This is a genomic window from Citricoccus sp. NPDC055426 (assembly GCF_040677445.1).
GTDB lineage: Bacteria > Actinomycetota > Actinomycetes > Actinomycetales > Micrococcaceae > Citricoccus.
On sequence record NZ_JBFARZ010000002.1, the window covers coordinates 276,566 to 334,236 of the forward strand.

The window sequence follows — 57,671 nt, forward strand, 5'->3', positions numbered from 1 at the left end:
CGGCATCCTCACCATTCGAGGAATCCAGCTCCACCGGTCCATGACCATTCACCACATCCAGCAACGGCATCTCCGACACCCACCCGGACTCCACCACCGGATCAGGATCCGTCGGGACGGCGTCACCGGAGATGTCGCGGATCTGTGCCGTCGCCGGCGGATAGCCGCCATGGGCGGACAGCACGAAGCCCAGATACTGCTCGGGCTCCGGCACCCAGATCTCCGGGGCCAGGTCCTGCCAGTCGTTCCCGTCGTCGGACACCGCGGCGGTCACGACGTTCCCGGACCTCGCCAACCGCATCCAGCCGTGGTCCGCTGGACCGGAACTCAGGACCGTGGTGTCTCCCCCGGCCTCGGCCCTCTGTTGGACATGACTGTCCCCCGCGCCGTTGACCACGACCGCCAGGTTCGGGGCCGAGGCGTCCAAGCCGTCCCGGAGCATGATGCCGGCCTTCGCCCAGCTGTCGGGGGCCTCCAACCCGGCGATCCGCCCGGTGAGGGAGAAGTCCCCCTCCACGGGGTGGTAGACGTAGCGGAACTCGTCGCCACCGCCCCAGATGTCCCGTCCGCCGACGCTGAGGTCCAGGGTGTCCCCGACCATCGACGCGGCCCCGGGCTCGTACACGGGACCCACCGCCCGGGTCTGCCAAGGGCTCGGGAGCGTCAGTGCCGCGCCCACGTGCACCTGGATCGTGTCGACGGCCTCGGCACCGAGCGAGTCGGTGACCACTGCGGTGACCTCATGGGTGCCCGGCTCGTCGAAGACGTGGACGAGGTTCCGTCCGGTCCCCAGCTCGATGTCCCCGTCGGACCAGGTCACCGTCAGCTCGTCGTTCTCGGGGTCCACCACCGTGGCGCTGAGATTCGCCTCGTACGGTGCGGGCCCTGTTGCCGCCCCCGATGCCTCGATCTCGATCGTGGGCGCCAGGTTCTCGTACAGGGCGGTGAAGCCGCGGGGTTCCGTCCCCGCCACGAAACTCCGCGACCGGGAGGTCTCACCATCGCTCCAGCCCACGAACGTCCGTCGGCTCTGGATCGGCGCCACCGACAACGTCTGATGCGAGTCACGCACGGGCCGGATGGTCGCTGGCCCCAGGACCTGGAGCCCCTCATCCTCGTAGCTGACCGCGAGCCCGGCCGGTTGCGTGTTGACCTGATACTCGATCCGGTCTGGCACGGTCTCCTCACAGGCTACGTCCTCCAGGCCCGAGGGGCCGGTCACGGTCAGGCAGACCTCGTACCAGGTCTCGTCGCCGTGCTCGTCCACCTCGAAGGTCCCGGTGCTCTTCAGGGGATCCTCTGGGTCGGCAGCCCATTCCGGGGTGACGTAGTGCATATGGGTGTTGTGCCAGAGTCGGATCTCCCACCGGTGGTCCGTCGCGGGGATCGGATCCCCGAGGGCGGTGCCTCCCCCTCTGAACGTCACGATGTCCCCGACCTTGTAGGACTCCGGCAGGGGGTCGACGGATGCCATGGGCGGATCGGTCCCGGCGCTGATGATCACCGTCGTGGTGGACGAGTTCTGCTCGGGACTGTTGTCCGTGACCGTCAACTCCGCCGTGTGCACCCCACTGCTCTCGTACACGTGGGTGGGCGACATCTCGGTGCTGAGTTCGCTCCCGTCACCGAAGTCCCAGCTGAAGCTCAGGTCGTCCCCGTCGGGGTCGTAGGAACCGGCACCGGTGAACTCCACCGTCAGCGGCACGGTCCCGCTCGTCGCCGAGGCGCTGGCGAGTGCCACCGGCGGGAAGTTGCCCTGGCCCGCATAGCGGATCCTACGGATCTCGCCGCCGTTGCTGGAGTACTTCACCCAGTAGATGTTCGAGTCCGGTCCCGAGAGGATCTGGACCGGGCCAGAGCCCGTGTCCGAGACCGCTGCGAAGTCCTCGACGTCTGTGATCTCACCTGCATCGTCAAAGTGCAGGGTGCGGATCCACCGTCGGTCGTAGTCCGTGATGAACAGTGCGCCGCGGTACTCCTCCGGATAGTACTCCCCACCGTAGAAGGCTCCCGCATTCGCCGAGGCACCGCCGGCGGAGTGGTCGTAGCTGTACACGGGGGCGACGACGGCCTCCAGGCCCTCAGCATAGAGTTCGCCACAGCCCTCGAACGTCGCCTGGTTGGTGGCATAGGTGCCCTGCTGGTGGCTGACGGTATTGGCACCCTCGGTGCCCTCCACCACCCCACCCTCATAGCAGGGCCAGCCGAAGTTGGCCCCCTTGCCGTGGTTGATCTCCTCCCAGGTCCCCCACCCCACATCGCCGATCCACGGGGTCCCGGTTCCGGGGTGGATCGCCATGCGGAACGGATTGCGCAATCCGTAGGACCAGACCTTGGAGCGGTTGGAGTGCGCGTCCGACTCGTCGTAGAACGGGTTGTCCGGCACCCCGGCACCGGTCAGCGGGTCGATGCGCAGCACCTTCCCGGACAGTGAGTCCAGGTTCTGGGCCTGCAGGGCGCGGGGGTCCGGTGAGTTGTAGTTGGCACCGTCACCGTTGGTGAACAGCAGGTTGCCCTGGTTGTCGAAGGCCACGCTTCCGATGGTGTGGGAGTTCTCATCCGAGGCCAGACAGTCATCGATGGGGTCCCCCGCCAGGGTCCCCCCGGTCATGCAGGAGACCGTAGCAGGGTCACGTCCATCGTTCTCGTTGCCGATGTTCTCCCGGGTGCTGTTGGTTCCGGCGAGGACCAATCCGGAACCGGGGACGGCACGCAGGTACCCATGGTCGGGGTCGGCGGTGAAGCGTTCCAACCGTGAGACGCGTCCGGCGACCGGCCAGCCCTGGTCCTGCGTCACACCGGGCGGATCATAGGTGTAGAGGAGGTACACGTACGGCTCCGCCGGGAACTCGGGGTGGATCGTCAATCCCAACAGTCCACGATCGTCGTTGTCGTGGACGATCTCGGAGATGTCGATGAACGGTTCCGGACGCAGGTCGCCATCGTCCACCACGTGGACCTCCCCGGACTTCAGCGCGACGAAGAGGTCGCCCTCCGGGGTGAAGGCCATGGCCGTAGGATAAGGCAGCTCGCCGACCACCAGTTCGTCCACGAATCCCGTGGGCATGCTGGTCAACGCCGCCTGCGCCGACGGCGGCTGCGGCAGGACGATCAACAGGGTGGCGAGCATCGCCGATGCCGTGGCGAGCGCCCCGACCCGCAGGGCGGCCGTCCGTCTCCTCCAGAACCCGACTCCGTCAGGCCTTGACCTATTCATTGCTGCGGGCTCCTCTCGATGCGGACGGTGGTGGTGGAGACCGCCCCGCTCCGACGTGTGTTCGACCGCCCTCTGCCCGGGACCGTCTCTCCGAGTTCGTAGGCCTGGTGCAATGCCGCGATGACATGGTCCGGATCGGTCATCCGTTCGGCCCAGCGTTGGGCGTCTCGGGCGTGGTCGCATCTCATCTCGGGGTCCCCGAGCAGACGGGTGACCGACTCGGCAGCCTGACCTGGTTCATCCGGAACCACCGTGACCGTCTCGGCCCCGTCCCCGAGCGTCAGGGCCACCTCGGGTGACACCGCACAGGGGACCCCCGCACGCATGGCCTCCAGCACCGCCACCGACATTCCCTCCCAGCGAGACGGCTGGAGGTAGAGGTCGGCCTCGGCCAGGACACGGGACTTCTCGGCACCGGTCACGATCCCGGGGAAGGCAAGGTTCGGTGGGGACACCCGGATCAGTTCCCTGGCTCCCGCTGGATCGTTGCCGTCGAACGTCCCGTGCACCACGAAGTCCACGTCCGGAAGAAGTGCTGCCACCGCGGAGATCCGGTCCAGGCCCTTCTGGTAGACGTCGTAGCGCGCGAGCGTGACGATCCTCTGTCGCCGGGCATGCCGTGTCGAAGCCGGCCTGGTCCTGACCACGGGCCGTTCGATGCCGGGCACCAGGTTCGGGACGACGTGCGTGCCGACGCCCGGCACGGCGTCCAGGACCTCCGTCCGCTCCTGCGGGGTCAGGCAGATCACCCCGGAGGCCCCGTGCAGCATCGGCCCGTCGACGGTGCGGATCCAGAACCTCTTTCGCAGCGGGTCACGTCGCAGCGCGGCCGCCGCGAAGGCGGAATGCGGGGACACCACGTACGGCAGGCCGCTGCGGCGGCACCAGGCCGCCAACAGGGCGTGGACGGGGCGGAACACCGAGTGGAAGTGCACGATGTCCGGCCCGAATGCGGACAGCTGCCGGACGGCCGCCGAACAGGTGCGGCCGATGGACCCCCGGTCCGCACCGGACCCGGGGCCGAGGACCAGGACCTCTTCTCCCCGCGAACCCTGTTCGCGGCGGAGACTCTCGACGACGCTGCCGATGCCGTCGGCGGCCGAGCTCGCCCCGCCGAGGTTGACGTGCGTGATGCGGGTCATACGCCCACCACGATAAATCGTGCCGCCACCACGATCATCGCCAGTCCGACGGCCGCGGCCGCCGACAGGCGCAGACGACCTGCGACGGAGCTCCACGGACTGCGCGGAAGGGAGGCGATCGAGGCCACCACCAACAGGGGCAGCGCCAGCAGGCACACCACGAACGCCAGTGGACTCATCAGGATCTCGTCGACCACGTCGCCCACTCCTTCCCCACCCACAGGAGCATCAGCACGCCGGTCTGGACGCCCACGACGGCCACCGGGTCGAAGGCACCCGCCAGCATGAGCCCCTGGCTGATGACGGTCACCGACGCCAGCCCGCCGCCGAGGACGACGGTGAGTCGGAAGGCGGTCTCGGCCTCCCAGAAGACGACGACCACCAGGCCGAGGCCCACGGCGAACAGCGCGAACGGTGCCGTCAGCCACACGGCGAGCCCGCCGGTCCCGCCCCATGCCAACAGCACGGTCACCAGCAGGCCCCAGCCGGTCAGCACGCCCATCAAGAGCCTGCGGACAGCGGTCTCGGACGAGGCGATCGCCACCGCCGAACCCTTGAGGGTCTTCAGGTCCATCTCCTCTACCTCTCTCCGGAGAATCGATACACGGATCCCACCTCGTTCTGGCAGACCCGGACGAAGCGGTCGTCCACGGCCATGTCGCGCTGCATCTCGGCGCCCCACCCCTCAGGCCCGCCCAGGACACGCTCCACGTACGTGGCCTGCATTCTGCTGGCCACGACGAAACTCTCCTCGCCCGTGGGAAGCCGCCACGCCAGCGTGGCGACGTCCGGGGTGTCGAACTCCTGGGAGTTGTGGGTGACGTGGGCATGCTCCTCGACGTCGGTGAACTGCCAGGCCAGGTGAGGAGTCACCGAGTGGATCTCGGAGCCCGGAGGCGCCGCGTCATACAGGCACTCCCCCAGGTCGACGTCCGCCGGAGTGATCCGCTCGAACGACTCGTTGCCGTACTTCGCCACGAGGAGCAGGGGCGTGGCCAGGATCAGGATGGCCACGAGGGACACGGTCGAGGCCCGGTTCAGCAGTGTCCCCGGGATGAAGGCGTGGGCCATCAGGATCGCGATGAACGGCGTCGCGTAGAGGAAGACCCTCAACAGGACCTCGCCGCCGTAGTCCTGAAGGAAGACCAGAGCCACCGGGGCCACCGCCAGGGCGGGGACGGTCAGGTCGACGCCGCCGCTCCTGCGGACCAGCCGGACCATCCCCACCAGGGCCCCCGCCCCCAGCAGTCCCGCATAGAGCATGCGCAGCTGCACCACGACGGTGTGCTCCATAGAGGTCTGCGCCTCCGTGGCGACGGAAGAGTGGATGACACTGCTGGGTTCGCCCACGCTGCCGAACATGTCGTCCAGGTGGGAGATCCAGAAGTCGACGGCCCCCCACGAGGTCCACAGCAGTGCCATCAGCAGCACGAGCACGGGCACCGTCCACGAATTCAGGCGGCGGATGCCCCACAGCACGCCCAGCTGGAGTGCCAACACGTACGGCGTCAGCTGGTGGCTGGCCGCCAGGGCGGCCGCCAACAGGGTGATGAACAGCACCGCCGCGATCTGGCCCGTGGGTTCCCGCGGGACAGCGTTCAGTCGGCGCCGGGTCACGACGACGGCCGGTGCGGCACCCGCACCCCGTGCCGCCGCGGGTGCCTCCGCCGGATGGTCGGCTGCGGATCCCCCCGCGCCGGCGGCGCGGCGGTTCCCCCACGGCCACCGCAGGCTCAGCAGCCGCGGCGGGCGGGACAGGGTGCGCAACGCGGCGGCCAGCACGCACAGGCTCAGCAGGAAGGCCCAGGCCTGAGGGGCGAAGTAGTCCTGGCCCACCCAGTTGGTGAAGGCGAAGAGGACCAGCGCCAGCCACGTGGTGCGCCAAGATGCGCAGAGGTGGCGGGCCACCACGTGCAACGGGGCCAAGTAGGCCAGCTGGAAGAAGACCGAGGACCAGCGCAGGGCTGCCTCCGGGACGGTCGCACCGTTGCCGGCGAAGACGGACGCGGTCGCCGTGAAGAAGGCCGGCCAGCTGAACCTGGCGCCGATCTCCGGCGAGACCTCCCCCGTGGACATGACCGACTCCGTATAGCCGGCGTGCAGCCAGGCCGTGGGAAACCGAGTCCATCCCTCGAGGACACCGGCCGTCCCGTGGAGCACCACCACCAGGGCGGCCACCGTGACACCCCACAGCCACGGATGCTCACGGCCGGCCTTCAGCAGCACCACGATGCCCACCGCACAGGCCGCCACGGAGAGGTAGAGGGTGACCGGGACCGAATGGATGAGACCGTACGGCTCGAGCTCGCCGACACCGACGGCCGCGGAGACCAGCAGGTGCACCAGGGCCATCAGCACCGTCACGGCGGTGAAGACCACGACCGCTCGTGGCCGCCCGCGGTCGTCGCGCCACCACGTGGGCTGCTGGACGGTGCGGATCTGTCGCACGGGGGTATCCAACATGTCACTGCCCTCCCTTCGGTCGGGCGAACCAGCAGGCCACCGCCGTGACCAGCTGGGCGGCGAGCCAGGCCCAGGCCATGCCCGTCACCCCATGGGAGGGTACCGAGTAGGCAGCCGCGGAAAGCAGCACCACCAGGTGGAGCGCCTCGATGGACGAGGCGACTGCCGCACGCCGTGCGGCACGGATCACGGCCATCGTCAGCACCGTGTAGCACCGTGCCAGGGTGGCCAGGGCAAAGATCCGCAGTGCAGTTGCCCCCTCGTCGGCGTAGACCTCGCCGTAGAATCCGAGGATCACGTCGGCCAGGAGCAGGGTGGCCGCCACCGCCGCCGCGACCAGCACGAACGCCCACCGGGAGACGATCCCGGACAGGCGTCGGGCCCGGTGCGGCGCACGTGCCGCCTCCGAGGCCAGGGGGATGCCGGCGTTGTGCGCCAGGGTGTCCAGCATGACCACCAGCAGCCAGACGACGGCGAAGACCCCGGCAGCGTGGGGACCAGCCCAGCTGAGGATCAGGAGCGGGAGCAGGGTGGTGGACAGCTGCAGGCAGACGAAGCCGAGATAGTCGACTCCGATGAACTTCCGGTCCACCGCATGGAGAGGTGCCGCCGGTGACCCGGTCTCCGGGGCCCGCCGGAAGATCACCCAGACGGCGACGGGCAGGATGACGAGTACAGGCACGAAGGTGGCCGCCACGATCGACTGGGCACCCCAGGCAGCGGCCAGCAGGATGAGGACCCCGACCTTGAGCACCCCATAGAGCGTGTTCAGCATCGGGACGGATGCAAACCCCCGCAACCCCACCAGGAGGCCGTCCTTCAGGGAGTACAGTGCCCAGGCCACGGCGCAGGCCACGAAGAGCGCTCCGGTGGTCACCAGGTCGTCGCCCAGACGTGTCAATGCCCAGAGGAGGGCTGCGCCGGTGCCGAGGAGCAGGGTCGCGGCGATGACGAGGCCGGACAGGTCCAGCACCCGTCGCCGTGATCCCTGACCGCCGGACAGCAGGATGCCGGCGGTCTGGTAGAGGTTCAGCTGGCCCAGGTTGGCCACAGTGGTGATGGTGGCGACCGTCGCCATCCCCAGACCGATCTGTTCCACGGGCAGCAGGCGCGCGGCCAGGATCCAGAAGACCAGGCCCAGGACGGCGCTCACGACGCTGTTGATCGTCAGGGCCATCGCGCCCCGCACCACCGGGCTGTTCCATTCGGAGGGGCCGGGGACCTGACGGCGCCGTCCCCGGCCCACCTGCACGGTGCCGGTCTCAGGCATGTGCTGCTTCACCCCGAATGCGGCCACCCGACCCGGCTCCCTGCAGGCTGCCCATCGCGTAGCCGCCGGCCGTCACGGCAAGCCCCAGTGCGATGCTGGCCGCCCGCAGTACGGTAGAGGGTGAGCGCCGCGTCCAGGCCTCGGCCATGGCCGAGGCCATCCCCTGCGGCAACGTGCGCAGGGCGTGGTTACGTTCGTCCGAGAGTCCTGTCGACGCACCTGTACCGAGTCGGCGGGCAAGTACCGCCTTGCTCACGCCTTCCCAGTAGCAACGGCGGAAGAAGTAGTCGGCCGTCTGGCGCTGTTGCGGCACCGAGTGGTGGACCACGGCGTCGCGCGCCAAGACCACCCGACTCTGCGGCTGCGCCGCCGCGATCCGAAGCGCCAGGTCGGTCTCCTCGCACCCCACCGGCTTGTCACCGACCCGTCCGAGCTCGCTGGCGAACCCGCCACACGCCTTCAGGCTTTCGGCCCGGAACGCCATGGCGGCGCCGATGGGGTTGCGGATCTTCGCTCGATGGGGAGGGAGTCCCCGGTAGCTGCACCCCACGACCCAGTGGAACTCCTCGGGAAACCACGACGGGGCGTTCCCTCCGGCCCACGCGGGGAGCACGAACCCGCCGACCCCCACGACGTCTGGGTCCTCCAGCGGCGCCACCATGTTCTCCACCCAACCGTGGTCTGCCGTGGCGTCGTCGTCCAGGAACAGCACGATGCTCCCACGGGCCGCACTGACACCGGTGTTGCGGGCACCCGAGAGGCCCTTCTGCTCCGCGTTGCGGACGACCGTGACCCCTTCGAAGGCCGCCGCCGATCGTTCGTACAGGGCCTCGTTATGGTCGATGACCAGCACCACATCCTCCGGCACCAGAGACTGCCTGCCCAGCGAGGTGAGCGCGGCGCTCAGCTCCTCCCACCGTCCTTCCGTGAAGGCGCAGACAACGACGCTGACCCCCTCGCCGACCCCCGGGGCGTCGGGCATCATAGGGTCCGACCAGTCGGCTCGGTGATCCCGCTCTCGTTTCGGAAGGCCCCGGCCGATCCCTCGGAGATCCGCTGCCAGTGCCCGGCGCCGCCCGACTCATCGCCGACGGCGGGAATCCCGGACGAACCGAGCAACGGGCTCGGGACGACGTCGGGGATGTGGCTGCCGGCGGTCGCCTCGTCCCGGATGGCTTGGGTTCCAGTGGTACTGAACGACGGGATGGGAGCGACGTCGGGGATGCGCGACATAGTCCGCGGAGCGATACCCTCAGCGATCAGGGTCTTCAGGCACCTCGCGCCGTCCCGGAACGTGTTCAGATTGCTCACGCCGTTCATCCGATCCGCTTCAAAGCTTGGTACCTCGGCGACCCGGAGACCCGCTTTGGCTGCGCGGATGGCCATCAGCGTCTCGATCTCGAAGCCATCTCCCCACACCCTGCCGAGATGCTTGTTGAACGGATCGGGAAAGCGCATCAGGTCCAGGATTGATCGCCGGAACGCCACGAAGCCGTAGCAGAGATCGGTGTACCTGGTCCTGCACATCGCGTTGGCGAGGTAGTTCAGCGCCTGGTTGCCGACATTGCGCAGTGGGGTGATGTCGGTACTTCCGCCGTCGTCCATGAATCGGCTGCCGCGGACGTAGTGCGCGCCCTCGTCCATCGCCTGCAGGTAGCGGGGGATCTCGGCCGGTTCCATTGACCCGTCGGCGTCTATGGCGACGATTCTGTCCCCGACCGCCGAATAGAAGCCGGCGACCATGGCATTCCCCTTGCCACGCCGCGCTTGGAAGACGACCCGGATATCTGGTCTGGCCTCCCTGGCCACCTCTACGGTGTCGTCCTGCGAATGCCCGTCGACGAGAATCACCTCGTCGATTCCATCTGGCAGAGAGGACAGAACGTGTCCCACGTTGTCCGCCTCGTTGAATGTAGGAACCACCACGGAAATACTGTGGCTCTGCCCATTCGTATACATTCCAATACCCCCGAGTGAGATCACCATTCCAGCAACGTCTCCGTGCTGCCTGTCTGATGATGAGGAGCCTAGGTCGCGGCTCGGAGGGTACCGTAGGTAAACTCCTACTCGATTTTCCGTGAGGGCCGCGTACCCGGCCGTCTCGGCTACGCAGAAGCCACGGGCACATTGCCTCAAGGGCACCGCCCGCGACGCTGGGGCACCGTCGCTGACTGCCGTGCCCAGCGTGACAGGCGCCCCGGGTCGAAACCAGTGCTCCGCAGGTACGGTTCACGAAGGGACGGGTAGCGGTGCACCGCTGCGGAACACACGTGACGGGGATTTCCCGGAACACGTCTCATGCGGCCCCATGGTGGTCGCGGTCCTCAGGGGAGTGCCAGTGCGGCTGACACTACATTCGCGAGACTGTCTGTACCCAGCGCCGACGTTCCAACGGGCGAGGTACCCGTGTCAGCTTCGTGAGCGGTCCCAGGCCCGCCGTGCACTCCATGCCGAGGCCACCATGTCGTGCACCGAGTGCCGCATGGTCCAGTCAAGATCCCGTGCGGCCAGTGACCCCTCGGCCACGATCCGCGCCGGATCCCCCGGCCGACGATCCTTCACCTCGGGGGTGAACTCGATCCCGGTCACCTCGGCCATGGCGTCCATGATCTCGCGGACGGACGTTCCCGTCCCGGACCCCAGGTTGTAAACTGACTCCACGGACTCCCCCGCCTCCAGCCGTCGGGCTGCCGCCACATGCGCCTCGGCGAGGTCCGCCACGTGGATGTAGTCCCGCACACAGGTGCCGTCAGGGGTCGGGTAGTCCCCGCCGTTGATGTGCGGGATTTTCCCGGCGACCAGCGCGTCGAACACCAGGGGGAAGAGGTTGTGCGGGCTTGTGTCCGTGATGCGGTCGGTTCCCGAACCCACCACGTTGAAGTATCGCAAGGAGGTGTGCCGCAGACCCACCGCTCGCGCCTGGTCCGCCAGCAGCCACTCACCGATCAGCTTCGTCTCCCCGTAGGGCGACTCCGGCACCGTGGCACTGGCCTCGGTCACCACCTCTGTGTCCGGCGTGCCGAAGGTCGCCGCCGAGGAGGAGAAGACCAGGTTCCCCACCCCAGCACCCTCCATCGCCTCCAAGAGGCCCACCATCCCGGTGACATTGTCCCGGTAGGTCCGTAGCGGCTTCCGCACGGACTCCCCCGCATACTTGTACCCGGCGATATGCACGACGCCGGCTACCTCCTGCGCGGCGAAGGCGCCTTCCAGCGCGGCCCGGTCATTCAGATCCGCGCGGATGAGGGGAACGTCTTTCGGCACGAAACTGGGGTGCCCACTGGAAAGGTTGTCCACCACCACCGTGTCCAGGCCGACCTCTCGGAAGGCCTCCACCACGTGCGCACCTATATAGCCGGCCCCGCCGGTCACCATCCACGTCATAGGAGCAGTCTAGGGACAGTGCGGGCCCGAGACTGGCTGGCTCAGGAGTTGCCGTCGAACAGGCTGGTGACGGACCCGTCCTCGAAGACCTCGCGGATGGCCCGGGCCAGAAGCGGCGCGATGGACAGCACGGTCAGGGACTCGAACTGCTTCTCCGCCGGGATCGGCAGGGTGTTGGTGACCACCACCTCGCGGGCGTCGGACTCGGCCAGGCGCTGGGCGGCCGGGTCGGAGAACACGGCGTGGGTGGCGGCGATGATGACGTCCTTGGCGCCGGCCTCCTTGAGCACGCGCACGGCCCCGGCGATGGTGCCGCCGGTGTCGATCATGTCATCGATCAGCACACAGGTGCGGCCCTCGACCTCGCCGACGACCTGCTTGGACACGGCCTGGTTCGGCATGGTGAGGTCCCGGGACTTGTGCACGAAGGCCAGCGGGGCGCCACCCAGGCGCTCGGCCCACTGCTCGGCCACCCGCACGCGGCCGGTGTCCGGGGAGACCACCGTGAGGTCCTCGCCCGCGGTCTTGCCCCGGATGTAGTCGCTCAGCAGCGGCACGGCGAACAGGTGGTCCACCGGGCCGTCGAAGAAGCCCTGGATCTGGGCGGTGTGCAGATCCACGCTCATGATGCGGTCGGCGCCGGCGGTCCGGTACATGTCCGCGACGAGGCGGGCGGAGATCGGCTCGCGGCCGCGGCCTTTCTTGTCCTGACGGGCGTAGGGGTAGAACGGCGAGACCACGGTGATCCGCTTGGCGGAGGCGCGCTTGAACGAGTCCAGCATGAGCATCTGCTCCATGAGGTGGTTGTTCAGCGGCGCCGGGTGGGACTGCAGGACGAAGATGTCCTTGCCGCGCACGGACTCGGCCGAGCGGACGTAGATCTCCCCGTTGGCGAAGTCATAGGCGCTCATCGGCAGCAGCTCGGTGCCGAGCTCATCAGCCACCTGGGCCGCCAACTCGGGGTGTGCCCGGCCGGCGGCCAGAACCAGCTTCTTCTCGCTGTGCTGGGTGATCTCGTTCATGTGTACTTCCTGATTCTTGGTGGGTGGCCGGCCGGTGGGGACTGGAGAGAGGGGAAAGGTGAGGTGGGCGCCCGGCTCAGGCGCCGTCGTCGGGCTGGGGGTTGTTCTGCAGGCGCGCCTGGGCGGCGGCCTCGGCGGCCGGGGAACCGGGGCGGCGGTCCTCGACCCAGCCCTCGGCGTTGCGCTGCGGAGCGACGGTCAGGGCCAGCGCGCCGGCCGGGACGTCCTTGCGGACCACGGCGCCGGCACCGGTGTAGGCCCCGTCCCCCACGCTCACCGGGGCGATGAACACGGTGTTGGAGGAGGTGCGCACGTGGCTGCCGATCACGGTGCGATGCTTGGCCACGCCGTCGTAGTTGGCGGTGATGTTGCCGCAGCCGATGTTCGTGTGCTCACCGATCTCCGCGTCCCCGGCGTACCCGAGGTGGGAGAGCTTGGAGCCGCGGCCGATCACCGTGTTCTTGGTCTCGTAGAACGCGCCGATCTTGCCCTGCTCGCCCAGCACGGTGCCCGGGCGGATGTAGGTGAAGGGCCCGACGGCGGCCCGGTCGCCGATCTCGGCCCCGCTGGCCTGGGTGCGGGTGACGGTGGCGCCGACGCCGACCCGGGTGTCCACCAGCGTGGTGTCCGGGCCGATGACGGCGTCCTCGGCGATGTGCGTGGAGCCCTGCAGGTGGGTGTTGGGCAGGATGGTGGTGTCCGGCTCCAAGGTCACGGTGGAGTCGATCCACGTGGTGGCGGGATCCTGGATGGAGGTGCCCGCGCGCATGTGGCGGTCCAGGGTGCGGCGGTTCATCTCCGCGCCGAGGGCCTGCAGCTGGACGCGGTCGTTGGCGCCCTCCACCTGCCACTGGTCCGTGGTGGTGACCGCCGCGACGCGGCCGCCGGCGGCGCGGGCGATCTGCAGGACGTCGGTGAGGTACATCTCGCCCTGGGCGTTGTCCGTGGTGACCTGGGCCAGGGCGGCGTTCAGCACGGCGCCGTCGAAGGCGTAGATGCCGGAGTTGACCTCGTTGACCTGCCGCTGGGCGTCCGTGGCGTCCTTGTGCTCCACGATCCCGGCCACGGAGCCGTCCGTGTCCCGCAGGATGCGGCCGTAGCCGGTGGGGTCCTCGAGCAGGGCGGTCAGCACCGTGACGGCGTTGGAGTCGGCCTCATGGGTGGTGACGAGTTCGGCCAGCAGCTCGGTGGTCAGCAGGGGCACGTCCCCGTAGGTGACCACGACGGTGCCGGTGGCCGGTGCGGTGGCGAGGGCCTCGAGCCCGCACTGCACGGCGCGGCCGGTGCCCGGCACCTCGTCCTGGTCCGCGATGACCGGGGTGGTGCCGAGGGTCTCAGCCAGGGAGAGGATGTGATCGGCCACCAGGTCCCGCTGGTGCCGGACCACCGCCACCAGCTCCCGGGGGTTCAGACCGGCCGCGGAGGCGAGCGCGTGGCCGATCATGGACGCCCCGCCGATCGGATGCAGGATCTTCGGGGTCTTGGACTTCATCCGGGTGCCCGCTCCGGCGGCGAGGACGATGACTGCGGCCGGGGCCGCCGGTCCTGCCGGCTCTGCGGGTGTCACGGGGGATTCGGTCAAGGATCTGCGCTCCTGCTTCGATCGTCCGGTAGTGGCGCACCAAGAGGTGGTTAACCGCCGCGGGCCAGTCTAGACCGTCGGGTGGGAGCGGGCCGAACCGGGACGCCCCCACGATTCCGCTGGGTAGCCGTGAGATCGCCGAGGCCCGAGCTGATGCCACGTTCGAAGAAGTCCAATTGCTGGGTTCTCAGTACCACGCGGCCTTTGTCACGACGACGGGTTTGCCGAAGTCGTTGCCCGGCAACTAACGGCACCTGCGCCAGAATGAACTGCCAGTGTCGGGCGGGCAGGGAATCGGTGTAGCCGGATGAACCGCAGAACCCATTCACTGATGGGATCGGCCATGCATTGTGGTTTTCGCTTAACAGCCGCCCTTTCTGAGTGAGCGGCTGCAATAGCCTCATGCTCATCGACTGAGGGTCACCTCCCTATGATCATCAATGAGCGGGCCAGCACCTTGACCACGCGCTCCTGCTGCTCCGCCGTGATGTGCGGGAAGATCGGCAGGGACAGCAGCCGATCCGTAGCAGCCTCTGCCACGGGGAAGAATCCGCAGCCCGGTCCCAGTGCCTCGTGCGCTTCGGTCCGACGGACCAGATGGGGTGCTCCCGCTCCGATCCCAGCCTCATGGAGATCGGTCAGCACCCGGTCCCGGTTCTCCACCTGAACCGTATACAGGTGCCACACGTGGTAGTTGCCCGGTGCCTCTGACGGTAGCCACACCATCCCGGATACTGCCATTGGACGCAGCAGCTCGGCATACCGGTCCGCTGCAGCTCTCCGGAGTCCGTTCCACCGCTCCAGCCTGGCCAACGAGGCCCGCAAGACGACAGCCTGGACGGTGTCCATTCGGGCCCCTTTATCAGTCTCGCCGTTCCGACACGTCTGGTGACTGCCGCTGTCACCTAGAACGCGCACTCGGGCCGCAAGGCCGGCATCGTTGGACATCACGGCGCCGGCGTCTCCGGCGGCGCCGAGGTTCCGGTGCGGGGAGAAGCTGGTCCCGGCCGCCAAACCCAGGCTGCCGGCCATGCGCCCGTGCCGGAACGAACCCTGAGACTGGGACGCGTCTTCGACGATCACCGCCCCGACTCGCTCGGCCAGAGGACGGATCCTCTCCACGAATGCGGTCTGTCCATAAAGGTGGACGGGCAGTAGGGCCTGCGTGCGTCCGGTGACAGCCGCGGCCGCTGCCTCCGGGTCGATCAGCAGGTACCGCGAATCGACGTCCACCGGGAGTGGTAGGGCCCCGATGCGGAGCACAGCTTCGAACGTCGCCATGGGGCTGTTGGCGGGGAGAATGACTTGTCCCCCCACGGTGACTCCCGAAGCCCGCAGAGCCAGTTCGAGAGCGTCCGTGCCGTTGTTCGTTCCCACACAATGCGAGACGTCGGTGAAGGAGGCGAACTCGCGCTCGAAGGCCTGCACATCCGGACCGCCAATGAAGGATGCGGCGTCGAAGACCCGACACAGGCCGGCCCTGACCTCCTCGCCGATCTCGTGTTGCTGGGCCCCGAGGTCCACGGAGGGGACCTGCACAGAGTCCACCGACCGGTCGGTCACGGTGTTGAGGATCATGCGACGGCTGGGACAGACCGATCGCGGTACAACGCGGACCCGAGGCGAGTGGAGGTGAGGTATCTCGCGCTTCCGGCAGCGGACCGAACCAGTGAGCGGACCATGGTGTTGAGATCGCAGCGGCCCAGAGCGGTGTCCACGTAAATCGAAGCCAACCGTTCGGCCGCCCGCTCGAGGTCGAAACGGGTGGCCACGAGGTGGCGTCCGTAAGCCCCTAGTCGGGTGCGGCGCTTCAGTGACCCGGCCAGGGCCTCCAGGCCGCGCGTCAGGTCCCGGTCCCCTTCACCGCCCCGTCCGTACCAACCGCCATGCAGGAAGCCCTCCGAGGTTTCCTCGTCGACGAGCCTCCAGAAGCCGGACTCGCCGTGCACCATGAGTGGCTTGGCGTGAGCCAGGCCTTTGAGCGCGGAAGAGCCCCTGCCGAGGACGATGTCTGCGGCCTCATAGACCGGGGAACTGTCCAACTGGAAGCCGAGTGGCTGCACCACGGTCCACCCATGGTGCGCGTTGACGGCGGCTGCCCCTTGGCGGACCGCCTCCAGCCCCTCGCCGCCGCCGGCGACGAGCAAACGGACAGGCCAGCTGAAGGCCATTCGGTCCACCACCCGGATGGCCTCGAGAGCGCTTTGGACGTTCCCGTGGGCCGTAGTCAGCATCGAGACCATCGAGATGACCAGGGCGCCCTGTGGAATACCGAATCCAGCTCTGGCTGCAGCTATGTCGGTGGTCCGATAATGCTCCATATCCACTGAAGGTTCGAGCAGGTGGGCCCTGCGTCCCTGAGCCTCCATCCGCTGCTGGAGCTCCGGGGTTCCGACAATGATCGGCAGGTGGGTAGGCAGGAACCGGGGGACGTCTGTGGACATCACGTTCATCAGCAGCGGGATCCGGCGTCCGCTGCTGAAAGCCGCTTGGAGGCAGGGCCTCCACTCATAGGCGTGAATCATGTCGATGCGCCGCGAGCGGACCACTTCCTCCATCCGCCGCGTCCAGGCCAGACCCGGAGCGTCCGGAGCCTGGTGCCACTCCAGGTCCGTGTCCCGCAGGACCTCGGCGAGGACACCCGGTGCGGAGTACACCACCGGTTCGTGCCCGTACCGGCGCATGGCGGTAGCCATCTCGATCGCGTTGAGTTGACTGCTGCCCATACCCAACTGCTGGGGGCAAACGAGGATCCTCATGCCGAGCTTCCCTTCATGGCGATTAGGCGAGCAAGGGCGCCCTCGGGCGCGGCCACGCCAGCCGGTTCAGTCCCACGTAGCGGACCGGCCGGATTTCCGGCCCAGGTCTCGCCGGCCGGCACGTCTCGCAGGACCATAGCCCCCATCCCGAGAACGGCGTCCGATCCTACGCTCAGGTCCTGAAGGACGGCGCTCTGGTGGCCTAGGCTGGCCCGCTCCCCGACCATCACGTGCCCGGCCAAGGTGGTCCCGGCTGCGCAGGTTGCGTAGTCCCCCAGGACGTCATGATGGGAGAGCACAGTCCGCGGCATCAGCACCACGTGGCGACCCACCGTGACGTCACAAGTCAGCACGCAGCCAGCTAGGACAATGGCCCCGGCGCCCAGACTGGAGTCGCCACCGATCACCACGGAAGGATGGATGTGTGTGGCGTACCGCTCCTCGTCCACTCCGAGTGCCGCCAGCCGCTCCACAATCGCTTCTCGAGCCCGGCCCGCGTCTGCGCACACCAGGAGCCGTTCCGGGCGGGACGCCGCGAGGTCGAGCCCGCCGAGGACGGGCAGCCCGGCCATTGCAGTGCCGTGCAGCGAAGTGTCGTCGTCGAGGAATCCCACCACATCCGCCGCCGCGTTGACCACGGAGTGGCGCCCCACGGGTGCGGCGGAACGGATAGAGGCCAGCGTCTCTCGGGCCAGTCCGCTGGCTGTCAGCAGGAGGAGTCCGGTCATGGTCGTCCACCCCCCCGGGTGGTCGGGTGTTCCCTCGTATTACGAGGCGATTCGGCAGCCGCTCTCAGACTGTCCGTCACGCGCCGGTGCTCTTCCTCGGTCATAGTGTGGAAGATCGGCAAGATCAGGGAGTTGTCTGAGAGCCGCTCGGTCATGGGGAGGGGTCGCACCAGGCCCGAGTGCCCCGTGTAGGCCCCTTGCCGATGGGCAGCCATGATCCCTCGCCGAGCGCCTACCCCGTCGGTAGCCAGCCATTCCAGCAGTTCCTCCCGGTTCAGCGGGAAATCCGGCAGAACCTCTACCCAGAACGACTGGAAGTTGGAGTTCCCGTGTTCCGGGTCCACTGCGTACCGCAGTCCCGGCAGGGTCGAAAGCACGGCCTGGTAGTCGTCCACGAGTGCCCGTCGGCGGCGAATCATCTCCGGCAACTTGGCCAACTGGACCAGCCCCATGGCCGCCTGCAAGTCAGTCATCCGGTAGTTGTAGCCCACCTCGGGATACCTCTCCTGAACCGGCAGGACGGAAGTATGCCGTTCTGCGGCCGAGACATCCAGAGAATGGTCCCTCAGCCTTCGCGCTCGGGCCGCCCACTCGGGGTTGTCCGTGGTAAGCATGCCCCCCTCGCCGGTGGTGAGCAGCTTATGGGGGTGGAAGGACCATGCCGTGACATCCGCGCCCGTGCCCACGGGTCGATCACGGTAGGTGGACCCAGCGCCACAGGCTGCGTCCTCGATCAGGGCCAGGGAGTGGCGGTCACAGAGTTCTCGTATTGGTTCCAGATCCAGCGGCATGCCGCCCTGATCCACTGCAATAACAGCTGTGGTCCCGTGCGTTAGGACGGCGTCCAGGGTTTCGGCCGTGACATTACCGGTCACCAGGTCCACGTCGGCAAAGACGGGGCGGGCTCCCAGATAGGTGACGGCATTGGCGGTGGCAATGAAGGAGAGAGACGGGACGATCACGTCGTCCCCGGCCTGCACGCCGGCCACCACCAGCGCCAAGTGCAATGCCGTCGTGCAAGATGAGGTGGCAACGCCGTGGGATACTGCATTGGCGGCGCTGAAAGCCCGCTCGAATTCGATGGTCCGTGGGCCCTGCCCCACCCGGCCGGTGACGATTACCCGGGATACAGCCTCGGCCTCTTCTGGACCCAGCCAGGGTTTCATCACGCTTATTCTGCTCATTGTCGGTTTCTCGATCTCTTCTCGACCAGGTTAGGGGAGGCCGGAGTGGCTAGATGTGGGAGCTGTCTGTGGCCACGCCCACCCGGAGACTCCGCCACCACTCGACGAGCTGGTGAAGACCTTCGTCGAGTCCGATGGTGGCGTGGAAGCCTAGGTCGCGCGCAACGGCGGAGGTGTCTGCCAGCTGACGCTCCACAGATTTACTGGTCCGCTCCGTCACGTACTCGACCGGCAGGTCCGAGCCCATGACGCGCAGCAGCGCCTCGGCGAGATCCTGCAAGGACACCTCGGTGCCGGAGGCCACGTGGTAGACGCCCGCGGTGATCGGGCTGACGGCGGCCAGCAGGTTTGCGCGCGTGACATCCTCGGTGGTCACGAAATCCACAGCGTTGCTCCCGTCGCCGTAGATCAGCGGCGGCAGCCCGTCGTCGATACGTTCCATCCAGCGGACCAAAACCTCGGCGTACTTGCCGTGCACGTCCATGTAGGGCCCGTAGACGTTGACGTAGCGCATTATCACGTAATCGAGGCCGTACTTATTCCGGAAGCTGGCAACGATCTTGTCGCCGGGCATCTTCGAAGCACCATAAGCCGTGTGGTTGTTGTGCGCGCGGTGTCTTTCCCCCATCGGTAAGACTTCCGCCATCTCATGGACAGAGGCGCTCGAGGCCGCCACCAATTTGGGTGCCCGGGTGCCCCGGGCTGCGGCGGTAGCGGATTTCCCAACTTTATCTATTGCTTCAAGCACATTGATGGTCCCGTTGACCATGACGTCCACGGCCAGTCGTGGGTCGTCGGCGCACTGGGTGATCGGGGTGGCGGCCTGGTTGAACACGGTGTCCACTCCGCCCGGGCCGTCGACTAGCTCCCGGACGAGGGCACGATCGCGGATGTCCCCTTCCACCAGCTCCACGCGTCCCGTGTCCAGCGACGCGGTGATGTTGGACCGACGTCCGCGCACCAAATTGTCCAGCACGGTCACTCGCTCGGCACCGGCCGTCACCAGCTGGTCCACGATCTCGGAGCCGATCGATCCGGCTCCACCGATAACGAGGTGTTTCCCTCTGTTCAGGGAGGGGGCCTCTGGTGCTTTGTCAGCACTCATCGGGCAAACTCCAACGTGGAGGTGCGGTTGGTTTTCTCCGACAGAGCGTGGGTGTTGCCCACGGGCACCTTGGTGCCGCCGAGGGCAAGGGAATCGGTAGCGGCTTCGAGAACGGAGAGCACTCGCAAAGCGGAGCTGCCTTCGGTGGGCGCCTCATGCTTGCCACGAATCGCCTCGGCAAAGGAGGACACCATCAACCCCAGGGGCTCGAATTCCGAGAGCGCCGGAGACCAGGTGTCACCGAGGCGGTATGAGACGGCGCCGTCATTGCGCCTGATGGGGTCACGGAGGAACGGCTCGCGGCGACCGGATTCCATAGTGCGGTCAAAGATGCTGAGGCGTTGCTGCGGGTTCAGGTCGTCCCAGACGAGAGTCTTCTTGGATCCGCCGATCACCATCTGCCGGATCTTGGTCGGAGAGAGCCAGTTGACGTGGACGTGAGCCAGAGCACCGTTGGCCAGCGGCAGCGCCAAGTAACCCACACAGGATTTCCCGGAGCGAAGCGGGTCGGCCCCTTGGGCGGACACCGACAACGGCTGCAAGCCATCCGGAAGGATGAAGTCCAGGACAGACAGGTCATGCGGGGCCAAGTCCCAGAACACGTCTTCTTCCGGCCGAATCGAACCGAGGTTGATCCGAACTGAATCCACATAGAGGATGTCCCCCAGTGTTCCCGCTGTGATAAGTTCCCGGATTTTCAGCACGGCTGGCGTGTAACAGTAGGTGTGGTCCGCCATCAGAATGGTGCCGGCTTCATGGGCAGCGACCATCATCTGCCGTCCGCGTTCGGTACTGTCGGCCAACAACTTCTCAACCACCACGTGCTTGCCGTCTGCGATGGCCTGCAAGGCGATCGCGTGGTGGGTGCGAGCCGGCGTCGCAATGGCGACCGCATCGACGTCATGTCGAGCCAACAACTCGTTAACGGATGTTGCCACAGCCGGCTTGCCGGTCGTACGGGCGAGGTCCTCCGCGCGGCTGCGGTTAGTGTCACAGATGGCCACGAGGTCCCAATCGGTGCTCATAGAGAAGTGGCGGGCCAAGTTGGCCCCCTGGAGCCCGGCACCGATCACGGCGACGCGCAGGGCGGGGTGGACTGGGGAATCACTCGCGATACTCATCAGTTCGCTCCTTCGGTCTGGGTCATGACGTTGAACCGGTGCCACATGATCTGTAGATCACCGGTGACTGACCAGTTCTCGACGGAGTAGAGATCGAGGCAGATGGTTTTGCCCCACCCCTGGCCCTGGAAGCTCACATAGCGGGCGACCTCATCCGACGGCTGGGCACTGAACCTACGAGCGGTAGCTGCGGCGCGCTTACCTGAGTACGCACGGGGCGGTACGGTTCGGGATCGCTTCCGAGACCGGCGTGTCGTCGGAATGGACCCGAAGTGCGGGACGATCACCTGATCAGTGACCTGGGGCATGGTCACAGACCAGCCCGTTCTGGGGGCACATCGCTGAGGTAAAACTGCAAGTCAATCTCCCACCTGCGTTGGAAGAGGACCGGCCCATGAGAGTGCTGGTCCCCGAGGCGGGCCGCCGAGGGGGTGTGGCAGCCCATTCGGACACTTAGAGCCTAGGTTTCCTGGAACCGGTTCCACATCCGTAGATGGCTACTCGATTAGCCCAGCTGGTCCACGTGGTGCGTACCCGCCTGCCCCCTATCCGTACTCGTCACGTTCGAGGAATGACGCGGGACGCACTAATGCCGTTTCCAGGAAGGCGCCACGGCAGTCCAACAGCGACGAGGTGAGCGGAGCACTAAAGGTGTGATCCACAGAGCTTAATCGGCACGGCACCTGCTCCACGTGGAACAGGTGCCGTGCCGAAAGTGTCAGATACTTGGACGATGAGGTGCCATACAGGAATTCATAACTGGACGTCCCGCAATCCAGACCGTTCAGTGATCCCGAGTTTCGTGAAGGCTCGGTACAGGTGGCCCTCCACCGTGCGCTGCGAGACGAAGAGTCGATCCGCCACCTCGGCGTTGCTCAGGCCCTGAGCTGCGAGTTCCACAATTTCCCGCTCCCGAGCCGTCAATTCGCCCAAGGCCTGAGCCTTAGCAATGTAGGGCGGGAATGCGACACCAGCCCGCACTTCCAGCCGCTTGAGGTGGCGTAAGGCCTCACCCCGGCGGCGCAGGTCGCCAGAGCGATGATGGAGCAAAACCACCTGCGCCCAGGCGAATGCCGCAGGAAGGATTCTTCCCGCCGCGGTCATCGCTACGGCTGCCTCGGCCAGGCTCCGGTGATCCTGTGCGAGAGCCGGTTCTAACACGCGGGCGAAGCCCTCGGACCGGGGGCCGGCCGTGTCGGCGGCTCCCCCCTGGAGTTCTCGCAGCAGGTCCTCGTCCACGTCCGCCGGATCACGCTTCATGATCAGGCTCAGCAGGATCTCCCGGCGGACCACGGGGCGGTGCTGCAACCGTGGATCGTCCAGGACCCGGCGCCAGAGCGGACTGCTCACGCCCGAGAGGTCAGGGTGCCGGTCCTCGGCGATGCTGAAAAGGGCCAGGGACATCAGCCACCAGGCTTCCGGACCCGACATGCTCCTCTCTGCCCGTTCATCGGCGGTGGGGCTCGGCATCCCGACCGTGACGCTGGCCCGCCGGGGAGCCAGTAGGGCTTCGGCCAAGGGCGACAGCTGGAGGGGATCATGCTGACGCAGTTCCACCACCGCGTCCTCAATCCACGGGTAGGCGTCCTGCGGCGTGCCGTCTGCACTCTCCACCAGGTGCTGAAGGACCAGGATGGTGCCCGATCTCTGATGCCACTGCCGTGGCTCCAGGGTCATCTGCTCCTCGAGCAGTTCCCGCGCTCGGTCCATGTACCCGGCGGTGACGTGTGCAAACACGAGGGCGGCCAGACACTGGAGACCGAATCGCGCGGAGAAGGCAGGGAACCTCTGCGCCATCGCGTAGGCACCTTCCGCGGCGCGGACGGCCGAATCCGGGTCCCCCGCCATGGTCAACGCATCGGCCTGCACGAGCAACATGGTGGCCCGGGTGAAGTCCTGGGTGTCCGGATCGTCGATCACCCGTTGCAGCTGCTCCAAGACCTCGGGGCGGTGCAGATCAGCGGTACCGCTGCTGATCAGCTCCACGAAGCTCAGCAGCACTGGAGGTGAGTCCGACGGCTCCGGCCGACGCTCTCGAAAGCGGGAGAACAAGGGTGGCAGGGCAGCCCAGACATTGGGGGCCTCACCGGCGGTCACAAGGCTGAGGGCCAGCAGGGACAGGGCCTCCGTCCTCAGACCCTGATCCGAGGTCTGGACGGCGAGGTCCTCCAATTCCTTGCGGGCCGCCCAGGTTCGGCCGCTCAGCAGCATGAGTTCCGCGGCCAGCAGCGCCGCCCGCGGTTCCCTGGATCCGGCGAGGTGGGGAGCCAGGGCCCGGGCCGTCGGCCAGTCCTTGACCTGCAGCGCCGCGTAACTGGCGTCCATGAGCTGGTGGGCCGGCACACTCTGGCCACACTCCAGCGTCCAGAGCACGCTGCGGGCCGTCCGGCCCTGTTCGATGTCACCGCCCGCGGAAACCCACCTCTTATACAGTTCGAAGCTCCGCCCCGGGGCGATGTGGGCCCGCAACACCTCGGCGTGAATCGTTCCAGCCAGGTCCACGAACTCACCAGGGCCATCTTCCCGGAGCAAACCTGCCGTCAGTAGATCATGGACGTGTTCTCCTGCAATGACCCGTAGTAGGGCCCGGGGCGCCCTCCCAGTCAACGCGACCAATTCCAGTATCTCTCGCTCACCGGGCAGCAGTGAGTCCTGCATCGTCTCCACGGTGTCGATGAGACGGGCGTCCGGTTCTGGGGCAGCCCGCAACAGCACCCACGGGGCCGGAAGCCCCGGCATGGACGCGCCGCCCGGAGCCCGGACCAGCATCCCCTGGTCCCGGGCCGAGGCTAAAAAGGCATTGGTCAGCCGAGGGTTTCCCCCGGTCATGCCATGGATGGTCCGTGCTGTCCCCGCAGTCAGCGGTCCTCCAAGAACGTCTTCGCACTGACGCCGGATTCGACTCGCGTCTGCGGGGTCTAGATGGATAGTCTGCAACACCCCAGTGTCAGCCAGCGCAGCCAGACCGGAGGCCCGATCAAGTGGGCCGGTCCCCATGGCCAGGAGGGTGGCTGCCTGGTTCTGGACCAGCTGGGCCAGCACGAAGGCGCTTGCGGCGTCCAAGTGTTGGACGTCGACCACAACGATCACCGGCGAAACTTGTCCGAGTTGCAAGGCACGCAGGACCTCCACCGGAGTCTCCAATCGGTGCAACCCGATCAGCAGGGGGGACAAGGCTCCGTAGGTCACCTCCCGCAAACTCGGACTGCATTGAACGGTCAATACGTCCCCCAGGCGGTCGGAAATCTTCAGTGCCTGTTGAACCAGCGAGGACTTTCCCATACCTGGCCCACCGAGGATCACGGCTCCGGCGGCCCGCTTCCTCCGCAGCACATCTACGAGGGCGTCCAAGTCCGCTCCGGCCCGGGCTGACGGCGCCTGGCGCCCGACTTGCGGCGCAGTCATTGTCGATGCCGCTGCGTGGTATGGACAGCGGCCAACCGGATCAGATCAGCGCGGCCTTTGAGCTGCAGTTTCGCATACACCTGGTAGAGATGACCCTCGACCGTCCGGATCGAGATCCCACTGATCCGGGCGATCATCGCATTCGTCTTTCCGGACACCACGAATCGGGAAATCTCCTTCTCACGACGGGTCAGACCGAACATCCAAACCGGATCGCCGCCCGGCTCCTCCGGTTCCGGTCCGCTACGGCGAGCTGCCCCGGCTACCTCCGTCAGGCGCCTGAGTTGAGGGGCCGTTAGCCCCTGCATCAGCGGCAGGTCACCCTGTTCGAAGTGCCCCGAGTATCCGGCGAAAGCCAACGATTCCAAGGCCTGGAACAGTTGCTCGGGATCGTCTTCCAGCACCGAGTGGGCCAGCATCAGGTGGGGCACCGAGGCGACCGTCTGGGTGCTGGCGGCAACCTCCGCGAGACGGGGGGCCAGCCACGTCTCACCGAAATGGAAGGCCCCGGACACTGCAGCCAACTCCACCGCGCGGAGCCCTTCGGCGGCGGCACGGTCTGCAAGGGCCACCAGCCGCGCGGTACGCGCCTTCGGAGAGTGGATCCGCCCCATGGACCAGCCCAGCAGCAGTTCCGCCATCCACCCGAGACGTCCGAGGGGTTGAACCTCGTCGGCGCTGCGATTCTCTTGGGCATAGGACTCCAAAACGCGCGAGGAGTCCACTCCCCCGGCCTCCAGCGGCCTCTGCTGCCCGTCCGGAACATCGGCACAGTACGCCTTGACGGCCAAGGCCGTCTCCAGGTCTTGCGGACGCCCCAGGCACTCCAACTGTGCCACCGCCGTGGCGGCTCGCTGCCCCGCCCGGACCTGATCACCGCTGACGGCTTCCAGGACGGCCAGGACCAGATCGGCGTACTGCACCGCATAGGGGTTGCCGTGCTGTCCCGCGAGGACCGCCTCGGCGAGATCCCGGCAGCGGTCCAACTGTCCGCAGGTGGCGAGCACGGTCAGCATGGACTCAGCCAGCAGGGCCCGTTCGAAGGGACCGATCAGGTCGTTGATGATGCCCAGGTTCCTGAAGCCGGCCAGCTCACGGTCGAGTTCGACCACGATCTGGATGGCCCCGGCCTGGTCATCGGAGAGGGCCAGGGCCTCAGCCCGGAGGGCACGGGCCCGGCACCGGATGGACTCACGGGTGAAGATGGCGCCGTCGTCGGTCTGCGGGTCGGGTAGGTGGTCCTCCGGCAGGGAGTCCAGCAGTGCGTGGACTCGGCGCGCGTCGCCGCGCACCGCAGCCAGCGCGGCCGCCTGCACGATGAGTGCCGCTGCACTGCGTTCCGGGCAGTTCTTCAGGACCGCCTCCGCACCCTCCAGGTCTCCCACCATGAACCGTGTCCGCGTCTCGGCCCAGGCGAGGTGCATCCTGCCCATCACCGAGGCCGCCCGGATCGGCTGGGCGGGAGTCCTCTCGTGGTCGAAGAACAGGGCCACGGCCTCGGTGGAGTTGCCGATGGCCACGAAGTCCTGCGCCGCCCGGAGCACGCTGAGGTATCCGGGATCCAGCATCTCCAGGGTCGCCGTCAGCTCACGGCGACGGTCCGGCTCGATCGCCGCCATGGTCTCCGCGGACTGCACGGCACTCAACTGGGCCACCCGACCGCTGTGTTCACTGCGGATCTCCAGGGCTCCGGTCTCCTCCAGCTCGTCGAGTTCGGCGGCGTACCCGGTGTGGATGAGGTCTCCCACCCGCATGGGCCCGCAGATGGCGAGCATCTCCAAGAGGGCGCGTTGCCGCACGGGAAGGCCCCGCAGCATGGCGGAGGGATCCCCGCCGCTGGTCGGGCGCGGCAGTGGACCTGAGTCGAGCACCCAGTCGGCCCCGCTGCGCCGCAGCTTTCCGGAGGAGATGCAGTCTCGCGTCAGCTGGCGTAGCCGTTGGATGGAACCGCCGGAGTGTTGCCACAGGACCGTCGCGGCGAAACGCGTCACCGGCCCTCCGGCCACCTCTTCCACCAGGCTCTGGCTGGCCGCGGGCGTCAGGGGCCAGACCGTGATCCCGGTCAGGGTCCCGAGCCGCCGCAGCGCGGCCAGGTCGATCGGGACATCGGTGGAGCGCTCGCAATGGACCACCAAGGTGATGTGGTGGATCTGTGCCAGCTGGGCCAGGACGGTGATGGTGCCCGCATCGATCTGGTCCGGCTGGGACACGATCACGATGGCCGGCTCGGCGCCGGGAGGGCAGAGGAATTCGGACAGCACCCGCATCAGGCCGTGGGAGTGGGTCGGCGGAGCCTCCTGAAGTCCTGAGAGCAGGATGGCCAGCGCCCCGTAGGGCGTGGCCGAGGCGAAGGCGCTGCCGTGCAGACGGAACACGGCGCGGTCCGCCGGCACGGAGGCCAGCGCGGCCTCGATGGTCTCGCGGCGATCGCCGAGTTCTCCGGTCAGGATGGCCCCGCCGGGCCCGTCACCACCGAAGATCGATTCCAAGGCCCGGACCGCCTCGTCCGGGGAGTCCATCCACCGCCCGTTGGCTCCGGATTCCAGCCAGGACAGGTCCAGTGCGGGAATCACCGGGACGGCCAGCGGTGCTTGCTCGGCAGACCCTGACGGGCCGTCCATGCGGGTGACAGCAGACAGGCCGGGGAGGACCTGCTTGACGGCGGTGGGGTCACCCGAGGTGAGCGGGATGGAATGTTGAGGTGCGGCTTGAGACAGTGCTTGAGACGGAGACGGTTGCATACCCTTTGCCCTTGATGTATACGGTGGCCTGCCGGGTGGGGAAGTTCCTGGAAGGACACTGAGTGCGATCAGATCACAGGGAGGGGATTCCCTAAGCACCAGATCTTAGGGACAGGATGGGGCCCAGCGGAAGGGTTGCCGATTGGATCCCGTGAATATTACGGGGTCCGCGGGTTCCGCCCATAGGATTCGAACCTATACTGCACAGCTCCAAAGGCTGGCGTGCTGCCATTACACCAGGGCGGACCGGCCGGGGACCGAAGCATCACCCGGACCGGCAACCTATTCTTCCACAAGGACCGGCGAGACCTCGTCGGCCTCCTCGTCAGCCGGCACCGTGTCGTCAGCCCTCGGCGACCTCCCCGGCCTCGAGCCAGGCCATCTCGGCCTCGTCCTTGCGCTCGTGGAGGTCGCCCAACTGTGCGGTGGCCGCGGCCAGGGCCTCGAAGTCGCCGGCCTCGGAGAGCGCCGCCATCTTCTCGTGCAGCCCCTGCTCCTCCTGGCTCATCCTGGCCAGCTGCTTCTCCAGCTTGGCGGCCTCCTTGCGGGCGGCCCGCTTCTCGGCCTCGCTCGGCCCGGTCGCATCCGACGCGGCTCCGGCGGATCCCTGCCCGACGCCGGCCCCGGCACCGGAGCGCCCGGCCGCGGTGCCAGCTCCCCCGCCGGCCCCGGGCCCACCGGCGCCCGTCCCGCCGAACCCGCTGCGGTCAGCGGCCCCCTGTCCGGCGCGCAGTCGCAGGTACTGCTCCACACCCCCGGGCAGGTCCCGGATCTGGCCGTCCCCCAGCAGCGCGAGCTGGTGGTCGGTGACGCGTTCGAGCAGGTAGCGGTCGTGGGAGACCACCACGAGGGTGCCGGGCCAGCCATCCAGCATGTCCTCCACGGCGGCCAGGGTGTCCGTGTCCAGGTCGTTGGTGGGCTCGTCCAGCATGAGCACGTTCGGCGAGCCGACCATCAGCCGCAGCAGCTGCAGCCGCCGGCGTTCCCCGCCCGAGAGGTCCGCCACGGGCGTCCACTGTCGCGAGGTGCCGAAGCCCAACTGCTCCAGCAGCTGCCCCGGGGAGACGTCCTTGCCGCCCACCTGGAAGGAGTTGCCCTCCCGGGCCATCACCTCGGCCACCCGCAGGTGGGAGACCTCGTCCAGCTCGGTGACGTCCTGGGTGAGGATGGCGGTCTGCACGGTCTTGCCGCGCCGCACCCTTCCGGAGTCCGGGCTGAGCTGGCCGTCGAGCAGACGCATCAGGGTGGACTTGCCGGCGCCGTTGACGCCCACGATCCCCACGCGCTCGCCGGGCGCCAGGCGCAGCGTGACGTCGTCGAACAGCGTGCGCCTCCCGCCGCCGTCGTGCCCCTCCCCGGGCACCGGGACGGAGAAGGTGACGGACTCCAGGTCCAGCACGTCCTTGCCGAGCCGCGCCGTGGCCATCTTCGCCAGGGAGACCGAGTCCCGGGGCTCGGGGACGTCCGCGATCACCGCGTTGGCGGCCTCGATGCGGAACTTGGGCTTGGCGGTGCGGGCCGGGGCGCCGCGGCGCAGCCAGGCCAGCTCCTTCTTCACGAGCTGCTGGCGCTTGCCCTCGATCACGGCGGCGGCGCGGTCCCGCTCGGCGCGGGCGAGCATCCAGGCCGCGTAGCCGCCGTCGAAGGGCTCCACCTCGGCGTCGTGGACCTCCCAGGTGCGGGTGCAGACCTCGTCCAGGAACCAGCGGTCGTGGGTGACCACCAGGAGCCCGCCGTCCGTGGCCCGCCAGCGGGTCTTGAGGTGTTCGGCCAGCCAGGCCACGCCCTCCACGTCCAGGTGGTTGGTGGGCTCGTCCAGGAAGATCAGGTCGTCGCTGCCGGCCAGCAGCTTCGCCAGCGCGGTGCGGCGGCGCTGGCCGCCGGAGAGGGTTCCCACGGTGCGGGACCAGTCGAGGCCGCCGAGCAGCCCGCCCATCACGTCCCGGATCTTGGGGTCCGAGGCCCATTCGTGGTCCTCCGCGTCCCCGACCACCGCCCGCTGGACCGTGTCCTCCGGGTCCAGGTCGTCCCGCTGGTCCAGCACACCCAGGGTGGTGCCGCCGCGGCGGGTGACGCGGCCGGCGTCGGGCGACTGCTGTCCGGACAGGATCCGCATCAGGGTGGACTTGCCGTCACCGTTGCGGCCGACGAGGCCGATCCGGTCCCCCTCGTCCACGCCGAGGGAGACGGCGTCCAGGACGGTACGCGTGCCGAAGGAGATGCCGATGTTCTCGGCGCCGAGCAGATGAGCCATTTACAGCACTCTAGTCAAAGGACCCTGGCCCCATGGACCGGTCCGTGGACGGCCACGGCGGCCACCCCCGTGCGGTCCTCGATCCGGGCGGCGAGCTGGAACGACTCCTCGGCGGAGCGGGCCAGGAACATCACGGTGGGCCCCGAGCCGGAGACCAGTCCGGACAGCGCGCCCTCCTCCAGGCCCACGTCCAGCATCTCGGAGAGTTCGGGCACCATGGTGGCGGCCGGCACCTGCAGGTCGTTGGCCAGCCGCAGGGCCAACTCCTCGGCGTCCCCCGTGGTCAGGGCCTGGACGAGCTCCCGGTCCACCTCCGGCGCCCCCTCGGGCACCGGCAGCGCCTCCTCCTCCCGCAGCCGGTCCAGCAGGGCGTAGACCTCCGGGGTGGACAGCCCCGTGGTGGCGGGGATCAGGACCAGGTAGACCGGGTGGCGGGCCAGCAGCGGCGTGAGCTCATCCCCCACCCCGAGCCCGACGGCGGCCCCGCCCATCACCGCGAAGGGCACGTCCGCGCCCAGCGGCGCGGCGATCTCGGCCAGCGCCTGGCGGGACAGGCCCGCCTCCCACAGGGAGGCGCAGGCCAACAGGGCGGCGGCGGCGTCCGCGGAGCCTCCGCCCATGCCGCCGGCCACGGGCACCTGCTTGGTGATCTCCAGGTGCACGCCGTGGCTCGGGGCGTCCAGCCCGAGGTGCTCCCGCAGGCGCAGGGCGGCGCGCACCGCCAGGTTGGAGGCGTCCGCCGGGATCACCGCCGGGTCCACGAAGGCGCTGGACTGCTCGGAGAGGGACACGGTGATCTCACCGTCCGCCCGGGGCGTGGCGGTGACCTCCTCCAGCAGGGACACGGCCAGGTAGACGCTGGCCACCGGGTGGTAGCCGTCCGCCCGGGGGACCCCCACGCGCAGCGAGAGGTTGACCTTGCCGGGGGCCTGCGCCGTGACGTGACTGAAGAGCCGGGTGGTGGAGGGGACGGGCAGAGACACTCAGGTTCCTTCGGTGGGGGCGGGCCGGTGCGCGGCGATGCGGGCGAAGTCCTCGATGCCGAGCACCTCGCCCCGGGCTTGGGGGTCCACGCCGGCGGCGCGCAGGGCGGTCTCGGCCGCGGCCGGCGAGCCGGCCCATCCGGCCAGGGCCGCCCGCAGGGTCTTGCGGCGCTGCGCGAAGGCGGCGTCCACCGCGGCGAAGACCTGCTGGCGGCTCGCCGTGGTCTCCGGGGGGCGGCGCCGGGTGAAGGCCACCAGGCCGGACTGGATCTTGGGGGCCGGCCAGAACACGTTCTTGCCGATGGTGCCGGCCTTGCGCACCGAGGCGTACCAGGCGCCCTTGGCCGAGGGCACGCCGTAGGTCTTGGACCCCGGGGGCGCCGCCAGCCGGTCGGCGACCTCCTCCTGGACCATGACGAGGCCGTGGTCCAGACAGGGCAGCTCGGCCAGCAGGTGCAGCAGCACGGGCACCGCCACGTTGTAGGGCAGGTTGGCCACCAGGGCGGTGGGCGGTCCGGGCGCGGCCTCGGGTCGCAGGGCGTCGAGCTCGGCGGCGGAGACCTGCATGGCATCGGCCAGCACCACGGAGAGCCGGTGCTGCGCGCCGGGGCGGAACTCCTCGGCCGTCCGGGCCAGGCGACCGGCGGGGACGGGGTCGATCTCCACGGCCGTGACGGCGGCGGCAGCATCCAGCAGTCCCAGGGTCAGCGAGCCCAGCCCGGGGCCGACCTCCAGGACGTGCTCCTCCGGCCCGGTCCCGGAGGCCGCCGTGATCCGCCGGATGGTGTTGGGGTCGATCACGAAGTTCTGGCCCAGCGTCTTGGTGGGCCGCAGGTCCAGTTCCGAGGCGAGCCGCCGGATGTCGGCGGCGGAGAGCAGGGGGTTCTCGGGTGCGGTCACGCGCTCCATCCTACGGTGAGGGGCAACGCCAAAGGCCCGCCGGGGCGGGCCTTTGGGGATAAACACGGCCGTCAGGCCGGCGGGCGGCCGGGGTGGGGCCGGGCCGGGCCGGGGCTGGGCCTAGCGCAGGCCGAGCTGCGCGGAGCAGGCGGGCCAGTGGCCCCAGCCGCCGTTGGAGCGCAGCACCTCGGCGGTGGCGATCTGCTGGGCCGGGGTGGCCTGGTGCGGCAGCGGCGCGTACTGGGTGCCGCCGGCGCCGGCCCAGGAGGAGGCCGAGAACTGCAGGCCGCCGTAGTAGCCGTTGCCGGTGTTGATGGACCAGTTCCCGCCGGACTCGCACTGGGCCAGGGCCTGCCAGGCACCCGAGGTGGGGGCGGAGGCCTGGGAAGGCGCCGAGGCTGCAGACGAGGAGGAAGAGGAGGACGAGGACGAGGAGGAGGCGGACGAGGGGGAGGCGGACCCGGAGGTGCTGCGGCTCGGGGCGGGCACCGGAGCCGGCTCGGGCTTCTTCGTCCCGACGGCGAGGCGGCGCTCCACGGGCTCGCGCACCGTCTCGGTGGCGGTCGCCTCGCGGCCGGTCTCCTCACCGTCCACGGTGGTGACGGTCCAGGTGGTGGACTGCTCGCCGGAGCGGCCCTCGGCCAGCACGGTGGTCTTGCCCTCGGCCAGGTCCTCGTCCTGGACCTTGACGGTCTCGAACGGCAGGGCCTGGGTGGTGGTCTCGGTGGTGGTGTCCACGCGCTGGACGGTCACGGCCACGTCCGCCGTGATAGCGGCGTCGCGGGCCGGGGTGATCGAGTCGTTGTCGTCGAACTTCACCCCGCCATCGCGCAGGGCCTGCTCGATGTTCTCCGCCTGGGTGGCGAAGGAGCGGGTGTACGGGCCGGAGGTCACGGTGACGACCTTCGGCAGGTCCACGGTCACCTGGGAGGCCCGTTCCAGCTGCAGCACGGAGCTGCCCAGGTCGGATCCCGGTGCGGAGGCCTCGCCGGCGGTGATCTCGCTCGCGGACTGCGCGGAGGCGGTGGCCTCGGCGCCACGCTGGGCGACCACGAAGGCCACCAGTCCGCCGACCACGAGGGCCAGTGCAAGTACTTGGGCGATTCCCTTGGCCAGACGGCCCTGCATCACTCGTGCCATGATCTTCCAGACGTCGACATCTCCGGGCACGGGGTTTCAGGGCCGATGGCACAGGCACTGGTGGCCCGATCCGGCCATTTGAGGGTCAACAGTAACGGCTACATAACGAAGATCTCAAATTGGTCACGGTGCCGCGTGTCGGTTTCTGCTCAGATTCAAACCGTGACCGCCCTGCGCGCCGGAGGGAACGCGCTGGTCAGGAGCGCTCAGAAATCCCCGTAGACCAATCGTGTGTTGTTCATCACAGCGGCGGCGAGGGCATCGGCCTCCACCCCCCGGGTCTCGGCCATGCCACGCAGGGTCAGGGGCACCAGATACGGGGCGTTCGGGCGGCCGCGCCAGGGGTGCGGGGTCAGGAACGGGGCGTCGGTCTCCACCAGGAGCAGTTCCTCGCGGGCCTCGGTCAGGGCGCCGCGCAACTCCTCGTTGGCCTTGAAGGTCACGGGGCCGGCGAAGGACATGTACCAGCCGTGTTCGTTGCAGACCCGGGCCAGCTCGGCGTCCCCGGAGAAGCAGTGGAACACCACGCGGTCGGGCCTGTTCGGGGTGTCGAGCAGGATCCGCACCACGTCCTCGTGGGCGTCCCGGTCGTGGATCTGCACGGCCTTGCCGAGCCGGTGGGCCAGCTCCAGGTGCCAGCGGAAGGACTCCTGCTGGTCGTCCACGCCCTCGGGCCCGGTCCGGTAGTAGTCCAGCCCCGTCTCCCCCACGGCCCGCACCCTGGGGTGCGCGGCCAGGGTCTCGATCTCGGCGAGCGCGGCCTGGAGGTGTCCGCGCTCGGCCAGCCGGGCGGCGTCGTTGGGGTGGATGGCCACCGCGCCCAGCAGCCGGGGCTCGGCCTCGATCGCCTCGATGGTGAACCGGGCGGACTCCACGTCACACCCCACCTGGATGGCACCGGCCACGCCCACGGCCTCGGCCGCGTCCATGGCCTGGTGCACGTCCACCGAGACCAGGCCGTCCCGGAAGTCAAGGTGCGTGTGGTTGTCCACCACGGGCACACCTAGCGGCTCCGGGGCCGGCGGGTACTCCAGGCGGCGCTTTCGCTTGGACTTCTCCTCCGTCGGTGCCCGACGACGGCCATCCCCTGAGCCGTTCGCCCCACCCGCTCCTGTGGTCGGGCCGGATCGGTCGGCCGGCTGGTCGGCGGATCCGTCGGGCCGCTCGTCGACAGCCGGGGCCGGCCGGTAGGCCGCGGGCACGCCTGCGGCGGGGTCGGCGTCACGGGCTGCGTCGGTGGACTTCGCGGATGCTTCAGAGGCCATGTCCACCATGCTGGCACATGGACGGATCCGGCCGGAGCCCGCAGATGCGGGTGGGCTTCGGCCTCAGAAGCGATCGGGATCTACGCGGTCTTCGTGGCGCGCTTTCGGGCGTAGGCACGGGCGGCGCGCACTCGGTCGCCGCACCGATTGGAGCACCACTGCCGGCGGGCGTGTGTACGCAGGAAGAACCGCTGGCAGGAGTCCGCCTCGCAGGCTGCCACCTGGGGCGCCTCGTCGCCGGTGAGCAGGGTGGCGGCGTCCTCGGCGATGGCGGCCATGGCGTGCTCGACGACCTGGGTCATCGGGTGTTCGGGACTGCGGGTAAACCCGGTTGCCGGGTCGAAGCGCAGCAGCAGCGCCCCCGGGGCGCTGGTCAGTGCGCGGTTGAGGGCATCAACGGCCGCGGCGGTGGGGACGTCCCCGGTGGCGTGCGCGGTGAAGAGGTCGCGCAGATCGTCCCGCAGGCCCCTGAGCCTGCCCTGGCAGTGCTCCTGCAGCCCGGCCTCGGGCGCCATGAGGTCGCGGGCGATGAGCCACGCCGTCGCGGCCTCCGGCGTCGACAGCTCATCGAAACCCCTGCCGCCGACCAGGCCGACGGCGCTGTTGACGAGCGCGAGAGCAGGGTGCTCCCGGGCGCCCGGAACGAGCGGGAGTGAAGACTCAGCCATGCCCTCATGGTATCCGACAGATTTTCCCGTGACAGTTTTGTTAGAGTCAATCACGTCAAAGCATCCGATTACCCATGAGAAGTGAGACGTGCATGCTCCCGGCTCCACCCTTCGGCACCGCCCCGTTCGCGCTGTCCGTCCACACCGGCGGGGGCCCGGGCATCGGGCAGACCGCCGCCGAAGGCCTGCAGGCCACGATCGAGACGGCAAGTGCTGCGGACCGTCGCGGCTACCACCGGTTCTGGATGTCCGAGCACCACGCGATGCCGGCGCTGTCGGTGGCCTCGCCGCCGCTGATGATCGCCCGCCTGATCGCCGCGACCGAACGGATCCGCCTCGGAGCGGGCGGGGTGATGCTGCCCAACCACGCCCCGCTGGTGATCGCCGAGCAGTTCGGGATGCTCGAGGCTCTCGCCCCCGGGCGCATCGACCTGGGCCTGGGGCGCGCACCGGGAACCGACGGGGCCACCGCGGCAGCACTGCGCCGCGGGGCCGGAGCCAACGACGCGTTCCCCCAGCAGGTGGCCGAGCTGCTGGGCTTCTTGGCCGACGACTTCCCGGCGGGCCACCCCTACCAAACGGTGCACGCGGTACCGGGCCCGTGGCAGGCCGAGCAGAACAGAGTCACCGCCCCGGCGACGACCCCGGAGGCCTGGATCCTCGGGTCCTCGCCGTACTCGGCGCAGCTGGCAGCCCGGCTGGGACGCCCGTACGCGTTCGCCCTCCAGTTCGGCGACGCCGACATCGACACGGCGATGCGCATCTACCGGGAGAACTTCACCCCCTCCCCGGCGCTCGACCGACCGCACACGCTGGTCAGCGTCAGCACGATCGTCGCCGAGGACGCCGACGAGGCCAGACGGCAGGCCTCCACGACGGCGATGGCGATGCTGCGCATGTTCAAGCGCGAACCGTACGCGCTGCTCCCACCCGAGGAAGTCGCCGCCTACCCGGCGACCGCGAACGAGCGGGCCATCCTGGACCTGTACACCAACCGCACCTTCGCCGGCACCGCGGCCACGGTCGCCGCCCGGCTCGAGCAACTGCACGAGCAGACGAAGGTCGACGAGGTCATGACCGTGGTCGGCGCCCATGACCTGTCCGCCGCGACCGGCACCGTCGAACTCCTCGCCGACCACTACGACACCCCCACCGCCTGAACCCATCAGCACGATCCATCGCACCCACTGAGCAGGAGAACCATCATGTCCGCCCCACGCCGCGCCCTCATCGTCATCGATGTGCAGAACGACTACTTCGACGCCGACGGCCCCCTGGCCATCCAGTATCCGCCCCGTGAGGATTCTCTGGCCCGCATCGTGGGCACCATCGCCACGGCCCAGCAGGCCGGGATGCCGGTGGCCGTCATCCAGCACGAATACCCCGCCGGTGCCCCGGTGTTCGCCGCCGGGTCTCAGGGATGGCAGGTCCACCCCGACGTGGAGGCCGCCGTGGACGCGTCGGCCCAGCGCGTCACCAAGTCCTATGCCAGCGTGTTCGCCGACACCGGACTGCTCGACTGGATCCGCGAGCACCAGGTCGACACCATCACCCTGGTGGGTTACATGACCAACAACTGCGTGCTGGGAACCGCCTCCGACGCCGAGTCGCTGGGGCTGGCCGTGGAGGTCCTTTCCGACGCCACCGGTGCCATCCATTTGGCCAACGAGGCCGGCAGCGTCCGCGCCCAGCAGCTGCACGAGACCCTGATGGTGGTGCTGCACTCCAACTTCGCCGCCGTGGCCACCACCGAGGATTGGACCGCCGCCGTCGCCGAAGGCGCCCCGCTCTCGAAGGGTGATCTCGGGTCTTCGGCCATGCAGGGCCGGCGGTCCATCGCCACCGCCTGACCCCTGGCACCGGACGGGGCCAGGCGACCGCTCCCGGCCCGCATCCGGCAGAACAGGCTCAGGTCCACTAGCGGCGCCCCCTCGACCCATCCGATGGATTTCCCGGTGAGGGGGCCGCTGGGTGCCGGGTCCCCGCCGGTTCACTACTATGGACAGTTGCACCCCTCACCTGCGAAAGGCCACCCCGAGAATGACCGACCAGCAAGCCACGGTGCTCTTCGTGTGCACGGGCAACATCTGCCGTTCCGCCTACGGGCACCATCTCCTGGCCCGTCAACTGGAACAGCAGGCCCCAGGCCGCTACCGGGTCGTCTCCGCTGGCACGCAGGTCAACCCCCGCCTCACAGTCCCTCAGCAGATCCACGGGCTGCAGGGTGCCGCGGCGCTTCAGACCCTCGGCGCCCACTCCCCCACGGCGCTCAATGCACGCACGGTGCAGCAGGCAGACCTCATCCTCGCGGCCACCGAGGAGCACATCGCCCGGATCCTGCGGGACACCCCGGGCGCACTGAACCGGACGTTCACCATGACCGAGTTCGGCGCCGCCGCCGAGGCCCTGCAGAACGGGACTCTGCCGGCCTGGGGCGGGCCGTCGTCGGGCACTGGGTCTTCCGAGAACCTGCCCGAGCGGGTCCGGGCCCTGGCCCGGCACCTGGCCCGGCACCGGCCGGTGGTCCGCGGCTCGCTGGACTCGATCGACCTGCCGGACCCGTACGGTCGCGAGGATGCCGCCTATCCGGCCATGGCCGAGGTGCTGGAGCCGGCGGTCGGGCACATGACGCAGCTGCTGGCGGGCCTCACCCGCTGACGCCGGGCGCGCCGGCTCAGCGCGCCGGCGCGGGATGGAACCGCTGCTGGGCCTGTTCGAGCGTCCCCTCGGCGAGGGCCTCCACGGCGTCCGCCGCGCGGTCGACGTGCAGGGGCAGCAGCTCGCGCTCGGCGGCGGAGAAGGGCTTGAGAACGTAATCGGCGGCGGGCTGACGCCCCGGGGGGCGGCCGACGCCCACGCGCACGCGCAGGTAGTCCTTGGTGCCGAGCACCTGGGAGACGGACTTGAGCCCGTTGTGACCACCCTCGGACCCGCCGATCTTCAGCTTCAGGGCGTCGAAGGGGATGTCGAGTTCGTCGTGGATGACGATCAGGTGCGCCGGGTCCACGGAGTAGAACCGCGCCAGGGCGCCCACCGGGCGCCCTGACACGTTCATGTAGCTGGCCGGCTTGGCCAGCAGCAGCTTCGGCCCGCCGGGACGCACATGGGCGGTCCCGACGGCGGCGCCCGCCTTGTGCGCGGACAGGCCGGTGCCGAAGCGGTCGGCCAGTTCGTCGATGACCATCTGGCCGATGTTGTGGCGGGTACGGGCGTAGTCGGGCCCGGGGTTGCCGAGCCCGACCACGAGCCACGTATCCTGCGATGCCACGGGGAGGATCAGCCCTCGGAGCCTTCCGCGGCAGCGCCACCCTTGGCACCCACGGTTGCCGGCTCCTCGGCCTCTTCCTCCGTCTCGCCCAGGTCCTGCTCGATGGTCTCGGCGATGGTGGCGATGACGTAGTCGTCCTCGAGCTCCAGGGTGGTGCCGGCGGGCAGCTTGACGTCCTTGGCGTAGACGTGCTCGCCGGCCTTGCGGCCCTCGATCTCGATGGTGACGCTCTCGGGCAGGGAGGTGGCATCTGCCAGCACCGGCACGGAGGCCTCCTCAAGGTTGAAGGTGGTGCCCGGGGCGGCCTCACCGTCCACGTGGACCCACACGTCGACCACGACCTTCTCGCCCTTGCGGACGGTGATGAAGTCGATGTGGGCCACGGTCTGGGAGATGAAGTTGCGCTGGATGTCCTTCGGCAGCACCAGGTGCTCCTCGCCGTCGCGGACCAGGGTCAGCAGGGCGTTGGGGTTGCGGACGGCCAGCGTGGTCTCCTGGGTCGGCAGCAGCAGGTGCACAGGATCGCCGCCGTGGCCGTAGACCACCGCGGGGATCTTGCCCTCACGGCGGGCCTGGCGGGACGCGCCCTTGCCGAAGTCCTCGCGGCGCTCAACCTGGATCTTGATCTGGTCACTCATGGGATGTTCCTCCTGTACTACTCTTCCGCGGCCACGGTGGTGGCGGCGGGCCTTCCAGGGATGAAACGTTAGGAAATCGCCGTGGTGCGGTTCTCAGCATGCAGTGCCTGGATCCGGTACGGCGGCCTTGTCGATCACGGAGCGGGACGCTCCCTCGCCTGGGCAACGCCGACCATCCTACCAGTAGGCTGGGATTCCGAGGGGCCCGCACCATCGCAGGAGGATCCGTGGAACCGTCACCGTCCAGCCAGGTTCTCGACGAGGCCTGGGAGGCCGGCGGCGAGCAGCTCACCGCCACCACCCGGTCCATGCTGATGGCCATGGACTCCGTGGTGGACGGCAAGCACACCGCCGTCCGCACCGCCCTGCTGGTCCTGCTCGCCGGCGGGCACCTGCTGGTGGAGGACGTGCCCGGCGTGGGCAAGACGCTGCTAGCCCGTGCCCTGGCCCGGACGGTGGGCGGCTCGGTCAAGCGCATCCAGTTCACCCCGGACCTGTTGCCCGGCGACGTCACCGGGGTCTCCGTGTTCAACCAGGACCGCCACACCTTCGAATTCCGTCCCGGCGCCGTCTTCGCGAATGTGGTGATCGGGGACGAGATCAACCGGGCCTCGGCCAAGACCCAATCCGCGCTGCTGGAGTGCATGGAGGAACACCAGGTCACGGTGGACGGAACCACCCACCGGCTGGACGAGCCGTTCATGGTGGTGGCCACCCAGAACCCCGTGGAGTCCGAGGGCACCTATCCCTTGCCGGAGGCCCAGCGGGACCGGTTCATGGCCCGCATCACCATGGGGTATCCGGATGCCGAGGCCGAGCTGCAGATGCTCCACACCCACCAGGACCCCCGGCCCTCGGCCGCCCCCGTGAACCGGCTGCAGCAGGTCGCCAGCACCGAGCAGGTGCTGCGGATGATCGAGGCGGTCTCCCGCGTACACGTCGCCGATCCGGTGGCCCGCTATGTGGTGGACCTCGGCCGTGCCAGCCGGGAGCACCCCGAGGTGCTCGTCGGCGCGAGCCCCCGCTCGCTGCTGCAGCTGCTGCGGGCGGCGAAGGCCGAGGCAGCGATCAGAGGGCGCGCCTTCGTCACCCCGCAGGACGTGGCCGCCGTGGTGCCAGTGGTCTTCCCCCACCGGCTGATGCTGCGCCGCCGGTCCACGGACGAGGCAGCCCAGGCCGATGCCGCCACGGAGCGGATCCTGCACTCGGTCCCCGTCCCCGCCGGACCGTGACGGACCATGGCTGCCCGTGACGGCCGGAGGCCGGTGCCCGCCGGCCTCCGGCCCACGGCCCGCGGCCTGGCCCTGCTGGTGGCCGCCGCGCTGCTGGTGCTGGGCGGGCTGACACTGGGCCGGCGGGAGGCGATCGCCCTCGGGATCTTCCTGGCGGTCATCCTGGCCGCCTCCGCCGCGGTGCTCGCCGCACGGACCGTGCTGGCCCGCCGGATCCACCTGACGCGCACCGTCACCCCCGGTGCCGTCCCAGAGGGCGGCTGGGTGCTCGTCTCCTTCGGCCCCGGCGGTGCTGCGGACTCTTCCGGGCCGCCGCCCCCGGGGCTCGTGGACGCCGTGCCCGGCCGCGGCCCGGCGCCGGTGACGGCCCTTGGCCACGACTACCGGTGGCGGCCCCCGGCCCGCGGGAGCTACCTCCTCGGACCGGCCCTGGTCCGGCTGCACGGGCCGTTCGGCCTGTTCTCCGCGCATGCCCACGTGGCGGGGACGTCCCGGCTGCAGGTCCTCCCCGAACCGCTGGAGGACGACGAGCTCGACCGGGTGATGCGCGCCGGTATCGGTGAGCGTGATGCCGCCGACCTACTGGGCAGCCAGGCCGCCCCGGATGACCTGTTGGTGCGCGAGCACCGGGACGGGGACTCCCTGACCCGGGTGCACTGGGGCGCCACCGCCCGGACGGGCCGGCTCATGATGCGCCAGGAGGAGTGGGCCCATGACCCCTGGGCCGTGGTGGTCCTGGACTGCCGGGCAGAGTCCTTTGCCGCCGGCCGACACGAGGTGGACGGCGGGGCCGGACTCTCGTGGCACACCTCGCCGGGATTCGAACAGGCCGTGCGGGCCGCCGCTGCACTGTGCCTGCGGCTCCAGGGCGCCGGGCACCAGGTGCTGCTGATGGACCAGGACGGGCACGCCCTGGACCCCGACCTGGCCACGGCCGTGCTCGGTGCCTCCCCGCGGGAGGCCACGTGGCCGGCGGCGCTGCCGGCCGAGGCGGCGGCCGTCGTCGTGCTGATGGGTGCCGCCGTGGGCAGGGACCTGCCGGTGCTGGCCACCGTGCCGCACCACCTGCAGCGGGTGGCCGTGTTGTTCGGGACTGCCGAGCACCAGAATGCCGCTTCCGAAGACGCCGCGCACCGGCTGACGGTGGGCGGCTGGCTCGTGGCGGAGCCGGGCCGGTGAGCCCAGCAACCGTCTCGGCCACCACCTCGGGACCCGCGCCGGGACCCGCGCCGACACCCACCCCGGCTCGCACCGCCGGGTCCCTGCTCCGGACGGTCTGGCTTCCGGCCCTGCTCGTGGCCGGGCTCGTGCTGGCCGCCGCTATCTCCCTCGACGCGGCCTTCCAGGACCCCGTGGCCGGTTGGCTGGTCCCCGCCGCCGGGCCCGCCCTCGTGGGTCTGGCCGTGGCCGCGGTGGTGCGCAGCCTGGGCACCCGGATGCTACGGCCCCTGGCCACCGGGCTGCTGGCCGCGGGATGGATCTGGTGCCGGCAGTGGTGGCCGGAGACCATGCTGGCCGGGCTGGTGCCGCGACCGGCCACGGTGGAGGCGATGGCCGGGTCCACGGAAGACCTGCGGCAGACCATCTGGACGGAGGTCATCCCGGTGGCCTCCACGGACGCGCTGCTCGCCGGCCTCGGGGCCGTGCTGGCCCTGACCGCCCTCGTCACGGACGCCATCGCCACGGGACTGCGCTCCCCCGCCCTGGCCGGGATACCGCCCCTGGCCCTCGTGGGCGGGGCCGCCGCCCTCACCACGGGCACCACGCCGTGGCCCGCCCTCGCGGGGGCGGCGGCAGCCTGGCTGGCCCTGCTCGCGGCCGATCCCGGCACGGACTCGGACCCCGGCGCGGGCGCTGGTGGGCTGCCCCGACGTGCCGACCGCCGGGCCACCCTCCCGACCACCCCCCAGACCACCCGCGGGCGAGCGGGCTGGGCGGCGGGCTGGGCCACGGTGGCCGCGGCCGCCGTCGGGCTCCTGGTCCTGGCCGCCGCCCAGACGGGACTGCCCCTGCTGACCACGGGACTGGCGCCGGAGGGGCGGCGGATCATGGTGGGACCGGGCACCGGGCCCGTGAACCCCGCTGCGGACCTGAGTCAGCAGCTGCGCAGCGGCAACGGCTACGCGGGCATCAGCTACCGGACCGAGGACGGCCAGGGCCTCTACCTGCGTACCGCCGTGGTGGATGACGTGATGGCCTCCCCCTGGGACGCGACCCCTCCGCAGTACGCCGGGGATCCCACCACCACCGGGTTCTACCCCGCCGCCGCGCACCTGTCCGAGCAGGCCGGCTCGCCGACCCGCCGTCCTCCGCCGAACGGGCAGATCGTGTCACTGACCCTGGACGGCTGGGCCGGGAACTGGGCGCCCGTGCCGGACCAGGCGGCCGCCGTGGAGCCCATCGTCGGGGACTGGGGCTGGCAGGTGGACCCCACCACCTCGAGCGCCTACCGCGAGGACACCACCCCCGTGGACCTCACCTTCGACGCGATCGTGCTGCCCCTGCAGCTCTCACTCGAGCAGCTCGCCGCACGGGCCGGTGCCGTGGCGCCCCAGGGCGTCTACAACCGCTGGGGCGCCGCCGGGGAGCTGGAGGGCTCCGCCGTACAAGAACTCGCCGAGGAGCTCACGGAGGGAACGGACAACCCCGTGGAGCAGGCCGTCGCGATCCAGGACCACCTGCTCTCCGATGAGTTCACGTACTCGGAGACGGCCCCCGCCGAGCAGGGCTATGACGGCTCCGGACTGGAGTTGACCGAGCAGTTCCTGGCCGCCGGCGCCGGCTACTGCATCCACTTCGCGTCCGCCATGGCGATGATGGCCCAGTCCGTGGACATCCCCGCGCGCGTGGTGGTCGGCTACGCCCCCGTGGCCGCCACCGGCGGGGAACACCGCGTCACCGCGGACCGCGCGCACGCCTGGCCGGAGCTGTACATCGACCAGGTCGGCTGGGTCCCCTTCGAACCCACCCAGACCGTGGGCCGCACGCCCAGCTACGCCCAGCAGGACACCACGGTGGAGCCCACTCCCGCGGTCGACCCCACGGCGGGAGCGGAGGCCACCCCGTCACCGTCCGGCTCGGCGCAGTCCCCCACCGACGACGCCGGCCCGGGCACCACCGGCGGCTCCGGCACCCCGGGTGCGCCGCAGGTTCCACTCGCCACCGCGTTCGTAGCGGCCGGGGTGCTGCTATTGGTGGCGCTGGTGGTGGCGTCCCCGGCCTGGCTGCGTCACCGCCGGAGGGCCCGCCGGCTGGGCTCGGGCTCCGTGGCCGCCGCCTGGGCTGAGGTGGAGGACACCGCCGTGGATCTGGGGATCGGCCGGGTGCCGCACGAGTCGGAGCAGGTCTTCGCCGCCCGGCTGGCCCGGGTCGCGGGTGCAGCCGGTTCGTCGGCGAGCGCGGCGGAGGCCGCGGAGTCGCTCGCCGAAGCCATGGTCTGGGTCCGTTATGCCCCGGAGGGTGCGCAGCCGCCCGCCGGATACCTGTCGGGACAGGCTGCGGGACAGGCTGGGAAGCAGGCTGGGGGACGGACCGCGGAACCGGCCGGGAGACGGGTAGCGGAACGGGCCGCCGACGACGCCCGCGTGCTCACCGCGGCGCTGGAGGCTGCCGCGGAACCGGCCGCCCGGCGTCGTGCCCGGTGGTTCCCACGCTCCCTGGTACCGCTGTGGATCCGGCGCTGACGGCGTCTATCGGACCTGATCCACCAGCACGTCCGCCGCCAGCAGCTCAGCCACGGCCTCTTCCTCGATGGCGAGCCCGGATTCGGCCATCGCCTCCGCCAGGCCCGGGTCCCACGGGGATTCCGCGGGGCGGCCGGTCAGCTGGAGAGAGGGTTGGTTCTGGCGCACGGCGGCTCGGTAGTCCGCCGCGGTGAATCGCCATGGCACCCAGTCCACGTGCCCGCCCAGGGACCGGGCGATCTTCAGCCCCGCCCAGTCGAAGTCACCGTGGTAGCGCACCTCGGCGCCGGCCGCTGACAGGATGCCCAGCAGCTCGACGGCCGCCGTGCTCGGCTGGCCGGAGGTACACACCAGCACCGGACCGGCGGTACCGGGCGTTTCCATCCTCCGAATCGTGTCCGCGGCTCGTTCCCAGCGTTCGGCCACGACTTCCACGACCGTCGGGTTCTCGCAGACGTGCAGGACACCGCCCGGCGGCAGCGGCCCCACACCGCCGGAACGCACCTGGTCCAGCGTCAGGACCACAGGCATGCGAGCGGTCCGCATGGCCTCCAGGGTGGCTGCCGTCGCCACCCGGGACGGCCGGGCGACCCCCTGCGCGGCACTGTCCTCCGCCCCGGAGACGGTAGGCGAAGGGGCCGTAGCCGTCCGGCACGGCCTCCGCGTCCGCCTGCGCTATCTCGATCGAAGGGTCCGTCATGTCACCCGATCCTTCCACGGACGACCGACACGCTATGACCCGGCCGCCGGATCATGCGGTGCGAGTTGTCGAGTCGGGAGGACACGCCGGTCCGGCCGTGACCGTCTCGGCGCGTCCTCCCGACTCGATGTGTTTTCGATGTGTTCTCGATGCGGTGGCCGGCACGGAGCCAGCCCCGAGTGACTACTTCTTCGCGGCGTAGGGGTCGGCGATCCCGATGTACTGCACCGTGGTGTACTCCTCGATGCCCTCGGCGCCGCCCTCGCGGCCCAGGCCGGACTGCTTGACGCCGCCGAACGGTGCGGAGGCGTTGGAGATGACGCCGGCGTTGAAGCCGACCAGGCCGAACTCGATCTGCTCCGAGACGCGGAACATCTTATTCACGTCCTGCGTGTAGATGTACGAGGCCAGGCCGTACTGGGAAGCGTTGGCCAGCTCGATGGCCTCCTCCTCGGAGGCGAAGGTGGTCACGGGGGCCACCGGGCCGAAGATCTCCTCGGACAGGATCGGGTTGTCGTTGCCCACGGAGAGCAGGGTCGGGATGTAGAAGTAGCCGTCCCCGTCCTTCGGCTTGCCGCCGGTCACGACCTCGCCGCCGGCCGCCACGGAGTCCGTCACCAGCTGGTGGATGTCATCCCGGGCACCGGAGTCGATGATCGGGCCCACGGTGGAGTCCGCCTCGGTGCCGCGCGCCGGGTTCAGGTTGCCCAGAGCCTCGGCGAACTTGGCCTTGAACTGATCGGCCACGTCCTGGTGGACCAGGAAGCGGTTGGCGGCGGTGCAGGCCTCGCCCATGTTGCGCATCTTGGCGGCCATGGCCCCCTCGACGGCGGCGTCCAGGTCAGCGTCTTCGAACACCAGGAACGGGGCGTTGCCGCCGAGCTCCATGGAGGTGCGCAGCACGTTCTCGGCGGCGTCCTTCATCAGGCGCACGCCCACCGGGGTGGAGCCGGTGAAGGAGACCTTGCGCAGTCGTGAGTCCTTCATCAGCGGGCCGGAGATGGCGGAGGCGGAGGACCCGGCGACGACGTTCAGCACGCCCGCGGGCAGGCCTGCCTCCTGCATGACCTGGGCGAAGAGCATGGAGGTCAGCGGGGTCAGCTTGGCGGGCTTGAGCACCATGGTGCAGCCGGCCGCGATGGCGGGGGCGACCTTGCGGGTGGCCATGGCCAGCGGGAAGTTCCACGGGGTGATCAGCAGGGACGGGCCCACGGGCTTGTGCGTGACGATCATCTTGTTCTTGCCCTCGGGCGAGGTGAAGTAACGCCCATAGTGGCGCACCGTCTCCTCCGAGAACCAGCGCAGGAACTCGGCGCCGTAGGTGACCTCGCCCCGGGACTCGGCCAACGGCTTGCCCATCTCCAGGGTCATCAGCAGGGCGAAGTCCTCGGCCCGCTCGGTCACGAGGTCGAAGCCGCGGCGCAGGATCTCGGCGCGCTCGCGCGGGGCGGTCAGCGCCCACTCGGCCTGCACGGCGGCGGCGGCGTCCAGGGCCGCCATGGCGTCGTCCGAGTTGCCGTCCTGGATGGACAGCAGGACCTTGCCCGTGGCCGGATCGTGCACGTCCAGCGTCTTGCCCGAGGACGCATCACGCCACTCCCCGTTGATCAGCAGCCCCGTGGGGACGGACTGCAGCAGCTCCTGCTCGCGCTCGGCGGTGACAGTGGTTCCGGTCATGGGATGCCTCTTTCCGGTCGGTCGGTCCTCTCGGGCCCGTGCTGACGATCAGCGCACGGGCCGGTGCCGTCCGCTCCAGACTAGTGGCCGCGACCGTCCGTGTCGGATGCGGGTCACTGTGAGTCGTCGCGTCCTGGTTGCCTCCGGGAGGGAGGGCACCCGGGGCGTCAGCCGGATGCGGGGACCCGCTCGGAATCCTGCGCCCGGCACAGGCAGAAGGGGTGGCCGGCCAGGTCCAGGAACACGCGGAAGGACTCGCCGGGCTGGTGCTCGGTCTTGAGGGCGCCCAGCCCCAGGACCGCCTGCTCCGCCTCATCCAGGTCCGGCACGATCACATCGAGGTGCATCTGCTGCGGATGCTCCTGCCCCGGCCAGTCCGGGGCCCGGTAGTCCGCCACCTGCTGGAAGGAGATGCAGTTGCTTCCGTCCGCCGGGCGAATGTCCAGCCAGTCCGCCCCGTTGGCCGGCTCTCCCACCACCTCCCAGCCGAGCAGCCCGGCGTAGAACTCGGCGAGGACCTTCGGATCGGGGCAGTCGATGACGAAGCTGGGATAGCGGGCAATGGTCATGCGCGTCACGGTACTCCGGCGCGGGGCCTCATCCGAGGCCTCACTGACGGGAGGCCAGCACCGCCTCGTAGAGTTCTCGTTTCGGCACTCCGCGGGCAGCGGCCACGGTGTTGACCGCCTCCTTGAGGCGGGTGCCGGAGGCCACCAGGACCTCGACGTCGGCCACCTGGCCGGCCGTGTCCGTGTCTCGTTCGGCGGTGGCGCCCCCGGTGACGATGACGATCTCACCCCTCATCTCCTTCGAGGCGGCCCACTCCACGAGCTCTGCGAGGGAGCCACGGGCGATCTCCTCGTGCAGTTTGGTCAGCTCCCGGGCCACACAGGCCGGGCGGTCGGCGCCGAAGGCTTCCCGCAGGGAGGCCAGGGAGGCGCCCAGCCGGCGCGGGGACTCGAAGAACACCAGCGTTCGGGCGTCCCGGGCCAGTTCACCCAGCAGCCGGGCCCGCTCCCCCTCTTTGCGGGGCAGGAACCCCTCGAAGGCGAAACGGTCCGTGGGCAGGCCGGACAGCGCGAGCGCGGTGGTCACGGCGCTGGGCCCCGGGGCGCAGGTCACGTCCACGCCCTCCGCCGCGGCGGTGGAGACGAGCCGGTACCCGGGGTCTGAGACCAGCGGCATCCCGGCGTCGGTCATCACCGCCACGACGGCCCCACCCCGGGCGGCGGCCAGCAGCTCGGCGATGGATTCGCGCTCGTTGTGCTCGTGGTGACTGACCACCGTCCCGGTGATCTTCACGCCGAGCCCCTGCGCCAGGTGGTGCGCGCGCCGGGTGTCCTCGGCGGCGACGATGTCCGCGCTCGCCAGCAGGTCCTTGAGGCGCTGGGAGGCGTCGGAGAGGTTGCCGATCGGGGTGGCCGCCAGCACGATCTGCCCGCCGTGGTTCAGTTCATCCGCCATGGGCTCGAGTCAAGCACAGCCCGTCCTCAGCGGCGCACCGTGTCCGCGGCGGCACCGTCCGCGTGCTCGTCCGCGACGGCGGGGCCGCCGAGGGCGTGCTCCTGCCACCGTTCGGCCCACCAGCGTCCGGGCTCCCCGGTCACCAGGACGGCACCGGTGTTCGAGACGGGGTGCTGCGCCGCGAAGTCGGGTGTGATGTTCTCGGCGCGGGAGGCGGCCCAGGCACGGATCATCGCCCCGTGGCTGACGACGGCGGCCGCCCCGACCCCCGTGAACGCGATCTCCTCGACGACCTGGTCGAAGGAGCGGAGCACCGAGAATCCGTCCCGCTCAGTGCCCGGCATCACCCGCTCGGGGGCGCCCCCGGCCCAGCCGAGGACCACCGAGAGGTAGGCCTGGATGGAGCCCTCGTCATTCGTCATCTCCAGCGACCCCGCGGGGATCTCCCGCAGGTCGCGGCGGATCCGGACCTCCTGGCCCAGCACGCGGGCCAGTGGCGCGGCCGTCTGCTGGGTGCGGATGAGAGTGGACGCGTAGATCGCCTCGATCCCCTCCCCGCCGAGCGTCTGCGGCAGGGCGAGCGCCTGTTCCCGCCCCAGCTCGGTCAGGCCCGGGCCCGGCTCGGCGGTGTCGAGGTAGTGGCCCACGTTGGAGGGGGTCTGTCCGTGCCGGATCAGGATGAGGCGCATGGTCCCAGTATCCCTGCCCTGCCCCGTGGCCCCGCCTTGCCGCCCCCACCCCGCTGTGGGCGCCACGTACGATGGCATGGTGCACCAGTCCACCTCCACCGTGCCCGCGGCGCAGCCGGGGTCCCCGCTTCGGACGGACCGGTGGCTGAGCACCCCCCACGATGCCTTCACGGACGCCGCCCTGCGGCTGCGGCTGCTCGGCGAGCGCTTCCACCCGGGGCACTGGGGCTGGATCGTCCCGCTGGCGGTCACGGTACTGGCCGGGCTGCTCCGCTTCCTGAACCTGGACCACCCCCACCAGCTGATCTTCGACGAGACCTACTACGTCAAGGACGCCTTCACCCTGCTGCAGTCGGGGGTGGAGATGAACTGGCCGGAGGACCACAACGAGCAGTTCGTGGCCGGCGACCCGCAACCGCAGGACACCCCCGAGTACGTGGTGCACCCACCCCTGGGCAAGTGGCTGATCGCGGTGGGGATGGCCGTGTTCGGCGCGGACAACGGCATGGGCTGGCGGTTCTCCGCGGCGGTGGCCGGCACCCTGTCCGTGCTGCTGACGGCCCTGATCGCCCAGCGTCTGTTCCGCTCGGTGTTCCTGGGCGGGGTCGCCGGGCTGCTGCTGGCGGTGGAGGGGCATCACCTGGTGATGTCCCGCACCGGCCTGCTGGACATCTTCCTCTCCTTCTTCGTCCTGGCCGCCTTCGGGGCCCTGCTGCTGGACCGCGCGGACGGACGGCGCCTGCTGGCCCGCCGGATCGCGGCCGCGGCCGCACGGAACGGTGGGGCGCCGCCGTCGTCCCTGTTGAGATACGGGCCGTGGCTGGGCTGGCGCCCCTGGCGCCTGGTGGCCGGGGTCCTGCTCGGCGCAGCGTGCGGGGTGAAGCTCTCCGGGCTGGCGTTCATGGCGGTCCTCGGGGTGATGACGGTGCTGTGGGACGCGAACGCCCGGCGCGTGGCCGGCGTGCACCACTGGCTGCGGGCTTCGGTCACGCATGACGGGCTGTACGCGTTCCTGGCAGTGGTCGGCGTGGGCGCGGCCACCTATCTGGCCACCTGGACCGGGTGGCTGGTGACCGGCAACGGGTACAACCGGCAGTGGCACGCCACCCATCCCCCGGAGACCTGGTGGCAGCACCTCGTGCCGGGGCCGCTGCGTTCCCTGGCCGACTACCACCGGCAGTCCACCCAGTTCCACGAGGGGCTGGCCTCCGGCCACGACTACGCCTCCAACCCGTGGACCTGGCCGTTCATGGGCCGGCCCACGTCCTTCTACTACAAGGGCTACGAGGACGGCGCGAACGGCTGCCCCGTGGACACCTGCTCGGCTGCCGTCACCGACCTGGCGAACCCGGTCATCTGGTGGGCCGGGACGGTGGCGGTCCTGGCGCTCGTGCTGATCTGGCTGGGCCGCCGGGACTGGCGCGCTGGGGCGATCCTGGGGGTCTACGCCGCCGGGCAGCTCGTGTGGTTCCTCTGGCCGGAGCGGACCATGTTCTTCTTCTACACGATCGCCTACACCCCGTTCCTGATCCTCGCGATCACCCTGTGCCTCGGGGCGTTGATGCGCTTCGGGGGGCCGGCCCGCCGGCGCCGCAACACCGTGCTGGTCCTGGCCTTCGTGGCGGTGGCCGTGGCCGTGAGCGCCTTCTTCATGCCCGTGTGGACCGGGGAGATGATCCCCTATGAGCAGTGGCGGGCGCGGATGTGGATGAGCAGCTGGATCTGAGTCACGTCCCGGCAGGACCCCACCGGATAGGCTGAGTCCCATGATGCAGGAAGCCCAGACGGATCAAGTGGCAGACCTCCCCGACGAGACGAACGTGACGGACCGGTTCCTCGCCGTGGCCGCCGAGCACCCCCACGCCCCCGCCTACGCGGTGCGCAACGGATCCGGAGGCTGGCTGGACGTCTCCTATGCCTCGTTCCTGGCGCAGGTGCGCTCCGCCGCCAAGGGGCTGATCGCCCTCGGCGTGACGCCACGGTCCATGGTGGGCATCATGGCGCCGACCTCCTACGAGTGGGCCGTGATGGACCAGGCCATCTGGTTCGCCGGCGCCGTCTCCGTCCCGGTCTACGAGACCTCCTCCCCCTCCCAGGTGGAGCACATCCTCGCCGACTCCGGGACCCGGCTGGTGTTCACCGCCGCCGAGAACCACCGCATCGCCGTGGCCCGCGCCGCCGAGCAGGGCGGCCTCGAGGTCTCCGCGGTCCCGCTGGACGCCGCGGGGCTGGCCGAGCTGGACCGGGCCGGCCGGGACGTCGCGGACGAGACGCTCGAGGCGGCCCGCACCGCGAACTCGCTGGCCGACGTCGCCTCCCTGGTCTACACCTCCGGCACCACCGGCAAGCCCAAGGGTGCCCGGATCACGCACGCGAACTTCGCCGTGGGGGCCGTCAACATCCTGCCCTTCGCCCGGGAGATCGTGGGCGGCGGCGAGCAGCGCACCCTGATGTTCCTGCCGCTGGCGCACGTGCTCGCCCATGCGGTGCAGTACATCTGCCTGGTGGGCGGCATCCAGATCGCCCACGCCTCGGACCTGAAGACCCTGACCGCGGACCTCGCCTCCTTCCACCCCACCTGGCTGCTCGCCGTGCCGCGGGTGTTCGAGAAGCTCGACGCCGGCGCTGCCGCCGCCGCCCGCTCCGGCGGCACCGAGAGGATCTTCACGGCGGCCCGGTCCACCGCGATCGAGTACTCCGAGGCCCTGGACGCCGCCGCCCGTGGCGAGGGCTCCGGGCCCGGCGCGCTGCTCAAGGCCCGCCACGCCCTGTTCGACAAGCTGGTCTACCCGAAGATCCGCGCGATCCTCGGCGGCGCCGCGACGTACACCGTGTCCGGGGCGAGCGCCCTGAACCCGGAGCTGGCGCACTTCTTCCGCGGGGCGGGCCTGGGGATGCAGGAGGGCTACGGGCTGACCGAGACCACCGCCCCGGCCACCCTGAACATCCCCGGCCACACCCGGGTGGGTTCCGTGGGACTTCCGGTGCCCGGCACCACCGTGCGGATCGCCGCGGACCAGGAGATCCTGATCGACGGCACCATCATCTTCGACGGCTACCACGGCCAGCCGGAGGCGAGTGCGGCGGCTTTCGACGAGGAGGGGTTTTTCCGCACCGGTGACATCGGTCGGCTGGATGCGGACGGGTTCCTCTACGTCACCGGGCGGAAGAAGGAGATCATCGTCACGGCCGGTGGCAAGAACGTCTACCCGACCCCGCTCGAGGAGGCGGTCCGGTCCGCCGGCGTCGTCTCCCAGGTGGTGGTGGTCGGCGAGGGCCGTCCCTTCGTGGGCGCGCTCGTCTCCCTGGACCCGGAGGGGCTGGCCCAGTGGTCTTCCGCCGCCGGGATCGGGAAGATGTCCCTGTCCCAGGCGAGCCGGGACGAGCGAGTGCGCGCCGCCGTGCAGCAGGCCGTGGACCTGGCCAACGAGTCCGTCTCCCAGGCCGAGTCCATCCGCAGGTTCACCATCCTGGACACCGAGCTCACCGAGGCCTCCGGGCACGTGACGCCCTCGCAGAAGCTGCAGCGCAAGACGGTCATCCAGGACTTCGCGGGCGCCATCGAGGAGCTGTACCGCAGGTAGTCCCTCGCCGAACAGCGGAACACGAGAGCGGTAACTGTCGAGACTCGCCGGTGGAGTCGACAGTTACCGCTCTCGTGTTGTGAGGGGGGCTCAGGCGTCCTGGGCGTCGTACCAGTCGTTGCGGCGGCGGATGAGGTCCGCCTGGGCCAGCCGGGAGTCCTGCCGGCGCCGGCGGGTGGGCCAGGTGCAGACCAGGGTGACGATCAGCGTCACCAGCACCAGCGCCGCGATGCCGATCCCTGCGTCCATCCAGAACTGGTTCGGGTAGAGCCGGATCAGGGCGTCGGTGGACTGGAAGGTCCAGGTGCCGTCCGCGAAGAACAGGCTGTGGAAGCCCGCGAAGAACGTCTCCCAACCCAGCACGGCCAGCACGGCCACCGCGATCAGCACCACCAGCATCCACAGCGAACCGGCGAACAGCGCGCGGCGGATGCCGCCCTTGGCGGTGCGGGCCAGGGCCACCATGAACACGATGCACAGCAGGGCCAGCAGCACCCCCACTGCCACCGTGATGAGCATGACGAGCTTGACGTCCGCCATGTGGGAGACCTCGGAGTCCGTGAACAGCTGGTTGCCCTGGTGCTGCAGATCGGACAGGTACCTCGCCGGGGCGGCGTTGAACAGGTAGTCCATGCCCGCCGAGCCGTAGGTCAGCCGGTCCTCGGTGGTGAATCCCAGCTCGTCGGCCGGGAACCCGGGGCGGTGGTACTCGATCCACAGGAAGACCGGCGAGGCCACGGCCCGCACGGCGGCGATCAACACCACGATCGGGAAGAACACCGCCAGCAGCACCTGCAGCACCTTGGGCCCGGCCGAGGGACCTTCCAGCGCCTCGTCACGGGCCAGGGCGCGCGCCTCGGCATCGCGCAGGTCCCGACGCCGGTCCTCGGCGTCCGCGGCCTGCGCACCGCTGGAGAAGCCCCGGTAGTCGTCCCGTGCGGTGCCGGGTCCCACCGTGCCAGCAGCACCCGCGCCCGCGGCGCCGGCCCCGACGCCCACACCGGCGGCTCCGAGTCCGGCTCCGGACGCGGCGGTCGGGCCGGGCTCCCACAGGGTGGCGGGGCCGTCGTCCGACGTCTGGTCTTCCGGGGTGGCCGTGGCGGTGACGGCCGCCGGCTCGGTGCCGACCCGCTCCCCCCGGGCCCGGGCGGCCGGGCGGTCCTGGGCGGTGGTGCGGTCCCCGGCAGCGGCGGCGTCTCCGGCGGCCCAGGCATCCAGCTCGGCTCGGTCGATGGACTGCGTGGACTGGGTGCCGCGCTCGCCGCCGAACTCGGCGCGGTCGATGGACTCGGTCGCCTGGGCGTCGTCAGCGTCGTTGTGAACGCCGTTGTGGGTGTCGTCGTGCGTGTCGTCGTGCGTGCCGTCCAGGGCGTCCGAGGTGACGGGGGCCGCGGCGGGGCCGGTCCCCCCGGCGCGGTGCGAGCCCACCGGCGCCGGGATCTCGTCGGTGGCCTGGGTGGGTGCCGGCTCGCCGCCGTCCGCGTCCGGCTCGTCCGCGTCCGGCTCGTCCTCGTCGATGAAGGCGCCGTAGTCCAGTCCGCTCTCGAACTCGCTGGCCTCGGCGTGCCGATCCGCGTCCCGGGGGCCACCGGTACCCTCCAAAGGCTCGTCTGCTCCGTCGTGGGGGAAGTCCTTGCCAGCCATCGTCCTGCCTTCTGCTCGCGCGTGGGTCCGCGTGGGTCGCCGTGTCTGTACCCGAGACTAGTGCCGTGCCGCGCCGAGGCCCCTGCGGCCACGCCCGGGGCACCCGAGGTGGGCTCAGGCGGTCAACTGGCGGGCGCCGGCGTCGTGCGCCTCGAGGTCTCCCGTGGCGCCCCGGGCCACGGCACGGCGGCCCAGCACGAGCGTGTAGGCCCAGTAGCCGGCCAGCACCAGCGCCCCGATGCCGAGGCGGAGCCAGTGCGGCAGCCCCGAGGGGGTGACGAAGCCCTCCACCACGCCGGAGACCGCGAGCACGAGCACCAGGCCGAAGGCCACCGTGAACAGGGAGCGGCCCTCCGCGGCCAGGGAGTCCAGCCGGGTGCGCTGGCCCGGGGCCACCCAGGCCCAGAAGATCCGCAGGCCCGCGGCGCCGGCGATGAAGATGGCGGTCAGCTCCATGAAGCCGTGCGGGAGGATGTAGAGGAAGAACGTGTCCAGCTCGCCGTGGGCCGCCATGACGCCGCCGGAGATCCCCACCCCCTGGGCGTTGACGAACAGCACGTAGGGCACGAAGTAGCCGGTGATCCCGAAGGCCACCTCCTGGGCCGCGATCCACGCGTTGTTGGTCCACACCTGGCCGGCGAAGGAGGCCGCGGGGTTCTCGGAGTAGTAGCCGGTGAACTGCTCCTGCGCGTACTCGCGCATCTGCTCCTCGGTGCCCAGCGAGGCCAGCACCTGCGGTTCGCCGTTGACCCAGACACCGAACCAGACCGCCACCAGGCAGAAGGCCGCCCCGAGCAGGACGGTGAGCCAGCGGATCCGGTAGAACGCGGCGGGGAGCTGGTCGAGGAAGAAGCGGGAGAAGCCGGCCGCGGCGCTGGAGGGGGCGCCCGTGATCCGGCTCCGTGCCCGGGCCAGCGTCATGGACAGCCCGGCGGCCTGGGGCCCATCCGGGTCGTGCGCCTGCACCATGGACAGGTGGGTGGAGGCCCGCCCGTAGAGCTCGAGCAGCTCGTCCGCCTGCCCGGCGTCGAGCCGGCGGGTGCGCGCCAGGGTGTCCAGCCGTTCCCAGGTGGGGCGGTGCACGGAGGTATAGGCGTCCAGGTCCACGTCCATCAGGCTACCGGTAGGCTTGATCCCCATGAGCACAACGGTGGTGACCGGTGAGGCCGTGGTGCTGCAATTGCGGCCGGCCTCCTTCGTGATCCGGGCCGCCGGCGCCCTGATCGACGGGATCGCCCTGGTGCTGGTCTTCCTCGGCGTCCTCTGGGTGCTGGGGCAGACCATCCTCGAGGAGCTGGACCCGGCGGCCGCCCAGGCCACGGTCCTGACCCTGGTGGTCGGCCTGGTGGCCGGCGTGCCGCTGGCGGTGGAGACCCTGAGCCGCGGCCGCTCGCTGGGCAAGCTGGTGTTCGGGGTGCGCGTGGTGCGGGACGACGGCGGCGCCATCCGTCTGCGCCATGCTCTCGTCCGCGTGCTGCTGGGGATCTTCGAGCTGTGGATGTCCTTCGGCTCCGTGGCGCTGATCGCCTCCATGCTGAACGAGCGCGGCAAGCGCCTGGCGGACATGGTGGCCGGCACCCAGGTGGTGATCGAGCGCCAGCAGAAGGTCCCGCCGCCGCTGCCCGGGGTCCCGGAGTCCATGCGCTCCTGGGCCGAGGTCGCGGACGTGGGCCGCCTGCCGGACGCGCTCGTGGCCTCCGTGACCCAGTACCTGCGCCACGCCCGGTCGGTCCCGCCGACCGTCCGGGTGCAGACCGCGCGGCGGCTGACCGCGCAGGTGGCCCCTTTCGTGGCCCCGGGCCCCCCGGCGGCGGCGACCCTGGAGGACTTCCTGCTGGGCGTGGTGGCGGAGCGGCGCAACCGGGACTACCGGATGCTCGACCGGCGTCGGCAGCGGTCCGAGGCCTCCGCCGAGCGCCTGCACGCCCTGCCGTTCAGCTGACCTCGGGCCGCCCCGTCAGTAGCGGTAGTGGTCCGGCTTGTAGGGGCCGGCCACGTCCACGCCCAGGTACTCGGCCTGTTCCTTGGACAGCTCCGTCAGCTGCGCGTTCAGGGCGCCGAGGTGCAGCCGGGCCACCTTCTCGTCGAGGACCTTCGGCAGCACGTAGACCTGCTTGCCGTACTCCTCCCCCGTGATGGACCCGTGGCGGGCGAAGAGCTCCATCTGGGCCATCACCTGGTTGGTGAAGGAGGCGCTCATCACGAAGGACGGGTGCCCGGTGGCGTTGCCCAGGTTCAGCAGGCGCCCCTCCGAGAGCACGATGATCGAGCGCTCGTTCTGCCGCCCGGAGTCGAAGGTCCACTCGTGCACCTGCGGCTTGATCTCGGTCTTCACCACGCCGTGGATCCGGGCCAGCCCGGCCATGTCCAGCTCGTTGTCGAAGTGGCCCACGTTGCCGACGATCGCCTTGTCCTTCATCCTGACCATGTCCTCGGCCATGATGATGTCCTTGCCGCCGGTGGTGGTGATGAAGATGTCGCCGGTGTCGATCACCTCTTCCAGGCGCACCACCTGGAAGCCGTCCATGGCCGCCTGCAGCGCGTTGATCGGGTCCACCTCGGTGACCACCACGCGGGCGCCCTGGCCGCGGAACGACTCGGCGGCCCCCTTGCCCACATCGCCGTAGCCGCAGACCACGGCCGTCTTGCCGCCGATCAGCACGTCCGTGCCGCGCATGATGCCGTCCGGCAGGGAGTGGCGGATGCCGTACTTGTTGTCGAACTTCGACTTGGTGACGGAGTCGTTGACGTTGATGGCGGGGAACATCAGCTGGCCGGTCTCGGCCAGCTGGTAGAGCCGCAGCACGCCCGTGGTGGTCTCCTCGGTGACGCCGCGCAGTTCACCGGCGATCCGCGTCCAGCGCTGCGGGTCCGTGGCGAGCGAGGCGCGGAGGGTCTCCAGGATGACCTGGTACTCCTCGGGGTCGTCCGCGGTCGGGCTCGGCACCGCACCGGCTGCCTCGAACTCCACGCCCTTGTGCACCAGCAGGGTGGCGTCGCCGCCGTCGTCCAGGATCATGTTCGCCCCGAGGGAGGGGTCCTGGTCCGCGCCGGGCCAGTTCAGGATCTGGGCGGCGGTCCACCAGTAGTCCGTCAGCGTCTCGTTCTTCCAGGCGAACACGGGCACGCCGGCCGGCTCCTGCGGGGTGCCGCGGCCCACCACGATGGCGGCCGCCGCCTCGTCCTGCGTGGAGAAGATGTTGCAGGACGCCCAGCGGACCTCCGCGCCGAGGGCCACGAGGGTCTCGATCAACACGGCGGTCTGCACGGTCATGTGCAGCGACCCGGCGATCCGCGCACCGGCCAACGGCTGGGACTCCCCGAACTCCTCGCGCAGGGACATCAGCCCGGGCATCTCGTGCTCCGCCAGCCGGATCTGGTGGCGCCCGGCCTCGGCCAGGGAGAGGTCCCGCACGGCGAAGTCGAAGGTGGCGCCGGGGACGGTGACGCGGTTGGCGTACGCCGGATCGGTGGCTGGGCTCGCGGAGGTGACGGCAGGTTCTTGGGTCATGGACCCCAGCCTAGATCAGGCGGGCTCCACCGCACGGGGCATTCGTCAGGTGGCGAAATCCTCAGCGGTCGCCGGCGTCCCGCAGCACGCGCAGCGTGGGGCGGCCGGGGCGGGCCGGGGCCTCGCCGTTGATGGACCCGGCGGAGCCGGTGGACTCGGGCCGGGGTCCGTCGTCTGTCGTGGTGCCGCGGCGTCCCGCGGTGGGCGGCGCGGGCCGGGAATCGGTGCCCGACGCCGGCCGGTCGGCTCCCGTGCGCCGGGCCGGCTCCCGCACGGCGTGGGCCAGGGCCAGCAGGTCATCGGGTTCAGGACGTTCGGGCGGCACCGCGCCCTCCGGCGGGGCGATCCGCAGCATCTCCCAGCCCTTGGGGGCGGTCATGTTGCGGGCGTGCTTGCCGCACAGGTCATAGGTGTGCGGCTCCGCCAGGCGGGACATGGGGCCGAGCACCACCGTGGAGTCGGCGTAGTTGTACGTCAGAGTTGCCACTGCCGCAGTCTGGCAGCTGGTCTTGGAGCACTGTCGCATCGATCCCACGGCAGACCACCCTACCGCGCTGCACCGCACTTCGGCGTGCACCGCCCACCGGGGGCCGCGTGTCCGGCGCCCGGTACCCACCCGCTCCGGCGGGGACTAGCATTCCAGGCATGACTTCCTTCGATCCCCTGAGGGTGGAGCACGGCGTGGGTCGCGGCGGGGCACGGCACGGGATGCAGGCCGCGGTGGCCGGAACGCAGTCCATGCCGGCCGGGACGCCGGACGCAGCCGGGCCGCGGAGCACCCGTTCACCGCGGCGGGACCGCCGCGGGCGGGGGCTGCGGGGGCCGCTGCTGCCGCCGGGGCTGCCCGGGGCACACACCCGCAACGAGGCCTTCGCCGGCTACCTGGCCGCCGCGGTCTCGCGGCTGGCCGAGGTCTGCGGCCCCGCCGTGGAACAGGCCCGGTTCGAGGCGACCATGGTCCCGGAGGACCTGGAGCACCGGCTGGAGCTGGTGCGCGTCTGGGGCGCCGAGATGGTGGACGACCCCACCGGGTCCACCCGGCGGGACGCCCGGGGCACGGCAGTCATCACCATCCACCGGCGGCCGATCGAGGCGCGTTGCCCGGTCCCGGCGATGCTCCCGGACCTGGTCTACGGGGCCGTGGTGGAGCAGTGGGCCGAGTTGACCGGGCTGGCGCCGGAGGCGGTGGACCCGGACTACCACTGGTAGCACCGGTCCCGGCCAGAACCCGCCGATCCCCACCGAGCC

Annotated in this window: 46 protein-coding genes and 1 tRNA gene; 10 read left to right on the forward strand and 37 right to left on the reverse strand. The window is 70.0% G+C overall.

What is annotated here, in order from left to right; all coding sequences use genetic code 11:
• The 26 genes from AB0K08_RS05100 to AB0K08_RS05225 all read right to left on the reverse strand — a co-directional run.
• Window positions 1–3,217, reverse strand: a 3,217-nt coding sequence (locus AB0K08_RS05100) for a PQQ-dependent sugar dehydrogenase (protein ID WP_363352323.1), incomplete at its 3' end; no start/stop codon positions are given.
• The gene (locus AB0K08_RS05105; RefSeq protein WP_363352325.1) at window positions 3,214–4,359 is read right to left on the reverse strand and encodes a glycosyltransferase family 4 protein; all 1,146 of its coding nucleotides are present in this window, start codon (window positions 4,357–4,359) and stop codon (window positions 3,214–3,216) included. The genes AB0K08_RS05105 and AB0K08_RS05100, both read right to left, overlap by 4 nt.
• On the reverse strand, window positions 4,356–4,556 hold the full coding sequence (locus tag AB0K08_RS05110; RefSeq protein ID WP_363352327.1) for a hypothetical protein: 201 nt from the start codon (window positions 4,554–4,556) through the stop codon (window positions 4,356–4,358). Before AB0K08_RS05110 ends, AB0K08_RS05105 begins: the two co-directional genes overlap by 4 nt.
• Window positions 4,538–4,933 (reverse strand): hypothetical protein, encoded by a 396-nt coding sequence (locus AB0K08_RS05115; RefSeq protein ID WP_363352329.1) that lies wholly within the window; start codon window positions 4,931–4,933, stop codon window positions 4,538–4,540. Before AB0K08_RS05115 ends, AB0K08_RS05110 begins: the two co-directional genes overlap by 19 nt.
• Window positions 4,934–4,938: 5 nt before the next feature.
• Entirely contained in the window at window positions 4,939–6,822 is a 1,884-nt protein-coding gene (locus AB0K08_RS05120; protein ID WP_363352331.1) for a hypothetical protein, read from the reverse strand.
• Between the two features lies 1 nt (window position 6,823).
• Complete coding sequence (locus tag AB0K08_RS05125) at window positions 6,824–8,092, reverse strand: hypothetical protein (RefSeq protein ID WP_363352333.1); 1,269 nt, start codon at window positions 8,090–8,092, stop codon at window positions 6,824–6,826.
• Window positions 8,085–9,077 carry a glycosyltransferase gene (locus AB0K08_RS05130; protein WP_363352335.1) on the reverse strand — a complete coding sequence of 331 codons (993 nt, stop codon included), beginning with the start codon at window positions 9,075–9,077 and terminating at the stop codon, window positions 8,085–8,087. The genes AB0K08_RS05125 and AB0K08_RS05130 overlap by 8 nt, the downstream gene beginning before the upstream one ends.
• Complete coding sequence (locus AB0K08_RS05135) at window positions 9,074–10,078, reverse strand: glycosyltransferase family 2 protein (protein ID WP_363352337.1); 1,005 nt, start codon at window positions 10,076–10,078, stop codon at window positions 9,074–9,076. Before AB0K08_RS05135 ends, AB0K08_RS05130 begins: the two co-directional genes overlap by 4 nt.
• A gap of 423 nt (window positions 10,079–10,501) precedes the next feature.
• Window positions 10,502–11,476 carry a UDP-glucose 4-epimerase GalE gene (gene galE / locus AB0K08_RS05140; RefSeq protein WP_363352339.1) on the reverse strand — a complete coding sequence of 325 codons (975 nt, stop codon included), beginning with the start codon at window positions 11,474–11,476 and terminating at the stop codon, window positions 10,502–10,504.
• Window positions 11,477–11,517: 41 nt separating this feature from the next.
• Complete coding sequence (locus AB0K08_RS05145) at window positions 11,518–12,498, reverse strand: ribose-phosphate diphosphokinase (RefSeq protein WP_363352341.1); 981 nt, start codon at window positions 12,496–12,498, stop codon at window positions 11,518–11,520.
• Window positions 12,499–12,574: 76 nt separating this feature from the next.
• The gene (gene glmU / locus AB0K08_RS05150; RefSeq protein ID WP_363352343.1) at window positions 12,575–14,080 is read right to left on the reverse strand and encodes a bifunctional UDP-N-acetylglucosamine diphosphorylase/glucosamine-1-phosphate N-acetyltransferase GlmU; all 1,506 of its coding nucleotides are present in this window, start codon (window positions 14,078–14,080) and stop codon (window positions 12,575–12,577) included.
• Between the two features lie 420 nt (window positions 14,081–14,500).
• Window positions 14,501–15,604, reverse strand: a complete 1,104-nt coding sequence (locus tag AB0K08_RS05155) for a DegT/DnrJ/EryC1/StrS family aminotransferase (RefSeq protein WP_363352345.1) — start codon at window positions 15,602–15,604, stop codon at window positions 14,501–14,503.
• Between the two features lie 50 nt (window positions 15,605–15,654).
• A complete protein-coding gene (locus AB0K08_RS05160; RefSeq protein WP_363352347.1) occupies window positions 15,655–16,638 on the reverse strand; it encodes a glycosyl transferase family 1 in 984 nt (327 codons plus the stop codon).
• A gap of 197 nt (window positions 16,639–16,835) precedes the next feature.
• A complete protein-coding gene (locus AB0K08_RS05165; RefSeq protein WP_363352349.1) occupies window positions 16,836–17,567 on the reverse strand; it encodes an acetyltransferase in 732 nt (243 codons plus the stop codon).
• On the reverse strand, window positions 17,564–18,751 hold the full coding sequence (locus AB0K08_RS05170) for a DegT/DnrJ/EryC1/StrS family aminotransferase (RefSeq protein WP_363352351.1): 1,188 nt from the start codon (window positions 18,749–18,751) through the stop codon (window positions 17,564–17,566). The genes AB0K08_RS05165 and AB0K08_RS05170 overlap by 4 nt, the downstream gene beginning before the upstream one ends.
• Before the next feature lie 49 nt (window positions 18,752–18,800).
• The gene (locus AB0K08_RS05175; protein WP_363352353.1) at window positions 18,801–19,856 is read right to left on the reverse strand and encodes an NAD-dependent epimerase/dehydratase family protein; all 1,056 of its coding nucleotides are present in this window, start codon (window positions 19,854–19,856) and stop codon (window positions 18,801–18,803) included.
• Window positions 19,853–20,977: a Gfo/Idh/MocA family oxidoreductase gene (locus AB0K08_RS05180; RefSeq protein ID WP_363352355.1), complete on the reverse strand. Its 1,125-nt coding sequence runs from the start codon at window positions 20,975–20,977 to the stop codon at window positions 19,853–19,855. Before AB0K08_RS05180 ends, AB0K08_RS05175 begins: the two co-directional genes overlap by 4 nt.
• A gap of 753 nt (window positions 20,978–21,730) precedes the next feature.
• A complete protein-coding gene (locus tag AB0K08_RS05185) occupies window positions 21,731–24,280 on the reverse strand; it encodes a LuxR C-terminal-related transcriptional regulator (RefSeq protein ID WP_363352357.1) in 2,550 nt (849 codons plus the stop codon).
• Between the two features lie 98 nt (window positions 24,281–24,378).
• Window positions 24,379–27,003 (reverse strand): LuxR C-terminal-related transcriptional regulator, encoded by a 2,625-nt coding sequence (locus AB0K08_RS05190; RefSeq protein WP_363352359.1) that lies wholly within the window; start codon window positions 27,001–27,003, stop codon window positions 24,379–24,381.
• Between the two features lie 294 nt (window positions 27,004–27,297).
• A tRNA-Gln gene (locus tag AB0K08_RS05195) sits at window positions 27,298–27,369 on the reverse strand.
• 97 nt (window positions 27,370–27,466) lie between these two features.
• Complete coding sequence (locus tag AB0K08_RS05200) at window positions 27,467–29,377, reverse strand: ABC-F family ATP-binding cassette domain-containing protein (RefSeq protein ID WP_363352361.1); 1,911 nt, start codon at window positions 29,375–29,377, stop codon at window positions 27,467–27,469.
• 14 nt (window positions 29,378–29,391) lie between these two features.
• The gene (locus tag AB0K08_RS05205; protein ID WP_363352363.1) at window positions 29,392–30,360 is read right to left on the reverse strand and encodes a 4-(cytidine 5'-diphospho)-2-C-methyl-D-erythritol kinase; all 969 of its coding nucleotides are present in this window, start codon (window positions 30,358–30,360) and stop codon (window positions 29,392–29,394) included.
• Complete coding sequence (gene rsmA / locus AB0K08_RS05210; protein ID WP_363352365.1) at window positions 30,361–31,260, reverse strand: 16S rRNA (adenine(1518)-N(6)/adenine(1519)-N(6))-dimethyltransferase RsmA; 900 nt, start codon at window positions 31,258–31,260, stop codon at window positions 30,361–30,363.
• 120 nt (window positions 31,261–31,380) lie between these two features.
• Window positions 31,381–32,400, reverse strand: coding sequence for a transglycosylase family protein (locus AB0K08_RS05215; protein ID WP_363352367.1), 1,020 nt, complete (start codon window positions 32,398–32,400; stop codon window positions 31,381–31,383).
• Between the two features lie 206 nt (window positions 32,401–32,606).
• Window positions 32,607–33,665, reverse strand: a complete 1,059-nt coding sequence (locus tag AB0K08_RS05220; protein ID WP_363352369.1) for a TatD family hydrolase — start codon at window positions 33,663–33,665, stop codon at window positions 32,607–32,609.
• Between the two features lie 80 nt (window positions 33,666–33,745).
• Window positions 33,746–34,333, reverse strand: coding sequence for a CGNR zinc finger domain-containing protein (locus AB0K08_RS05225; protein WP_363352371.1), 588 nt, complete (start codon window positions 34,331–34,333; stop codon window positions 33,746–33,748).
• A gap of 74 nt (window positions 34,334–34,407) precedes the next feature.
• Between AB0K08_RS05225 and AB0K08_RS05230 the strand changes: the two genes are divergently transcribed.
• The 3 genes from AB0K08_RS05230 to AB0K08_RS05240 all read left to right on the forward strand — a co-directional run bounded on the left by AB0K08_RS05230 (window position 34,408) and on the right by AB0K08_RS05240 (window position 36,991).
• Complete coding sequence (locus AB0K08_RS05230; protein WP_363352373.1) at window positions 34,408–35,493, forward strand: LLM class flavin-dependent oxidoreductase; 1,086 nt, start codon at window positions 34,408–34,410, stop codon at window positions 35,491–35,493.
• 45 nt (window positions 35,494–35,538) lie between these two features.
• Window positions 35,539–36,183 (forward strand): isochorismatase family protein, encoded by a 645-nt coding sequence (locus tag AB0K08_RS05235; protein WP_363352375.1) that lies wholly within the window; start codon window positions 35,539–35,541, stop codon window positions 36,181–36,183.
• Between the two features lie 190 nt (window positions 36,184–36,373).
• The gene (locus AB0K08_RS05240) at window positions 36,374–36,991 is read left to right on the forward strand and encodes a hypothetical protein (RefSeq protein ID WP_363352377.1); all 618 of its coding nucleotides are present in this window, start codon (window positions 36,374–36,376) and stop codon (window positions 36,989–36,991) included.
• A 16-nt stretch (window positions 36,992–37,007) separates the two neighbouring features.
• Here AB0K08_RS05240 and pth read toward each other — a convergent pair whose 3' ends face one another.
• Window positions 37,008–37,601: an aminoacyl-tRNA hydrolase gene (pth, locus tag AB0K08_RS05245; RefSeq protein ID WP_363352380.1), complete on the reverse strand. Its 594-nt coding sequence runs from the start codon at window positions 37,599–37,601 to the stop codon at window positions 37,008–37,010.
• 8 nt (window positions 37,602–37,609) lie between these two features.
• Window positions 37,610–38,239, reverse strand: a complete 630-nt coding sequence (locus AB0K08_RS05250; protein ID WP_363352382.1) for a 50S ribosomal protein L25/general stress protein Ctc — start codon at window positions 38,237–38,239, stop codon at window positions 37,610–37,612.
• A gap of 227 nt (window positions 38,240–38,466) precedes the next feature.
• On the opposite strand from AB0K08_RS05250, the gene AB0K08_RS05255 reads away from it, so the two are divergent.
• Genes AB0K08_RS05255 through AB0K08_RS05265 form a run of 3 tightly spaced genes read left to right on the forward strand, consistent with a single transcriptional unit; the run spans window position 38,467 to window position 43,154 of the window.
• Window positions 38,467–39,471, forward strand: coding sequence for a MoxR family ATPase (locus tag AB0K08_RS05255; RefSeq protein WP_363352387.1), 1,005 nt, complete (start codon window positions 38,467–38,469; stop codon window positions 39,469–39,471).
• A gap of 6 nt (window positions 39,472–39,477) precedes the next feature.
• Complete coding sequence (locus tag AB0K08_RS05260; protein ID WP_363352389.1) at window positions 39,478–40,650, forward strand: DUF58 domain-containing protein; 1,173 nt, start codon at window positions 39,478–39,480, stop codon at window positions 40,648–40,650.
• Window positions 40,647–43,154: a transglutaminaseTgpA domain-containing protein gene (locus AB0K08_RS05265; RefSeq protein ID WP_363352391.1), complete on the forward strand. Its 2,508-nt coding sequence runs from the start codon at window positions 40,647–40,649 to the stop codon at window positions 43,152–43,154. The genes AB0K08_RS05260 and AB0K08_RS05265 overlap by 4 nt, the downstream gene beginning before the upstream one ends.
• 6 nt (window positions 43,155–43,160) lie before the next feature.
• On the opposite strand, the gene AB0K08_RS05270 is transcribed toward AB0K08_RS05265, so the two are convergent.
• The 5 genes from AB0K08_RS05270 to AB0K08_RS05290 all read right to left on the reverse strand — a co-directional run bounded on the left by AB0K08_RS05270 (window position 43,161) and on the right by AB0K08_RS05290 (window position 47,684).
• Window positions 43,161–43,685, reverse strand: a complete 525-nt coding sequence (locus AB0K08_RS05270) for a DUF2399 domain-containing protein (RefSeq protein ID WP_363352393.1) — start codon at window positions 43,683–43,685, stop codon at window positions 43,161–43,163.
• A gap of 352 nt (window positions 43,686–44,037) precedes the next feature.
• Window positions 44,038–45,531 (reverse strand): NAD-dependent succinate-semialdehyde dehydrogenase, encoded by a 1,494-nt coding sequence (locus tag AB0K08_RS05275; protein WP_363352395.1) that lies wholly within the window; start codon window positions 45,529–45,531, stop codon window positions 44,038–44,040.
• 167 nt (window positions 45,532–45,698) lie between these two features.
• Complete coding sequence (locus AB0K08_RS05280) at window positions 45,699–46,100, reverse strand: VOC family protein (RefSeq protein WP_363352397.1); 402 nt, start codon at window positions 46,098–46,100, stop codon at window positions 45,699–45,701.
• Window positions 46,101–46,140: 40 nt separating this feature from the next.
• Entirely contained in the window at window positions 46,141–46,995 is an 855-nt protein-coding gene (rsmI, locus tag AB0K08_RS05285; protein WP_363352399.1) for a 16S rRNA (cytidine(1402)-2'-O)-methyltransferase, read from the reverse strand.
• A 26-nt stretch (window positions 46,996–47,021) separates the two neighbouring features.
• Window positions 47,022–47,684, reverse strand: coding sequence for a histidine phosphatase family protein (locus AB0K08_RS05290; RefSeq protein WP_363352401.1), 663 nt, complete (start codon window positions 47,682–47,684; stop codon window positions 47,022–47,024).
• 76 nt (window positions 47,685–47,760) lie between these two features.
• On the opposite strand from AB0K08_RS05290, the gene AB0K08_RS05295 reads away from it, so the two are divergent.
• Together AB0K08_RS05295 and AB0K08_RS05300 are read left to right on the forward strand one after the other, a co-directional pair.
• Window positions 47,761–49,410 carry a phospholipid carrier-dependent glycosyltransferase gene (locus AB0K08_RS05295; protein ID WP_363352403.1) on the forward strand — a complete coding sequence of 550 codons (1,650 nt, stop codon included), beginning with the start codon at window positions 47,761–47,763 and terminating at the stop codon, window positions 49,408–49,410.
• 43 nt (window positions 49,411–49,453) lie between these two features.
• Complete coding sequence (locus AB0K08_RS05300; protein WP_363352575.1) at window positions 49,454–51,268, forward strand: AMP-dependent synthetase/ligase; 1,815 nt, start codon at window positions 49,454–49,456, stop codon at window positions 51,266–51,268.
• A gap of 90 nt (window positions 51,269–51,358) precedes the next feature.
• Here the strand turns inward: AB0K08_RS05300 and AB0K08_RS05305 are convergent, their stop codons facing one another.
• Entirely contained in the window at window positions 51,359–52,912 is a 1,554-nt protein-coding gene (locus tag AB0K08_RS05305; RefSeq protein WP_363352405.1) for a TIGR01906 family membrane protein, read from the reverse strand.
• Between the two features lie 114 nt (window positions 52,913–53,026).
• Window positions 53,027–54,019: a stage II sporulation protein M gene (locus AB0K08_RS05310; protein WP_363352576.1), complete on the reverse strand. Its 993-nt coding sequence runs from the start codon at window positions 54,017–54,019 to the stop codon at window positions 53,027–53,029.
• Window positions 54,020–54,050: 31 nt separating this feature from the next.
• Between AB0K08_RS05310 and AB0K08_RS05315 the strand changes: the two genes are divergently transcribed.
• Window positions 54,051–54,854: an RDD family protein gene (locus AB0K08_RS05315; RefSeq protein WP_363352407.1), complete on the forward strand. Its 804-nt coding sequence runs from the start codon at window positions 54,051–54,053 to the stop codon at window positions 54,852–54,854.
• 15 nt (window positions 54,855–54,869) lie between these two features.
• On the opposite strand, the gene ahcY is transcribed toward AB0K08_RS05315, so the two are convergent.
• A complete protein-coding gene (gene ahcY, locus AB0K08_RS05320) occupies window positions 54,870–56,423 on the reverse strand; it encodes an adenosylhomocysteinase (RefSeq protein ID WP_363352409.1) in 1,554 nt (517 codons plus the stop codon).
• A 61-nt stretch (window positions 56,424–56,484) separates the two neighbouring features.
• Window positions 56,485–56,910: a DUF3499 family protein gene (locus tag AB0K08_RS05325; RefSeq protein WP_363352411.1), complete on the reverse strand. Its 426-nt coding sequence runs from the start codon at window positions 56,908–56,910 to the stop codon at window positions 56,485–56,487.
• Between the two features lie 158 nt (window positions 56,911–57,068).
• Between AB0K08_RS05325 and AB0K08_RS05330 the strand changes: the two genes are divergently transcribed.
• Window positions 57,069–57,632 carry a metallopeptidase family protein gene (locus tag AB0K08_RS05330; RefSeq protein ID WP_363352413.1) on the forward strand — a complete coding sequence of 188 codons (564 nt, stop codon included), beginning with the start codon at window positions 57,069–57,071 and terminating at the stop codon, window positions 57,630–57,632.
• Window positions 57,633–57,671 lie beyond the last annotated feature (39 nt).

Coding starts and splice junctions, on each gene's coding strand:
- ahcY (WP_363352409.1), bottom strand. CDS start 56,423: ATGACCCAAGAACCTGCCGTCACCTCCGCGAGCCCAGCCACCGATCCG.
- AB0K08_RS05130 (WP_363352335.1), bottom strand. CDS start 9,077: ATGATGCCCGACGCCCCGGGGGTCGGCGAGGGGGTCAGCGTCGTTGTC.
- rsmI (WP_363352399.1), bottom strand. CDS start 46,995: ATGGCGGATGAACTGAACCACGGCGGGCAGATCGTGCTGGCGGCCACC.
- AB0K08_RS05180 (WP_363352355.1), bottom strand. CDS start 20,977: ATGAGTATCGCGAGTGATTCCCCAGTCCACCCCGCCCTGCGCGTCGCC.
- AB0K08_RS05135 (WP_363352337.1), bottom strand. CDS start 10,078: ATGGTGATCTCACTCGGGGGTATTGGAATGTATACGAATGGGCAGAGC.
- AB0K08_RS05225 (WP_363352371.1), bottom strand. CDS start 34,333: ATGGCTGAGTCTTCACTCCCGCTCGTTCCGGGCGCCCGGGAGCACCCT.
- AB0K08_RS05175 (WP_363352353.1), bottom strand. CDS start 19,856: ATGAGTGCTGACAAAGCACCAGAGGCCCCCTCCCTGAACAGAGGGAAA.
- AB0K08_RS05145 (WP_363352341.1), bottom strand. CDS start 12,498: ATGAACGAGATCACCCAGCACAGCGAGAAGAAGCTGGTTCTGGCCGCC.
- AB0K08_RS05230 (WP_363352373.1), top strand. CDS start 34,408: ATGAGAAGTGAGACGTGCATGCTCCCGGCTCCACCCTTCGGCACCGCC.
- AB0K08_RS05330 (WP_363352413.1), top strand. CDS start 57,069: ATGACTTCCTTCGATCCCCTGAGGGTGGAGCACGGCGTGGGTCGCGGC.
- AB0K08_RS05120 (WP_363352331.1), bottom strand. CDS start 6,822: ATGTTGGATACCCCCGTGCGACAGATCCGCACCGTCCAGCAGCCCACG.
- AB0K08_RS05190 (WP_363352359.1), bottom strand. CDS start 27,003: ATGGACGGCCCGTCAGGGTCTGCCGAGCAAGCACCGCTGGCCGTCCCG.
- AB0K08_RS05215 (WP_363352367.1), bottom strand. CDS start 32,400: ATGGCACGAGTGATGCAGGGCCGTCTGGCCAAGGGAATCGCCCAAGTA.
- AB0K08_RS05295 (WP_363352403.1), top strand. CDS start 47,761: ATGGTGCACCAGTCCACCTCCACCGTGCCCGCGGCGCAGCCGGGGTCC.
- AB0K08_RS05250 (WP_363352382.1), bottom strand. CDS start 38,239: ATGAGTGACCAGATCAAGATCCAGGTTGAGCGCCGCGAGGACTTCGGC.
- AB0K08_RS05240 (WP_363352377.1), top strand. CDS start 36,374: ATGACCGACCAGCAAGCCACGGTGCTCTTCGTGTGCACGGGCAACATC.
- AB0K08_RS05160 (WP_363352347.1), bottom strand. CDS start 16,638: ATGGAGGAAGTGGTCCGCTCGCGGCGCATCGACATGATTCACGCCTAT.
- AB0K08_RS05220 (WP_363352369.1), bottom strand. CDS start 33,665: ATGGCCTCTGAAGCATCCGCGAAGTCCACCGACGCAGCCCGTGACGCC.
- AB0K08_RS05290 (WP_363352401.1), bottom strand. CDS start 47,684: ATGCGCCTCATCCTGATCCGGCACGGACAGACCCCCTCCAACGTGGGC.
- AB0K08_RS05235 (WP_363352375.1), top strand. CDS start 35,539: ATGTCCGCCCCACGCCGCGCCCTCATCGTCATCGATGTGCAGAACGAC.
- AB0K08_RS05315 (WP_363352407.1), top strand. CDS start 54,051: ATGAGCACAACGGTGGTGACCGGTGAGGCCGTGGTGCTGCAATTGCGG.
- AB0K08_RS05260 (WP_363352389.1), top strand. CDS start 39,478: ATGGCTGCCCGTGACGGCCGGAGGCCGGTGCCCGCCGGCCTCCGGCCC.
- galE (WP_363352339.1), bottom strand. CDS start 11,476: ATGACGTGGATGGTGACCGGCGGGGCCGGCTATATAGGTGCGCACGTG.
- AB0K08_RS05280 (WP_363352397.1), bottom strand. CDS start 46,100: ATGACCATTGCCCGCTATCCCAGCTTCGTCATCGACTGCCCCGATCCG.
- AB0K08_RS05115 (WP_363352329.1), bottom strand. CDS start 4,933: ATGGACCTGAAGACCCTCAAGGGTTCGGCGGTGGCGATCGCCTCGTCC.
- AB0K08_RS05200 (WP_363352361.1), bottom strand. CDS start 29,377: ATGGCTCATCTGCTCGGCGCCGAGAACATCGGCATCTCCTTCGGCACG.
- AB0K08_RS05170 (WP_363352351.1), bottom strand. CDS start 18,751: ATGAGCAGAATAAGCGTGATGAAACCCTGGCTGGGTCCAGAAGAGGCC.
- AB0K08_RS05105 (WP_363352325.1), bottom strand. CDS start 4,359: ATGACCCGCATCACGCACGTCAACCTCGGCGGGGCGAGCTCGGCCGCC.
- AB0K08_RS05300 (WP_363352575.1), top strand. CDS start 49,454: ATGCAGGAAGCCCAGACGGATCAAGTGGCAGACCTCCCCGACGAGACG.
- AB0K08_RS05275 (WP_363352395.1), bottom strand. CDS start 45,531: ATGACCGGAACCACTGTCACCGCCGAGCGCGAGCAGGAGCTGCTGCAG.
- AB0K08_RS05125 (WP_363352333.1), bottom strand. CDS start 8,092: ATGCCTGAGACCGGCACCGTGCAGGTGGGCCGGGGACGGCGCCGTCAG.
- AB0K08_RS05165 (WP_363352349.1), bottom strand. CDS start 17,567: ATGACCGGACTCCTCCTGCTGACAGCCAGCGGACTGGCCCGAGAGACG.
- AB0K08_RS05270 (WP_363352393.1), bottom strand. CDS start 43,685: ATGCCTGTGGTCCTGACGCTGGACCAGGTGCGTTCCGGCGGTGTGGGG.
- AB0K08_RS05305 (WP_363352405.1), bottom strand. CDS start 52,912: ATGGCTGGCAAGGACTTCCCCCACGACGGAGCAGACGAGCCTTTGGAG.